At 49.7% G+C, this 57,671-nt stretch carries 51 protein-coding genes and 1 other RNA gene (2 of these 52 only partly in view); 4 read left to right on the top strand and 48 right to left on the bottom strand.

Annotated elements, in window-relative coordinates; all coding sequences use genetic code 11:
* From typA to ACXX53_RS10860, 8 genes are all read right to left on the bottom strand, one after another.
* Window positions 1-263: the start of a translational GTPase TypA gene (typA, locus tag ACXX53_RS10895; protein ID WP_458568669.1), read on the bottom strand. The gene continues 1,573 nt to the left of window position 1, outside the view; only the first 263 of its 1,836 coding nucleotides appear in the window; its start codon is at window positions 261-263; its stop codon lies off the left edge, out of view.
* A gap of 57 nt (window positions 264-320) precedes the next feature.
* Window positions 321-812, bottom strand: coding sequence for a glutamate synthase (locus ACXX53_RS10890; RefSeq protein ID WP_458568668.1), 492 nt, complete (start codon window positions 810-812; stop codon window positions 321-323).
* Between the two features lie 197 nt (window positions 813-1,009).
* Entirely contained in the window at window positions 1,010-1,684 is a 675-nt protein-coding gene (locus ACXX53_RS10885) for a TerC family protein (protein ID WP_458568667.1), read from the bottom strand.
* A gap of 85 nt (window positions 1,685-1,769) precedes the next feature.
* Entirely contained in the window at window positions 1,770-3,107 is a 1,338-nt protein-coding gene (gene thiI, locus ACXX53_RS10880) for a tRNA uracil 4-sulfurtransferase ThiI (protein ID WP_458568741.1), read from the bottom strand.
* Between the two features lie 109 nt (window positions 3,108-3,216).
* Entirely contained in the window at window positions 3,217-4,380 is a 1,164-nt protein-coding gene (locus ACXX53_RS10875) for a cysteine desulfurase family protein (protein WP_458568666.1), read from the bottom strand.
* A gap of 272 nt (window positions 4,381-4,652) precedes the next feature.
* Window positions 4,653-5,006: a hypothetical protein gene (locus ACXX53_RS10870; protein WP_458568665.1), complete on the bottom strand. Its 354-nt coding sequence runs from the start codon at window positions 5,004-5,006 to the stop codon at window positions 4,653-4,655.
* A 20-nt stretch (window positions 5,007-5,026) separates the two neighbouring features.
* Window positions 5,027-5,242, bottom strand: a complete 216-nt coding sequence (locus ACXX53_RS10865; protein ID WP_458568664.1) for a DUF1540 domain-containing protein — start codon at window positions 5,240-5,242, stop codon at window positions 5,027-5,029.
* Between the two features lie 121 nt (window positions 5,243-5,363).
* The gene (locus ACXX53_RS10860; RefSeq protein ID WP_458568663.1) at window positions 5,364-5,864 is read right to left on the bottom strand and encodes a YpuI family protein; all 501 of its coding nucleotides are present in this window, start codon (window positions 5,862-5,864) and stop codon (window positions 5,364-5,366) included.
* 217 nt (window positions 5,865-6,081) lie between these two features.
* Between ACXX53_RS10860 and ACXX53_RS10855 the strand changes: the two genes are divergently transcribed.
* The gene (locus tag ACXX53_RS10855; protein ID WP_458568662.1) at window positions 6,082-8,034 is read left to right on the top strand and encodes a S8 family peptidase; all 1,953 of its coding nucleotides are present in this window, start codon (window positions 6,082-6,084) and stop codon (window positions 8,032-8,034) included.
* Between the two features lie 109 nt (window positions 8,035-8,143).
* Here the strand turns inward: ACXX53_RS10855 and rnpB are convergent.
* The 29 genes from rnpB to addB all read right to left on the bottom strand — a co-directional run bounded on the left by rnpB (window position 8,144) and on the right by addB (window position 44,557).
* An RNA gene (gene rnpB, locus ACXX53_RS10850) (RNase P RNA component class A) lies at window positions 8,144-8,543 on the bottom strand.
* A gap of 54 nt (window positions 8,544-8,597) precedes the next feature.
* Window positions 8,598-9,713 (bottom strand): Nif3-like dinuclear metal center hexameric protein, encoded by a 1,116-nt coding sequence (locus tag ACXX53_RS10845; RefSeq protein ID WP_458568661.1) that lies wholly within the window; start codon window positions 9,711-9,713, stop codon window positions 8,598-8,600.
* On the bottom strand, window positions 9,689-10,459 hold the full coding sequence (locus ACXX53_RS10840) for a tRNA (adenine(22)-N(1))-methyltransferase (RefSeq protein WP_458568660.1): 771 nt from the start codon (window positions 10,457-10,459) through the stop codon (window positions 9,689-9,691). The genes ACXX53_RS10845 and ACXX53_RS10840 overlap by 25 nt, the downstream gene beginning before the upstream one ends.
* 449 nt (window positions 10,460-10,908) lie before the next feature.
* Complete coding sequence (rpoD, locus tag ACXX53_RS10835; protein ID WP_458568659.1) at window positions 10,909-12,039, bottom strand: RNA polymerase sigma factor RpoD; 1,131 nt, start codon at window positions 12,037-12,039, stop codon at window positions 10,909-10,911.
* A gap of 34 nt (window positions 12,040-12,073) precedes the next feature.
* Window positions 12,074-13,903: a DNA primase gene (gene dnaG, locus ACXX53_RS10830; protein ID WP_458568658.1), complete on the bottom strand. Its 1,830-nt coding sequence runs from the start codon at window positions 13,901-13,903 to the stop codon at window positions 12,074-12,076.
* 39 nt (window positions 13,904-13,942) lie between these two features.
* Window positions 13,943-14,398 carry a YaiI/YqxD family protein gene (locus tag ACXX53_RS10825; RefSeq protein WP_458568657.1) on the bottom strand — a complete coding sequence of 152 codons (456 nt, stop codon included), beginning with the start codon at window positions 14,396-14,398 and terminating at the stop codon, window positions 13,943-13,945.
* 297 nt (window positions 14,399-14,695) lie between these two features.
* Window positions 14,696-16,762 carry a glycine--tRNA ligase subunit beta gene (glyS, locus tag ACXX53_RS10820; protein ID WP_458568656.1) on the bottom strand — a complete coding sequence of 689 codons (2,067 nt, stop codon included), beginning with the start codon at window positions 16,760-16,762 and terminating at the stop codon, window positions 14,696-14,698.
* Window positions 16,755-17,642, bottom strand: coding sequence for a glycine--tRNA ligase subunit alpha (glyQ, locus tag ACXX53_RS10815; protein ID WP_458568655.1), 888 nt, complete (start codon window positions 17,640-17,642; stop codon window positions 16,755-16,757). The genes glyS and glyQ overlap by 8 nt, the downstream gene beginning before the upstream one ends.
* Window positions 17,643-18,001: 359 nt before the next feature.
* Window positions 18,002-18,826: a DNA repair protein RecO gene (gene recO / locus ACXX53_RS10810; protein ID WP_458568740.1), complete on the bottom strand. Its 825-nt coding sequence runs from the start codon at window positions 18,824-18,826 to the stop codon at window positions 18,002-18,004.
* Between the two features lie 30 nt (window positions 18,827-18,856).
* The gene (locus ACXX53_RS10805) at window positions 18,857-19,000 is read right to left on the bottom strand and encodes a YqzL family protein (protein WP_458568654.1); all 144 of its coding nucleotides are present in this window, start codon (window positions 18,998-19,000) and stop codon (window positions 18,857-18,859) included.
* A 112-nt stretch (window positions 19,001-19,112) separates the two neighbouring features.
* Window positions 19,113-20,027, bottom strand: a complete 915-nt coding sequence (gene era / locus ACXX53_RS10800; RefSeq protein ID WP_458568653.1) for a GTPase Era — start codon at window positions 20,025-20,027, stop codon at window positions 19,113-19,115.
* A gap of 163 nt (window positions 20,028-20,190) precedes the next feature.
* Window positions 20,191-20,625 carry a cytidine deaminase gene (gene cdd, locus ACXX53_RS10795; RefSeq protein ID WP_458568652.1) on the bottom strand — a complete coding sequence of 145 codons (435 nt, stop codon included), beginning with the start codon at window positions 20,623-20,625 and terminating at the stop codon, window positions 20,191-20,193.
* Between the two features lie 49 nt (window positions 20,626-20,674).
* On the bottom strand, window positions 20,675-21,076 hold the full coding sequence (locus ACXX53_RS10790) for a diacylglycerol kinase family protein (RefSeq protein WP_458568651.1): 402 nt from the start codon (window positions 21,074-21,076) through the stop codon (window positions 20,675-20,677).
* Window positions 21,077-21,574 carry an rRNA maturation RNase YbeY gene (gene ybeY, locus ACXX53_RS10785; protein ID WP_458568650.1) on the bottom strand — a complete coding sequence of 166 codons (498 nt, stop codon included), beginning with the start codon at window positions 21,572-21,574 and terminating at the stop codon, window positions 21,077-21,079.
* A gap of 5 nt (window positions 21,575-21,579) precedes the next feature.
* Window positions 21,580-23,886 (bottom strand): HD family phosphohydrolase, encoded by a 2,307-nt coding sequence (locus tag ACXX53_RS10780; protein WP_458568649.1) that lies wholly within the window; start codon window positions 23,884-23,886, stop codon window positions 21,580-21,582.
* A gap of 15 nt (window positions 23,887-23,901) precedes the next feature.
* Complete coding sequence (locus tag ACXX53_RS10775; protein WP_458568648.1) at window positions 23,902-24,870, bottom strand: PhoH family protein; 969 nt, start codon at window positions 24,868-24,870, stop codon at window positions 23,902-23,904.
* A gap of 25 nt (window positions 24,871-24,895) precedes the next feature.
* The gene (gene yqfD / locus ACXX53_RS10770; RefSeq protein ID WP_458568647.1) at window positions 24,896-26,083 is read right to left on the bottom strand and encodes a sporulation protein YqfD; all 1,188 of its coding nucleotides are present in this window, start codon (window positions 26,081-26,083) and stop codon (window positions 24,896-24,898) included.
* Window positions 26,080-26,376, bottom strand: coding sequence for a sporulation protein YqfC (yqfC, locus tag ACXX53_RS10765; RefSeq protein WP_458568646.1), 297 nt, complete (start codon window positions 26,374-26,376; stop codon window positions 26,080-26,082). The genes yqfD and yqfC overlap by 4 nt, the downstream gene beginning before the upstream one ends.
* 184 nt (window positions 26,377-26,560) lie before the next feature.
* A complete protein-coding gene (locus ACXX53_RS10760; RefSeq protein WP_458568645.1) occupies window positions 26,561-27,085 on the bottom strand; it encodes a hypothetical protein in 525 nt (174 codons plus the stop codon).
* A 10-nt stretch (window positions 27,086-27,095) separates the two neighbouring features.
* Window positions 27,096-28,079, bottom strand: a complete 984-nt coding sequence (gene floA, locus ACXX53_RS10755; RefSeq protein ID WP_458568644.1) for a flotillin-like protein FloA — start codon at window positions 28,077-28,079, stop codon at window positions 27,096-27,098.
* 89 nt (window positions 28,080-28,168) lie between these two features.
* Window positions 28,169-29,533: an NfeD family protein gene (locus ACXX53_RS10750; protein WP_458568643.1), complete on the bottom strand. Its 1,365-nt coding sequence runs from the start codon at window positions 29,531-29,533 to the stop codon at window positions 28,169-28,171.
* Between the two features lie 159 nt (window positions 29,534-29,692).
* Window positions 29,693-30,136: a GatB/YqeY domain-containing protein gene (locus ACXX53_RS10745; protein WP_458568642.1), complete on the bottom strand. Its 444-nt coding sequence runs from the start codon at window positions 30,134-30,136 to the stop codon at window positions 29,693-29,695.
* A 14-nt stretch (window positions 30,137-30,150) separates the two neighbouring features.
* Window positions 30,151-30,324: a 30S ribosomal protein S21 gene (gene rpsU, locus ACXX53_RS10740; protein ID WP_005547957.1), complete on the bottom strand. Its 174-nt coding sequence runs from the start codon at window positions 30,322-30,324 to the stop codon at window positions 30,151-30,153.
* Between the two features lie 160 nt (window positions 30,325-30,484).
* A complete protein-coding gene (locus tag ACXX53_RS10735) occupies window positions 30,485-30,835 on the bottom strand; it encodes a histidine triad nucleotide-binding protein (protein ID WP_458568641.1) in 351 nt (116 codons plus the stop codon).
* A gap of 197 nt (window positions 30,836-31,032) precedes the next feature.
* Window positions 31,033-31,566 carry a hypothetical protein gene (locus tag ACXX53_RS10730; RefSeq protein ID WP_458568640.1) on the bottom strand — a complete coding sequence of 178 codons (534 nt, stop codon included), beginning with the start codon at window positions 31,564-31,566 and terminating at the stop codon, window positions 31,033-31,035.
* Between the two features lie 386 nt (window positions 31,567-31,952).
* On the bottom strand, window positions 31,953-35,594 hold the full coding sequence (locus ACXX53_RS10725) for an AAA family ATPase (RefSeq protein WP_458568639.1): 3,642 nt from the start codon (window positions 35,592-35,594) through the stop codon (window positions 31,953-31,955).
* A complete protein-coding gene (locus tag ACXX53_RS10720; protein WP_458568638.1) occupies window positions 35,591-36,793 on the bottom strand; it encodes an exonuclease SbcCD subunit D in 1,203 nt (400 codons plus the stop codon). Before ACXX53_RS10720 ends, ACXX53_RS10725 begins: the two co-directional genes overlap by 4 nt.
* A gap of 155 nt (window positions 36,794-36,948) precedes the next feature.
* Complete coding sequence (gene addA, locus ACXX53_RS10715) at window positions 36,949-41,037, bottom strand: helicase-exonuclease AddAB subunit AddA (protein ID WP_458568637.1); 4,089 nt, start codon at window positions 41,035-41,037, stop codon at window positions 36,949-36,951.
* The gene (addB, locus tag ACXX53_RS10710; RefSeq protein ID WP_458568636.1) at window positions 41,021-44,557 is read right to left on the bottom strand and encodes a helicase-exonuclease AddAB subunit AddB; all 3,537 of its coding nucleotides are present in this window, start codon (window positions 44,555-44,557) and stop codon (window positions 41,021-41,023) included. The genes addA and addB overlap by 17 nt, the downstream gene beginning before the upstream one ends.
* A gap of 1,031 nt (window positions 44,558-45,588) precedes the next feature.
* Between addB and ACXX53_RS10705 the strand changes: the two genes are divergently transcribed.
* Entirely contained in the window at window positions 45,589-46,137 is a 549-nt protein-coding gene (locus ACXX53_RS10705; protein ID WP_458568635.1) for an SGNH/GDSL hydrolase family protein, read from the top strand.
* A 76-nt stretch (window positions 46,138-46,213) separates the two neighbouring features.
* Here the strand turns inward: ACXX53_RS10705 and ACXX53_RS10700 are convergent, their stop codons facing one another.
* On the bottom strand, window positions 46,214-47,605 hold the full coding sequence (locus ACXX53_RS10700) for a class I SAM-dependent rRNA methyltransferase (RefSeq protein WP_458568634.1): 1,392 nt from the start codon (window positions 47,603-47,605) through the stop codon (window positions 46,214-46,216).
* 198 nt (window positions 47,606-47,803) lie between these two features.
* Between ACXX53_RS10700 and ACXX53_RS10695 the strand changes: the two genes are divergently transcribed.
* Window positions 47,804-48,769, top strand: a complete 966-nt coding sequence (locus ACXX53_RS10695) for a Na/Pi cotransporter family protein (protein ID WP_458568633.1) — start codon at window positions 47,804-47,806, stop codon at window positions 48,767-48,769.
* Here the strand turns inward: ACXX53_RS10695 and deoC are convergent.
* The 8 genes from deoC to ACXX53_RS10655 form a co-directional block, all read right to left on the bottom strand.
* Complete coding sequence (deoC, locus tag ACXX53_RS10690; protein ID WP_458568632.1) at window positions 48,702-49,412, bottom strand: deoxyribose-phosphate aldolase; 711 nt, start codon at window positions 49,410-49,412, stop codon at window positions 48,702-48,704. The two genes, ACXX53_RS10695 and deoC, sit on opposite strands and share 68 nt — an antisense overlap.
* A 6-nt stretch (window positions 49,413-49,418) precedes the next feature.
* Complete coding sequence (locus ACXX53_RS10685; RefSeq protein WP_458568631.1) at window positions 49,419-49,856, bottom strand: NUDIX hydrolase; 438 nt, start codon at window positions 49,854-49,856, stop codon at window positions 49,419-49,421.
* A 97-nt stretch (window positions 49,857-49,953) separates the two neighbouring features.
* Entirely contained in the window at window positions 49,954-51,300 is a 1,347-nt protein-coding gene (gene mtaB, locus ACXX53_RS10680; protein ID WP_458568630.1) for a tRNA (N(6)-L-threonylcarbamoyladenosine(37)-C(2))-methylthiotransferase MtaB, read from the bottom strand.
* 4 nt (window positions 51,301-51,304) lie between these two features.
* Window positions 51,305-52,072, bottom strand: coding sequence for an RsmE family RNA methyltransferase (locus tag ACXX53_RS10675; protein WP_458568629.1), 768 nt, complete (start codon window positions 52,070-52,072; stop codon window positions 51,305-51,307).
* 76 nt (window positions 52,073-52,148) lie between these two features.
* Entirely contained in the window at window positions 52,149-52,832 is a 684-nt protein-coding gene (locus ACXX53_RS10670; RefSeq protein WP_458568628.1) for a site-2 protease family protein, read from the bottom strand.
* Between the two features lie 17 nt (window positions 52,833-52,849).
* Complete coding sequence (prmA, locus tag ACXX53_RS10665) at window positions 52,850-53,827, bottom strand: 50S ribosomal protein L11 methyltransferase (RefSeq protein WP_458568627.1); 978 nt, start codon at window positions 53,825-53,827, stop codon at window positions 52,850-52,852.
* A gap of 171 nt (window positions 53,828-53,998) precedes the next feature.
* Window positions 53,999-54,202: a hypothetical protein gene (locus ACXX53_RS10660; protein ID WP_458568626.1), complete on the bottom strand. Its 204-nt coding sequence runs from the start codon at window positions 54,200-54,202 to the stop codon at window positions 53,999-54,001.
* Entirely contained in the window at window positions 54,199-54,378 is a 180-nt protein-coding gene (locus ACXX53_RS10655; RefSeq protein ID WP_458568625.1) for a YfhD family protein, read from the bottom strand. Before ACXX53_RS10655 ends, ACXX53_RS10660 begins: the two co-directional genes overlap by 4 nt.
* 183 nt (window positions 54,379-54,561) lie before the next feature.
* On the opposite strand from ACXX53_RS10655, the gene ACXX53_RS10650 reads away from it, so the two are divergent.
* Window positions 54,562-56,100 carry a glycine betaine uptake BCCT transporter gene (locus ACXX53_RS10650; RefSeq protein WP_458568624.1) on the top strand — a complete coding sequence of 513 codons (1,539 nt, stop codon included), beginning with the start codon at window positions 54,562-54,564 and terminating at the stop codon, window positions 56,098-56,100.
* Window positions 56,101-56,165: 65 nt separating this feature from the next.
* Here ACXX53_RS10650 and dnaJ read toward each other — a convergent pair whose 3' ends face one another.
* Together dnaJ and dnaK are read right to left on the bottom strand one after the other, a co-directional pair.
* Window positions 56,166-57,293: a molecular chaperone DnaJ gene (gene dnaJ, locus ACXX53_RS10645; RefSeq protein WP_458568623.1), complete on the bottom strand. Its 1,128-nt coding sequence runs from the start codon at window positions 57,291-57,293 to the stop codon at window positions 56,166-56,168.
* An 88-nt stretch (window positions 57,294-57,381) separates the two neighbouring features.
* On the bottom strand, window positions 57,382-57,671 hold the 3' end of the coding sequence (gene dnaK / locus ACXX53_RS10640) for a molecular chaperone DnaK (protein WP_458568622.1). Its footprint extends 1,543 nt past the window's final position; only the last 290 of its 1,833 coding nucleotides appear in the window; the start codon falls outside the window, past its right edge; the stop codon is at window positions 57,382-57,384.

The following is a 57,671-nucleotide window of genomic DNA, read 5'->3' as shown; positions in this document are numbered from 1 at the left end:
TCTACTTCTCCGCCGAAGTCAGCATGTCCAGGTGTATCTACAATGTTAATGAAATGATCTTTATACGTAATTGCCGTATTTTTTGCCAGGATCGTAATACCGCGCTCACGCTCCAGGTCGTTGGAGTCCATCGCACGCTCCTGAACAGCTTCATTCTCACGGAATGTGCCTGATTGTTGGAGCAACTTGTCTACCAATGTTGTTTTACCATGGTCGACGTGGGCAATAATTGCAATATTACGAATATTATCTCTTTGATGCATACAAGTGATCTTCCCTTTCTACTTCTAAGACTTAAATTGTTGGGATTGAATAATCCCTTATCTCCGCCAATATCCCAACCGACCTCCGAACAGCAATGCCAAGCCAATCAAGATAAGCGCAATCGCGATGACATATACACCAATGCCAATAAAAATCATCAACAACAGCATAATGACTCCCAAAGCACCCAACCCCATAGCTAAAAGCCAAGCGCCGCGCGGTGCGTATGGATCAAGTTGACAGTATCCAAACAAACCGAACGATAAACCGATCAGCAGAAACGGCCATAAATAGCTGAACAATTCCCAACTGATCCAATGGCTGATCATAAACAGCACACCGTACACTAATAACGCGCCAGCAGGAACGAACGCGATAGGCGGCAATATCCGACCTCTGACCAGGAAGAACAGCAGGACACCGCCCAAGAATACTAACAGTGGCCACATCGTTCCGCCGAGAAATGCGAAAAACCCCCATTTTCCTAACAAAATGAACAAACCTGCTGCCAAAATAACAAGACCGATGATCGGTTCTTTTTTGGACATGACACAGTCACCTCTTGCATCCGTGTAGCGGGCGGAATAGATGAAGGACATAGTACGACGATTATCGCGCCCATTTTATCTTTACTAGTTTATATGAAATTACAAAAAAATACTACCTTCAGCACAAAAAACTTCCTTGCAAGCTCGGAGATCCGAACATTGGCAGGAAGCAGCCCGATTATATACAGGATCAGGACTTACGAATTCGGTTCAAGTTCATTCGGGTTGCGTCTGAGCCAGAAACCGAGCACGAGTACAACAACTGCCAACACCCATGGAAGCAAATGATCAATGGAGCTCCACAGTCGCGGCAGCCACAGGATCAGCCTGCTGTCTCCAGCAATCATTTCACCAGATGTGTATCCGAGAATTGCAGCTCCGCCGTAGATCAGCAAGGGGTATTTCTGCAACCATCCGCTAATCATCGTGCTGCCCCATAATATAATAGGTATGCTTAATGCGATGCCGATCACCAAATAAGGAAAATGTCCCTTTGAAATAGCAGCGATCGCCAATACGTTGTCCAAACTCATCACTACATCCGCAATTAGAATCGTCTTGATCGCGCTAAGCAACGATAAGCTCGTCTCTTGCCCTCCACGGTGTGTGCCGCTGTCTCCCAGCAATTGTACAGCGATAACGGACAACATGATGCCGCCTGCTGCTTGGAGCAAAGGAATTGCCATCAGCCACATGGCTGCAACTGTAAGCACAATACGCAATACGATCGCACCTCCAGCGCCAATCCATACCGCTTGCTTTCGCGCCTTATCCGATAAATGCTGGGTTGACATGGCAATAACAACAGCATTGTCACCACTCAAGACAATATTAATAACGAGAATTTCTAACAGCAACCATAACGATTCCACAGCTCGTCCCCCCCTTATGTAACAGTTTTATGTTTCATAAGGGCGAGGTATGACGAACCATTTTGCATTTAAGTGAGCTATTTATTTAGAACCAATCGTTATCAGCTGCATTCGAGCTCGCTGCAGATGGTTCAGACGACTTGGCTGAAGCTGATACTGCTGCAAAGTCTGCTCTCGCCGCATTTCGCTCTAACTCCGTATTATGCTTCGTATCAGCTGACTTCTCTGCCACGAGGGCTGCCTTCCCGCCTGCGTACAACGTAATCGTATCAGAGCTTGCCACCGCTGCCTCAATCATGTCATCCAATTCAGGTATAGACGCTTCGATTCGCTCGAGTACACGAATATTCGGGTTCGTCGAAGGAGATTTAGGCACAAATAATGTGCAGCAATCTTCATATGGCAGTATTGAAGTCTCGAACGTTCCGATGTCATTAGCAATGCGAATTATTTCTTCCTTATCCATCGTGACAAGCGGTCGAAGCAGCGGAATATCGGTTACTCGCCCGATCGCATTCATGCTGCCGAGCGTCTGACTCGCCACTTGGCCTAGGCTGTCTCCGGTTACAAGTGCCAACGCCTTCTGCTTCTCCGCCAGTTTAGTAGCGATTCTCAGCATTGCACGTCGCATCAGGGTGATAAGCACATTCTCATGTCCTGCTTGATGAAGACGTGTCTGAATCTCGGTAAATGACACCATATGCACGCGCATGCGTCCGCTGTAATTCGCAAGGATCTGAGCCAGATCCATGACCTTCTGCTGTGCTCGCTCGCTTGTAAACGGATAGCTGTGGAAGTGAATCGCTTCAACATCCAATCCTTTTCGCAGCGCTTGATAGCCTGCTACCGGGCTGTCGATTCCGCCGGATAAGAGCAGCATCCCTTTACCATTCGAAGCAAGCGGAAAACCGCCTGCAGCAGGAATAACCTCATGGTAAAGATACGTGCTATCTTCTCGAATCTCAACGCGAAGATTCAGCTGCGGATCCTTCACCTTAACAGTTAATTGACTGAATTGACGAAGAACTGGTGCCCCTACCAGATGATTCATCTCTTGTGAGGAGTGCGGGAACTTCTTCCACGCCCGACGCGCTGTTACCTTGAATGTCGTACCCGGCTGCGGATCATATTCCTGCACTAACTGCATCGCAGTTTCCAGAATCGCTTCCATTTCGGATGGCGCTTGCTTAACTGGACTAACTGATACAATACCGAACACATGCCGCAGCAGATTGATCATCTCTTGGTAGGGCTCTCCATTCAATTTGACATACAATCTGCCGTATTCGCGAATGATCTCCGCCTTCGCATAAGGCTTCAATACCGCCTTTACATGCTGGTATGCCGCTTTTTCAAAGCGATTCCGATTCCGGCCTTTGATCGTGATTTCGCCGAAGCGAAGCAATATCATATCATACTCGATCATAATACGGTTAACCCTGCCTTTCTACAAGCCATAACATTACTTGTCGCCATATAACTGCCGCCTATCACGGCTGCACAGACTCATAATCTATTCAACAGCACAATCGCTACTTAGCGAGCGGCTGCAGCTGCTGTACCACCTGCTTGAGCGATTGGCCAATTCGATCCATATCTTCTTCAGCCATCGTATGGGATAAGCTGATACGCAGCCCGCTCGATGATCTTCGCTCATCTCCCGTCATAGCAAGCAGCACTCGGCTCGGCTTATGCAGTTTGGAGGAACAAGCCGATTGAGTTGAAACAACGACTCCCTGCTTCTCCAAAGCATGTACCACAACTTCCGGCTTCATGCCCGGAAACGAAATATTGATGATATGCGGAGCACACATCTCATCCGTCGGACTATTCACGACTAGTGATGGAATCGTCTGAATATGCTCGAGCAATCGAGCCCGCATGCCAGCCAATTTATTAGCATTAGCCACTTGACCTTCGACTGCGAGACGTATCGATTTCGCTAAGGCGACAATGCCAGGCACGTTAAGTGTGCCAGGGCGCAGCCCCTGCTCTTGCGATCCGCCGTGCATCAATGGCAGCATAGGAGCCTTGCCGCGTCGTACGAGTACGCCTGTACCTTTTGGGCCGCCAATCTTATGACCGGATAAGGAGTATAAGTGCACGTTCCAATGCTGAAGATCAACAGGAAGCTTGCCCAGTCCCTGAACACCGTCCACATGAAATGTCAATCTCGGGTGCTGCTTAACAATTGCGCCCAATTGTTCTAATGGCTGAACCGAGCCCATTTCGTTGTTGACATGCATAACACTTAACAGCACCGTTTCAGGGCGTATCGCTTGAGCTACTGCTTCAGGTTGTATTCTGCCGTCCGCATCAACTGGCATATAGGTTATTTGGGCGCCTTCACGTTCCAGCTGCTCATAGCAAGCATAGACTGAAGCGTGCTCTACCTTCGACACGATAGCATGAACTTTCTTCCCGGATTGCATAGCTGCTCTAACGGTTCCTAATATCGCAAGATTGTTGCTCTCTGACGCTCCAGATGTAAACAATATATCGTTTGGCTCTGTTCCCAGAGCACGTCCAACCACTTCTCGCGCTCGCTTGACAAGCTGTTCCGCTTGTCCTCCCATCTCATGGATTGAAGAGGGATTCGCGTAGATCTGCTCCATTACCTCAGTCATTGTTCGAATGACATCTGGATGAAGCGGAGTCGAAGCGCAGTGATCCGCATAAATAATTGAATGATTCATAAGAGGTCCATTTTCCTCCTTTCCTTACTGCCGCTCGTGCTAAATTGACGCAAACGACCTTAAACTGCAAAAAAGATCAAAACAGCGGAAGCTGTTCGCCGCCATTGTTGATCCTGTTCGTCAATCTCATAACCCTTTTATTCTACACGTTTTCTAAGTAAATCGCTATCGTTTATTTCAAACAAAGAGGGGGAACCGTCATGTCATACGGTATTCCCCCACTTGTTCATTAAATATAACCGATTATAAAACGTCTTGTTGATCACATGCGCTCATATGATAACGGACAGCAATCGAATCGTAAAAGCTGCAACACCTATCACAATAGCTGCTAAGCCTGCCGCTCGATCCCCTTGGACATAAACCATTGCGCCAAGCACAGCGCTGGTTGGGCCCATGATGATCGGAGCGAGAAACAGCGATCCAATCGCAAATACTACAGCAAGTATTGCTAAACCAGAAACAGGCTTGACCTGCTCTTCCTTCTCCACTTCCGCAGTACGATGATATGTTGACGCTGGCGCTGTCAATTCATAGGCTGCTTCCGTTTCATACTGACGATTAGCTTCTGGACGAGTGCGATGACGTTTATTCCGTCGACCATTAGGTGATTTGGGCTGTGTCATAGATGTTAACACCCCGCAAGTTACTTTTTCGGCACAAAAGTTTGACAGCAGGTAACAGAAGATGTAGATGCTATATCTTGGTGCAGGTTTCCAAGTTCGCCAGCGAATTCTTCACGCATCGATTTTGTTGCGTGCTTGTCAATATCGATCATAATCGAATTAGCTTGACAGAAATTCCCTTCTCCCCAAAAGTTACAGTTTGCCACGCTGCAGCGTACAGTTGGTTTATCAGACATCCGTAATCACCTCCGATATCAGGATGTCCTCAACCTGACGACTATACTCCAACCAAGTGATGGCAGAAATAAATAAGGGATGCCGCTATCCATATTTCATGAATAGTGCATCCCATGATGATTACTTTTGATTCAGCATCTTATGCTGAGTTAAATATTCACTTTCATAATAAGCAAGCTCATCACGAAGTTCCTCATACACTTTCGTAATCTCGATGATAATGTTTCTGGCTTGTGCAACAGGCTTCTTGCGAAAACGAATCGCATCCTGTCCCGTATAGGCATAGCGGCCGTCTTCAGAATAGCATTCATTCTTAGGATAGAAGAAAGCGTTCACACAATGATGGTACACATCGTACAAGCTATGCTCTGCGTGTTTCATATCAAAGTTAGCGCGGCGGAGAACAACGCCCAATTTCTCGACACATACTTCGGAGAACACAAGTAGATGACGCAGATCGGACAGGAACCCCTTATAGAAACTGACTGTCTCTTCATCCGACTGATCTCCAACCAGCTTTGGCAGCGAATATTCATTCAAGAATGATTCCAATCTCACAATTGTAAACTTTAATTTTTCTCTAGACATTTCACATAACTGCTTTACATTGGCTGCTGGCATGCACGGCTCCCCCTTAAACGATTCCATTCGCTCACTTAACGGTAACGCGGTGTGGCTACATTAACAACATTCATCCTATCATAAATTATATGGAAAAAGTATACCTTGCCAACCATTGATTTCCCCATTTATAAAGCTGTATAAAATATCTCGTGCATCACAACATACCTATTAGAGCTTGTTATTGTAATAACGGCGTTATGATGGAGGGATTCACATGCGTGGAGGAACGATTGTTGGAGTTGCAGTGCTTTGTCTAGGATTCTTGACAATTCCAATGCTAACCGCTTGCGGGAACACTGTAAGCAAACCACCGACGAACAATACAGTCAAATCTGTCTCAGAAGAACGTAATTCAAAGCAGCATGTACTGCAGCAAGATGTGCTAACGACTCAGAAAATCTTTACACACGATACAGAGCATGATATGAAGTCAGCCGTCCAGGAGTGGCAATCAGACAATGGGAAGCAGTTAGAGAAGAAGCTCAAGCAATTTGTAGCGGAACACCCACACTTTGAATATGTAAAGCTGGTCAATAAAGCTAACAATCAAACCGTTTCTTCCGGAAAAATCGCTCATGACATGAACAATGAATCTGGAAAGAAACTCGAAAGCTATTTAAAGACAGCTCAAACCAGTCTAGATCAGCAAAAGCCCTATCGTTCGCCTGAAATTATTGCCAATGGCAAGCGGCATGCGGTGCTGTCTTGGCCAGACAGCCGGATCAACGGCGGTATTATCGCGATCGTTAACGGGAACATCGTTAAAAATGTAGAAGCTCACCAGCAGCGTAATCTACGGCTTGTTCCTTACCCGCGTGAAGACAAGTATCGTGTAGAATCTGTGAATAGCAATACCATGAAGGACGTTAAAGTTAAGAATGGGGAAGATAACCAAGGGACGAGCCACTATCACAAGTTTGAGGTCGTCGTTCGTTTTCGTTCACCTCTAAGTGATGCTGACTTGAATAAGATCAAGCAAGACATTCAGTGCACCGATGTGCGCCAATCGGGATATACTTATGTCTTCAGATCAAAGTCGCTGGACTCAGCCAGACTCGAGCAATATTTCAGTCAGTACAACCCGCTATATATTGAACCGCACTATCTGTATATGACGAATGACGAGAAGCGGCCAGATGGTACACCAACAAGTCTTAATGCACCTACCATTAGTCCAAAGTCTCAGACTCCACCATCAGGCACTGTTCGAGCAGCCGGTGATTCTGATCCTAATGATGTGCTCTACAAGCCGTATCAGTGGGAACTTCCGCTGATCAAGACGAATGCAGGCTGGAATATATCGAAAGGCAATAATGATGTCATTATCGCAGTTGTCGATACAGGCGTCGACGTGAACCATAAGGATCTTAAGGGTAAGCTGATCAAAGGCTTTAATGTAATCAATCCTGGACAGCCTCCGAATGACGATGTCGGACACGGCACACATGTTGCTGGAACCATCGGTGCTCATGTGAATAATCTCGAGGGTATCGCAGGCATGACATGGTACAGCCCCATCATGCCGGTTAAAGTGCTGGATAATACGGGAGCAGGATCATCCTATGCCGTCGCTGAAGGGATAATCTATGCCGCAGACCATGGCGCTAAAGTTATCAACATGAGCTTAGGCAACTACGCACAGAGCGCATTTCTGCAGGATGCAGTTCAATATGCATTTGACAAGGATGTTGTGATTGTTGCTGCTACTGGCAATGACAACACATCACAGCCAGGTTATCCAGCGGCATACCCGCAAGTGTTCGCTGTCTCTGCGACGGATAAGGATCTATCTAAAGCATCGTATTCCAATTTTGGGGACTATGTCGATGTCGTCGCTCCTGGCACGAACATCGCCAGCACATACCCTAATAATCAGTATGCAGCGCTGTCCGGCACTTCGATGGCGAGCCCTCATGTCGCAGCATTAGCAGCGCTCATTCGCTCAGTCAACCCATCGCTTCGCAACACGGAAGTGTATGACATCATGCGCCAAAGCGTACAGGATCTCGGTACACCAGGTAAAGATATATATTATGGATACGGTCAGATCGATGTTGAACATGCCTTGAATCTTGCCAAGCAAGGGACGGATACGAAGTCAACTGATAAGAGATTCATGAGACTTCGACCAGATTCTCTTTTCGAATTCAATCGTCGAGCTGAGTAAGCAGTGTGAAACATAAAATGCATGCAAAAAAGCCCCTGTCGAGATTGCTCTCGATAGGGGCTGTTATGCGTTGGTCGATCACTGCTGATGCAATAATACGTTGCTAGCATTGGAAAGTTTGCCATAAGCCGGGTTCTGTACTACTCGTGGTTAACGGATGCTATCCTCCCACTACGAAGTGACAATCATCTATCTAGGCGCCGCATTACTGCGGAGCTCCAGCGACCAACCCAGACGCGCCTCAGGCGAAGGTTGCCCTCAAGGGGCGTGCGTCTCATTAGGTCTTGCTCCAGATGGGGTTTACCAGGAACGAAGTCACCAGCGTTCCTCGTGGTCTCTTACACCACGGTTCCACCCTTACCTGTGCCGCATAGCGGCCATCGGCGGTCCATTTCTGTGGCACTATCCTTCAACTTGCGTTGACTGGACGTTATCCAGCATCCTGCCTTATGGAGCCCGGACTTTCCTCTCGCGGCTCGAAGGCCGCCAGCGATTGTCTGTCAAACTTTCCTTCAACATTTGTAAGTATACTAGGTTATACGAGTAAACTCAACACTCAACATTTACATAAATTGAAACACTTCGGTAGAGATGCCTGATGCATGGAATTGGGTCTTCGTTCCCTGCTTCTCTGCAATGGCCTGCAGCCGTTCCGCTACATCGGCCTTGATCAGCTTCTCCGCGTTATGTCCAGGATCAATAATACACAGACCCGCAGCGAGCGCGTCGTGCGCCGTATGGTAGTCGATATCGCCTGTGATGAGCACATCAGCGCCATGGAACAGCGCATGCTTCACGTATCGCGATCCCGAACCGCCCAGCACGGCTGCTTTATTAATAGTGCGGTGCAATGGACCTACAACTCGCACATGTGGAACCTTGAAGCGTTCCTTGACGAGCTCCGCCATGTCTCCCAGCGTTAGAGACTGCTCAAGCTTTCCTACGCGTCCTAAGCCGTAAGTTTGTCCTTCTTTGTCAACCGGGTACAAATCGTATGCGACTTCTTCATACGGGTGCGCCTTAAGCATCGCTCGTACGACTCGGCTCTTGATCGATTGAGGAACGAGTGTCTCGAAGCGAACTTCTTCGACTTCCTCCATCTTACCTGTTGTGCCGATATACGGATTAGACCCTTCCAGCGGCTTGAACGTTCCTGTGCCTTCCGACATAAAGCTGCAATGGCTGTAATCGCCGATTGCACCTGCTCCGATATCTAGAATCGCTGTGCGAACCTGCTCGAGATGGGACTTTGGAATATAGACAACCAGCTTCTGCAGCCGATCTTCGTGAAGCTTCTCCAGCACCTTAATATCCTTCAGTCCGAGAGCATCCGCCATTAGATCGTTCATGCCGCCCTCTGCGACGTCATAATTTGTATGGCTGATATATACTGCGATATCGTGCTTGATTAATCGCTCATACAAGCGCCCGGCAGGCGTATCGGTCTGCAGATCCTTCAACGGACGGAAAATAATCGCATGATGAGCTATGATCAGCTTCGCGCCGATCCGAATCGCCTCATCTACAACCTCTTCGGTTACATCAAGCGCGATTAATACATGCTCTAGCTCTTTGCGCAGTGTGCCTAACTGCAAGCCGATTCGATCGTCCGGCACAGCCAGCGACTTCGGCGCAAGCTGCTCCATCCATTGGATTATCGTTGCTCCTTTTGCCAACATCTTAAGATCCCCTCCAATGTCGCTTTATGCTTCTCGAAATGACGTCGGCGAACCTCCACTTCATCTGCTTCCGCCTTTGCCATCGTCATAATAATCTTCTCCTGCTTCTGCAATTCACCTTTCCACTTCCGCAGAAACACTTCACTCGGCTCTTGTGTCAAGAACGGGCCCATAAGCAGCAGCCACTGCTCATCAAGCATGATGCCGCAGTCAAGCTGCCGCGGCTTATATATAGCAGCGTACGCTTCAGTCGCTGCAGCAGCTTCTGTACGATCCGCGACCAGCACCTCGTAGATCTTGCCGTCTTCCTCCAGAATCGTCTCGTGCACGAGCAGCCAATCATGCTCTCGCAGCCATCTGCGAACAAGATCTTCTCCGACATTCGGCTGCAGCACGAGTCTAGTCACGCCTGCCAGCTTCTCAGGCGCGGCGTTCAAGATCGACACCATTAGACTGCCGCCCATTCCTGCGATCGTTATGCAATCAACCTCGCCTTGCTCTATTACGGCAAGTCCGTCCCCCAGTCTGACATGAACCATCTTCTCAAGCGCATAAGTTTGGACTTGGCGCTCAGCAGCTTCATAAGGTCCGCGGTTCACTTCACCTGCTACCGCATATGTAATCAGTCCTGACTTCGCCAAATATGCGGGCAGAAGCGCATGGTCCGAGCCGATATCCGCCATCCGGCAGCCGTTAGGCACGAGATCAGCGATTTGTTGTAGTCGTCTTGATAACTTGATTATCACTTAGCACTTCACCTACTGTTTCCGAAATAATAGCCTGTTACGTTAGATGAGGAAGGCTTTACTAACACTTTCCCTATGATAAATAACATATCATGCATCATTGATCCAATAAAGATTCATTGTCCGTTTATTTGCATTGCAGCTTCAAAAGCGGTAAAATGAATCGCAACAACACAATCAAACAATTATAACAAGGCATTTCTGATACATACATTAAGGATTATTTACTTTATACCTCAGATGCAGCTCAACAAGTACAAACTGATTATAATTATACCTATTATTCCTCTTATTCCTCAGTTCATGTCTAATCCTTATGATGCTGCCACTTTATTCGGAATCTAATTGCAATCAACTGGAATCAACTCAGGTTCAGACATGCGTCAGAAGGAAAAACAGACCTTGCTGCACGCAGAACTTGCCGCACAGAAGGTCTGTCAGAAGCTTATTTATTCAAGGAAGTCCTTCAAGCGCTTGCTGCGGCTAGGATGACGCAGCTTGCGAAGCGCCTTCGCTTCGATCTGACGAATCCGTTCGCGTGTAACGCCGAACACTTTACCTACCTCTTCCAAGGTACGAGTGCGTCCATCGTCCAAGCCGAAGCGTAGTCGAAGCACGTTCTCTTCACGCTCAGTGAGGGTATCGAGAACATCCTCAAGCTGTTCCTTAAGCAATTCATACGCTGCTGCGTCTGCTGGAGCCAATGCTTCCTGGTCTTCGATGAAATCGCCGAGATGGGAATCATCTTCTTCTCCGATCGGAGTTTCGAGAGATACTGGTTCTTGAGCAATCTTCATAATCTCCCGAACCTTCTCAACGCTAAGCTCCATCTCCGCTGCAATTTCTTCTGGCGCTGGCTCACGTCCAAGCTCCTGCAGCAATTGCCGGGATACACGAATCAATTTATTAATGGTTTCCACCATATGAACCGGAATCCGAATCGTACGCGCTTGGTCTGCGATAGCGCGTGTAATCGCCTGACGAATCCACCATGTCGCATAAGTACTAAACTTAAAGCCTTTACTATGGTCAAACTTCTCAACCGCTTTAATAAGTCCCATGTTACCTTCTTGAATCAGATCCAAGAAGAGCATGCCGCGCCCGACATAGCGCTTAGCGATGCTGACAACGAGTCGAAGGTTTGCTTCAGTCAAGCGCTTCTTCGCTTCTTCATCCTCATTCATAATCCGCTTCGCGAGTTCAATCTCCTCTTCAGCGGACAAGAGCGGCACACGGCCTATTTCCTTCAAGTACATACGAACCGGATCATTAATCTTGATCCCTGGCGGCAGCGACAAGTCATCATCAAAACGGAAATCATCCTGCTCATCCTGATCTCGATCTTGATTAGCTCGGCCTCCCATATCGTCTTCATTCTCGTTGACGATCTCAATTCCGTGGTCGTTCAGCTGTTCGTAGAACTCGTCCATTTGATCCGGATCTTGTTCGAAAGTCGATAATTTCTCAGTAATCTCTTTGTAGCTGAGAGTTCCTCGCTTCTTCCCAATTTCAATCAACTGATCTTTTACAAGGTCAAGAGCAGCTTCAGCCTCAAGTCCTGTATGTTGATCATTTGCCATATTCCGACTCCCTCCTCCCTAGACGATCCGTCCGCTAACGCTTCAGTTGCAGCTCTAGGGCAATAATATCTTGTGCAATCTGCGCGGCACGCAGAACATCACCGGCACGCTCAGCTTGCACCATTTCTTCTTTCTTGCATTCGATTTCGCGCTGTTTCGGTACTTTCTTGATCTGATTGATGTAATCTTCCAACAGTTCAGTATCGTAACGCAGGGGGACTTCTGCTAACGATATCGACGCAGCGGTTTGCTCTAGTCGATCATCGTGAAGTGTCGCGAGAAACCGACTGAAGTCAGGTTCCTTCCCTTGCGCGTAATATGCATATAGATAAGCGGCGATTGCCGCATGATCATCTACATTAAATTCTTCACCTAGATGCTGCTCTACATAAACAGCCACTTGAGCGTCCTGGAACATAAGCGCGAGTAAGCTGCGTTCGGCATACACATACGCAGGTCTCAACACAGGCGGAGAAATGCTTGGTTTATCATTCCTAACATTATTCCACCAATTGTCTTGATTATCCCCTGCAGGCTGCTTTTTTTGCAGTTTCTGACGCACCTCGAAGCATTCCTGCTTCAATGTCTCAAGCGACAATTCAAGCTGCTGCGAGAGCTCCTTCAGGTGCATCTCCCGCTCAGCAGGAGACGGAATCGGTGCAATGATTCGCATAGCCTCATCCATGAAACGCCGCTTCCCATCATCTTCTAGCAGTATATGATTACGTCTAAGAGTTAGTAGCTGGAATTTAACAGGTGATACAGCCGCAGCCGAAATAATGTGTTTAAATCGTTCAGCGCCGTTCAATTTAATGAAATCATCTGGATCCAGCTTGTCAGGAAGCATTGCTATGGAGACGTGTAAACCTGCTTCTTCTAGCATAGGGATCACTTTCAACGTTGAAGCTTGTCCAGCATCATCGCCGTCGTAGCATATTACGACGTGATCGGTATAACGTTTCAATTGAAGCACATGCTCTTGAGTTAGCGCGGTTCCCATCGTGGCTACCGTATTGTGTACATCCGCATCCCATGCTTGGATCACATCCGCGTAGCCTTCAAATAACACGATCTTGCCTATTCGCTTAATATGCGGTCTTGCATGGTGAAGATTGTAAAGCAGCTTAGACTTGTTAAACAGCATCGTCTCCGGAGAGTTCAAATACTTAGGCTGTCCCTCTCCCATTATTCGTCCACCAAAACCGACTACCTTCCCATGGCGATCCCATATCGGAAACATAACGCGATCACGGAATCGATCTACATATCCATCCTGCTGGTGCTTGGCTGATACTAACCCGCCTTGTTCCATAAGCTGCAGCGGGAAGTCCCGCTTGGACAGCAGTTGAACGAGTGTATCCCACTGCGGCGGCGCGTATCCAATCTGAAATTGTTCAATCAGCTTGTCATGAATGCCCCGTCCCCTCAAATAGGCAAGCGCTTCTTGACCGTGCGCTGTATTCATTAATATATAGTGATACAGCTTGGCCGCCAGCTCATGCGCTTGAGTGAGTTGATCGCGGGCAATGCTCTTCGGACTACGTTCCAGCGTATGCGCTCCGAATTGAAACGGTAAGTTTGCCTGTTCCGCTAATTGTTTGACCGCTTCTGGAAACGAATAGCCTTCAATTCCCATAACAAAATGAATAACATTACCGCTTGCTTTGCAGCCGTAGCAATGATAGATCTGCTTCTCGGGCGTCACGGTGAAGGAAGGTGACTTCTCGGAATGAAATGGGCACAGCCCCTTTAAATATTTCCCTTGTTTCGTAAGATGAACATACTTGCCGACAACATCGACGATGTCGTTAGCCTTCAGCACCTCATCAATAAACACATCAGGTATTGGTCCATTTCCGTTCATAACCTTACCACCTTCATCCGAGCACGTAATACTATTTCGCTATGTTGCAACATTCTCCTGCTCTGAGCGCAAAAGTTTTGTCAGTTTATGTTGGAAATGTAATCGATCATCAAGAGACATCGCCTTCGGACCTTTAGTACGCTGACCGGAGCGGCGAGCTTTTCCAGCTAGATGACGCTGCGTCAGCAGCTCATCCATGTTCTCGGCTGAGTATTGTGTGCCGCGAGGGCTTAACACCTTTGCTCCGCGAGGCAGACATAACGCGGCCAAACCATAATCGTTCGTCACGACTACGTCGCCTGACCGCGCTGTATTTGCTATATACATATCCGCTGCTTGAAACCCTTGATCTACGTACACAGTCTGTACTCGATCTGGCAAAGATTGTTCACCCTTGACATATGCCGCATATGATGCGACAAATAGCACTTCTGCTCCAACATCTTCTGCAACACGCAGGATCTCGTTCTTAACCGGACATGCGTCGGCATCCACTACAATTCGAATGTTGTTAATAAACGATCAATCCTCTTTCACAGCGCAGCAGCTTCATCTGCAGCGATCAATCAAATATAGAGTGTATTAACACCGTTTATATTATATACGCTGTTTTCATTTAAAATCCTGCTATCACATGAAAGGTTTTCATTCGCTTATTATCAAACTGTGTCATTTACGATCAGAAAAAGCGCGGAACGTGTCGAAGTTGACTGGCATCAACCTTTGACGGTCACATTCCGCGGCTTCATCTTCCCGTTTATCTGAATGGTTAACGGCAGCAACCGTTTTGGCTTAGACCCATACGAGCTTTGCAAAATCAGCGAATCGATTCAGATCAGCAGCAATGTGCTTCAGCATCGCTAAGCGATTGCGCTTCACTGACTCCTCTTTCGCCATGACCATGACATGATCAAAGAACGCTGTAATCGGCTCCTGCAAGCTGCCAAGTGCAGCAAGCGCGGCTGTTGAATCTGCGGCAGCTTCATATTGTTTATGCGCTTTTTGCCAGCTGGCATATAATGCGCCCTCTTCCGCTTGCTCAAACAGCTTATCGTCAACTTCCGCATCTTCTGCCTTCGATGCCAGATTGCAAACACGATTGAAAGCCTCGACAACTGGCTTAAATGCTTCATCACGCACGGCGCTCATCAGGGCCGCACCACGATTAATCGTATCCGGCACGTCGTTATAGCCTGCAGCCATTACCGCATCAACAACATCATAGCGCACTTGTTCAGACAGCACATTTTTTACGCGCAATCCGAAAAAGTCATACAGGTCTTTACGTATTTCACTGCGGTTGCGTTTCAACAATCCAGATTGTTCTAGGACGTCAAGCGCGATATCGAACATACGATTCAATGTGAGCGGCAGCTCGCGTTCCAGCAACAACTGCACAATACCCGTGGCTTGACGGCGCAGCGCATAAGGGTCCTGTGAGCCTGTTGGAATGATGCCGATCGCAAAACATCCGGACAAGGTGTCAAGCTTGTCTGCCATGCTTATTAGTGCGCCAACCGTCGTTTCCGGAGCTGGATCACCGGCAAAGCGCGGCTTGTAGTGCTCGTTGATCGCGCGGGCAACAGTCGGATGTTCTCCCAGCTTCAACGCATAATCTTCACCCATCATGCCTTGCAGCTCTGGGAACTCGTAAACCATCTGTGTTACGAGGTCGAACTTGCAGATCGCTGCCGCACGCTTTACTTGCTCAGCTGTTTCGGAATCCGCTTGAACAGCTTCGGCAAGACGGCTGCTGATCGAAACGATCCGTCGCACCTTATCTCCAAGCGTACCCAGCTCTTCGTGGAACACGATATTGTCTAATTTATTGACGCAATCTTGAATGAGGAGTTTCTGATCTTCCTCATAGAAAAATTTGGCATCCGATAAACGGGCGCGCAATACCTTTTCATTACCCTTCGCGACGATGTCAATACCTTTCGCATCACCGTTGCGCACAGTTACGAAGAACGGCAGTAGTTGACCTTCACCGTTCAGTACAGGGAAATAACGCTGATGTTCACGCATCGATGTAATCAGCACATCCTGCGGGATATGCAGGAAGGACTCATCGAATGTTCCAAAAAGAACGGTCGGATATTCAACGAGGAACAGTACCTCTTCCAGCAAATCTTCTTTTACAGCAATCGTCCAATTTTTATCGGCGGCAAGCTGCTCGATCTGCTTCACGATCAGCGCCTCACGCTCGCTTACGTCAACCATTACATGCTGCTCACGCAATTTCTCTACATATTGAGATGCTTCTTCTATTGTCGTATCCGCTCCAAGGAAACGATGACCGCGAGTCACGTTGCCTGCTTTCACACCTGTAAATTCAATCGGCACGATATCCGAGCCGAATAGCGCTACAACCCAACGAATAGGGCGAACAAAGCGCATGTCTTTTGCGCCCCAGCGCATATTTTTAGGAAAAGTCATCGCATGAACGATGGACTGCATTCCCTCAGCAAGCACTTCAGCTGTATCGGTACCGATGCTGCTCTTATTGGCATAAACGTACTCAACACCGTTTAATTCCTTAAAGAAGAATTGATCAGGTTCAACGCCTTGACTGCGGGCAAAGCCGAGCGCAGCCTTCGTCCATTGTCCGTTCTCATCCAAAGCGATCTTGCGAGCAGGACCTTTAACTTCCTCATGAATGTCGGTTTGCTTCTCTGCAGCTTGCTTCACGAATACTGCAAGTCGGCGCGGAGTTCCGTATGTTGTTACGCCTTCATGTGTGATGCGAGCCGCCTCTAGCCAACGCTCCATGCGGTCTTGCAATTGCTCCATAGCCTGGCGCATGAATCGGGAAGGTACTTCTTCCAGTCCAAGTTCCAATAAAATATTCTTAGGCATCTTGTTCCTCCCCTTTCTTCAAGAGCGGGAATCCAAGCTTCTCACGCTCTTCGTAATACGTCGTTGCGACTTGACGCGCCAGATTGCGGACGCGAGTAATGAATCCTGTACGCTCAGTGACACTGATCGCGCCGCGCGCATCCAACAGGTTGAACGCGTGAGAGCATTTCAGCACATAATCATACGCAGGGAACACGAGGTGAGCATCCATAGCACGGTTAGCCTCTTGTTCGTATGTGTTAAACAGTTGGAACAGCATAGCTGCGTCACTGACCTCAAACGTATATTTGGAATGCTCGAATTCTGGCTGATGGAACACGTCACCATAAGTGATGCCATCTACCCATTCCAGATCGAACACGTTCTCTTTATCTTGAATGTAGGAAGCAAGACGCTCCAAGCCGTAAGTGATCTCAACAGCAACTGGATTAGCGTCAATGCCGCCGACCTGTTGGAAGTATGTGAATTGGGTAACTTCCATGCCGTCCAACCAAACTTCCCAGCCGAGTCCCCATGCTCCAAGCGTCGGCGACTCCCAGTTATCTTCTACGAATCGAATATCGTGTACGCTAGGATCAATTCCGAGACGCTTTAAGCTATCCAGATACAATTCTTGAATGTTGTCTGGGGACGGCTTCATAATGACTTGGAACTGATGGTGCTGATACAGTCGGTTCGGGTTCTCCCCGTAACGGCCGTCGCCTGGTCGGCGAGAAGGCTCTACATAAGCAACATTCCACGGCTCCGGACCGATTGAACGGAGAAATGTCATCGGGTTCATCGTGCCTGCACCTTTCTCTACGTCATACGGCTGCACGATAATGCAGTTTTGTTCAGCCCAGAAATTTTGCAAGGTCAGTATCATTTGTTGAAAATTCATGCGCCTAATCACTCCTTTAATCTACATATAGTGAGGCTCCAGCGCTGTGAACGAGTTGTGCGTTGCACGCAAAAAACTCTCGTCCCTACGCCTGTTGCCAGACGTAGGGACGAGAGCTGTATTCTCCCGCGGTTCCACCCTACTTGATCGCGATTCCACCTTAGAAAGCGTAATAACCTTCCTAGCAGCGACCGCAATCCTCTTTCAAAGTTAAGCTGCTCCGAAGCGCCCTTTCATTCATCCGTCCGTTCGGGCTCACACTATCCCCGAATCGCTAGGTTCGAACCTGGAAGAATTACTTTCTTCATCATAGCAACATTATTAATAATGATATAACCTGTATCATAACAAAACAGAATTTATTCGTCAAGCTCCCCGTCAGTATCAACATCATTCTGTGGTTGACGCTGCTCACGGGGCTGCTGTTCAGCCGCTGCTAGATCGTATTTTTCCATCTGCTCAATAAAGTTCAATGACTTGCATCTTACTCCGACATGGGTATCCATATATCCACGCATGCATTGCCGCAATTGCAGCTTCGTTGCAGGCTTCAAGGTAATGCTTCCAAGTCGGCGCATATCCGTCTTCAAGAACATCGAGATCAGCTTCAATATCGGCATGGATGAGGTGTATTTCATGTGCTCTTTAGGCAGGCACGCAGCGCAAATGGCGCCCCCAAGGCGCCAACCGAAAGCCGCAAGCCGATCCTCACGCTCGCATATCACACACCGATTCACGACCGGGGCAACACCGACGGACTGACAGAGCTTCATTTCGAATAAATGCGTCGTTACCTGCTCATCTTTGCCGTCTGCAAGCGCGCGAAGATAGGCGAGAAGCTGTTCAAACATATATCCCCCAGCCTCTTCATCCTGCAAGCCTCTATCAACCAACTCGACAGCATATGAGGCATAAGCGGCCAGTTGCAACTGCTCTCGCAAGGAGTGGAAAGATTCCATAATCTCGCAAGCATTCAGCGTACCAATATGTCCCATTCCACGAAAAAAAACATATTCACCGTAAGTAAACAGTTGGGTGGCCGCAGCATGGCGGCTGCGCACCTTCTTAGCTCCTCGAACGAGCACGCCCACTTTACCGTGGGTTTTGGTGCTTAAGGTAATAATTTTGTTGCCTTCCCCATAATCCATGCTGCGAATAACGATTCCCTCTACCCGATATAACACCATTGCCCTCCCATATGGCAAGCCACATTATCATTCCAGTGCTTGTTCAGGCGGTTCTGCTTGCTCCATCTCATTCTCATTCTGAACGTCACGGAGCTGACCTATATGCTTATACAGCAAATAAGCATCCACATCCCCTGTATTAGCAAACACATTCCACGAGAAATCACGCATTCGTTAATCCCCCTATCCTGAAATGACTCTGACTCATCATTAGGTTGCTCCTAAAGAGCGGGATTATGAGATGTAATTAATGGTCATTCTCGGTAAATGGGCAGCTTACCGCTTATTGGTCATTGCGGAAGCCAAGGTCGCGCAGCACGCGATCCTGATTGCGCCAATCCTTCTTCACTTTCACCCATAGCTCCATAAACGTCTTGGAGCCGAGCAGCGTTTCGATGTCTTTGCGCGCCAGCTTGCCGATCTCCTTCAGCAGCGCGCCCTGCTTGCCGATCACGATGCCTTTCTGTGAGTCGCGTTCTACAAAAATGACCGCCGAGATATACACGACACCATTGTCCTGAACTTTCATATCTTCTATCGTGACCGCAATGGAATGAGGAATTTCCTCACGCGTTAGATGAAGAATCTTCTCTCGAATCAGTTCCGCAATGACGAACTGCTCCGGGTGATCGGTGATCTGATCGTCAGGATAATATTGCGGACCTGCAGGCAGATAGCCTGTAAGCACCTGAAGCAGACGCTCCACATTATTCCCCTGCAGCGCTGATATCGGAACGATCTCAGCAAAGTCATGCAGTTCACTGTAGGCTTGAATCATTGCTGGCAGCTGATCCGGATGAATCTGATCAATCTTATTCATCACCAGAATGACCGGCGTGCGCACCTGCTTCAACTGCTCGATGACGTATTTATCTCCGCCGCCAAGACCTGCAGCTACGTCAACGAGGAAGAGAATCGCTTCCACTTCATTCAACGTGTTCAAGGCAACCGTATTCATGTAATCGCCCAGTTTGGACTGGCGCTTATGAATACCCGGCGTATCCAAAAATACGATCTGGGAATCGGCTGAAGTATATACACCGTGAATCTTATTGCGTGTCGTTTGCGGTTTGTCGGACATGATAGCGATCTTCTGTCCAATAACATGGTTCATCAATGTCGATTTGCCGACATTCGGGCGTCCGATAATGGCTACGAAACCGGACTTAAACGTACTATCCTTGCGATCTATCAACATACTTTTGTTACTCCTCTGTAAATGATCAATATTGGTTGTGTTTTCATTCTATCACATTCATAAACGCTAGGCTTGTATTCTAAGATACCTGCGCATCGCGTTAAGACGTCGAAACGGCGCCAATCCGATAAATAGATTACGGTGGCGCCGCTAATCAATACATTTAGTTGTTTATTTCAGCTTGTCGCGACGGCGAGCTGTCCAAGCTCACAACATCGAATGCTCCAGGAAGCAGATCAGCCACTTTCATGACCAGTACTTCACCATTCATATTCCCCATGATCACGGGCATATCATGAGAACATAGTTCCACGAGCACCTGTCTGCATACGCCGCATGGAGAGATCGGGCCGGATGTATCGCCCATTACTGCAATTGCCTTAAAACTTCGAGGCTCACAGCCATCTGCTATTGCACGAAATAACGCTGTCCGCTCAGCACAATTTGTCGGTCCATACGCGGCATTTTCTACATTGCAGCCATAATGAATACGGCCTTCCGCATCTAACAACGCAGCGCCGACTTTAAAGTGCGAGTAAGGGGTGTACGCTTTTTCGCGCGCGCGCTTCGCTTCTTCCAGCAGTTGATGTTGATCCATCTGACAACCGACCTCCTGATATGACATGATATCCTTTTCGAATTGCAGTTTACCACCCAGCCAGACTGCGCGTTGCAGCTAGAATGGGTTCAGCAAATATAACAATGCCGACAACTACCGCGAATATAGCCACGATAAGCACAGCTCCGGCAGCAGTGTCTTTAGCTGCTTTCGCAAGCGGATTCCATTCTGGCATCACGAGATCTACAACCGACTCGACGGCTGTGTTGATCAGCTCAGCCGCCATTACAAGCGCGATACACAGACCGAGCCACATCCAATCTGATCGTCCGATGTCCATTGCAATACCGAGTAAACATGCGAACAATGCGATCGCGAGATGTACTCTCATGTTACGCTGCGTGCGCAGTGCATATGCAATACCTTCGAATGCTGCTTGAAACGTATTCAGCCATGAACGCTTCGTTGAAAGCTTCGACGGCCCGTTCATTTATCGCGAAAGTCCTATCTTGGCAAGCACCGCTTCCTGCTTGTCCATCATCTCGCGTTCACTTGCGTCGTCTTGATGATCGTATCCTAGCAGATGAAGAAATCCGTGAACGAATAAGAAGCCGATTTCCCGTTCGATAGAATGTCCGTATTCCTCAGCTTGAAGCTGCGCTTTCTCGGTTGAGATAATAATATCACCGAGCATATCGCAGATCGAGTCCATCTCTGCTTCATCTTCCACTTCATACAGGATGTCCATTTCTTCATCTGTCGATTCATTCAAGGCGAATGACAGCACATCTGTCGGACGATCAATGCCGCGATAATCGCGGTTCAACTCGTGAATACGCTCATCATCCACGAATGTCAACGCAACCTCGCCTCGCTCAATCTGTTCCATAGCAGCAGCTTCCTGCAGGATAGCCTCTAGCTTTGCGATCAGATCATCACTAATCTTAAGCTTGTCCTGCTCATCATTCCACTCCAATATCATTGTCATCACAATTACTCCTCATTATGCTTATCCGAACCCTTTGGACTCTCTTCATCCGAGCTCATATCTGCCGGCGCCTGCGGCTGTTCCTTAGCTTTCAGCTGATCCGGGTATTCAATTCGCGAATGGAATATACCCATCACGGTTTCTTTTAACGAATGAGCCACGATATCCAGCTCACGAATCGTCAAGTCGCATTCATTAAATTGATTGTCATCCAACCGATCTTTAATAATCTTCGAGATGATCGACTCAATCTGTTCTACTGTCGGATGGCGAAGCGAGCGAACAGCAGCTTCTACCGAGTCAGCAATACCTACCACAGCAGCCTCCTTCGACTGCGCCTTCGGTCCAGGATAACGGAAATCGTCCTCCGTGAAATCCGGCTCTACCCCTTCCTCTTCTGCCTTCTTCAGAGACTTGTAATAGAAGAACTTCAGGAAAGTCGTGCCGTGATGCTGCTCCGCAATATCCCGAATTGGCTTCGGCAGCTTGTAGTCCTTCAGCATCTCAGCACCATCACGAGCATGCGCCACAATAATCGAAGTACTGAGCTTCGGATCAATAAAGTCATGCGGATTGTCCATATTGGTCTGATTCTCGATAAAATAGCTTGGTCGTTTCGTCTTGCCTATATCGTGGTAGAATGCCCCCACTCTGCACAGCAGGCCGTTAGCTCCGATAGCTTCGGCTGCTTGTTCAGCCAAGTTACCGACCATCACACTATGATGATAAGTACCTGGCGTCTCTGTCAAGAGCTTCCGCAGCAGCGGATGGTTTGGATTAGACAGCTCCACAAGCTTCAAGGCCGATAGAATACCAAAAGTGATTTCGAAAAACGGCATAAGTCCAAGAACAAGCACCGCTGTTAAGAGCCCGCTTCCAAACGTCAATGCCGCAGCGAGCATAACGTCACGGCTGTTCAACGGATCTCCGTTCAGCATAGCCAGAACAGCAACGGCAAGACTGCCAAAGATACTGATCATGATGCCTGCTTTCAAGATGGTTGAGCGCTGGCTGGCTCGATGAATAGCAAATATTGCAGCATACGAAGTTACTAGTGTGATAAAGAGAAATTCATAACTGAACAACTCACCCTGTTCGCCATTTAGAATAATACTGGACAGAATTCCAAACACGACCGCGCTTATATACGCAAGCGGCAAATCAATTAAGAGTGTAACCAGCATAATTCCCAGTGCGAAAGGCGTCACATAACCAAGGAATAAGTTAGTGTCTACCTGTGCAAACGATACAATGCGCAGCGCAAGCACCTGGATCACAAAGATTAGCAGGAGCATCAACAATTGTGCATTATTATACTTAAAATGTGTCGTGCTGCTTTGTCGCATAAACATAAATAGCGCGACGGAGAACATCGCTGACAGAAGCAGCAGTCCAAATTGCGGCCACAGATTAACTTCCGTTTTAAGAAGCTTGTTCTCTTTGAGAAGATCATATATATCCTGTGTGATGACTTCACCTTTAGCGACAATGATCTCGTTCGGCTTAATGAATACTTGCGGCGTATTCTCACGCGCTTGAACTTTGGCCAGCTTCGTTGCTTCTTCGTCATAGAACTTATTAGGCGTTACAGCAAGCCGTACCAATTCGAGAACTACTTCTCGGGAGTTGCGATCTGTCAGCGTACTCGTATTAACAAGTTCTGCAGCCTTAGCTCGCGGAACGTCAGCATCCGCAATCGAATCGCTCATCAATTTGCTGACAATATCTCGAGCGACAGGCCTCATCGCATCGATATCTTCCTTCGACAGCCTTGCCATCTTGATATATGTTTCTTCTGGAATTCGATACATCTGTTCTTCAATTCGTTTAGACATCTCTGTCAGCAGGCTTGAAGAATATGTACCATTGTTGCGACTAGTCACCATAAAGGCATCCACATAGTCCGTAAACATCTGTGGTATAACACGTCGATAAAGATCCACTTTTTCCGACAGTGAGAAATCTTTATCGAGATTCAAATTCTCAATCCGATTGAACATATCATCCAGCATACGTTCGTTCTTCATGTTGATGATCGGATATACAGGAGCAACGCTTTCAGCAGCTTTCTCCTGCGCTTCCAAATAAGCCTTCTTGTCTGCTATTTGCTCAGTAGCGACGATATCCTTATCACTCTTCTGATTTACAACGATATCATATTTCTCTGGCAGCACATTCGGAGCCAAGCCGGAATAAAACAAAATGGTTAGCATGATAAACAAAATGACTCTGACACCGATGCTGTACTTCCATCCCGCCATATTAACTGAACTCGTCTTAAATCTGCTGCCGTTTTGATGTGTTTTGAGCATAGAGAACAACCCTCTCTATCCTTGGTTTTCGCTTTCCTTCTGGTAAGCAACGATGATCTTCTGTACTAAGGAATGACGAACGACATCCTGCTCGGCAAAGTGAACCATACCGATCTCTTCAATCTCTTGTAAAATGCGTTCAGCATTAACCAACCCAGAGTTCTTGCCTCTTGGCAAGTCAATCTGTGTCACATCACCAGTAATGACCATCTTGGAGCCGAAGCCCAATCGAGTCAAAAACATCTTCATCTGCTCTGGTGTTGTGTTCTGCGCTTCATCCAATATGATAAACGCATCGTCAAGCGTGCGACCGCGCATGTAAGCGAGCGGCGCAATCTCGATCAGTCCGCGCTCAAGCGCTTTAGCCACCTGATCTTGTCCCATTACATCGTACAAAGCGTCATATAAAGGGCGAAGGTAAGGATCTACCTTCTCCTGCAGATCGCCTGGCAGAAAGCCTAGGTTTTCTCCTGCTTCAACTGCAGGGCGCGTTAAAATAATGCGCTTGACTTGTCCTTCCTTAAGTGCCGTTACCGCAAGAACGACCGCCAGATACGTCTTGCCTGTTCCCGCCGGGCCAATACCAAACACGATATCACGTTTCTTAATCGTGGATACATAATGACGTTGACCGATCGTCTTCACTCGTATCGGCTTGCCGCGGAATGTAAAAGCGATTTCTCCTTTAAATAAATCTAGCAGCTCCTCGGTTTTCCATTCGTCAGCTAAGTCAAGCGCATACACAATATCACGCTCGGAAAGTGCAATATTGTTCCTAATGAGCTGGAGCAGCACTTCAAACAGCTGCTTCATTCGTTCCGTTTCTTCCATCCCTCCCGCAATGACAATCTCCGCTTCGCGGGAAGTCACTTGTGCGGAAGTACGACTCTGAATCAGGCGCAGGAATCGATCCTGCGGACCGAATAGCGCTAAGCCTTCGGCAGCGTTCTGTAATGCAAGCTTAATCGTCTGTTGTTGCAACAAAAACCTCAGTCTCCTTGCCTTAAGTCTATGTCCCGTGGATTAGCACTTGCTCCTCCGCGATGGATTGCTCCACTTCAAACAGCACTTTTAACTTCACTTTACCATTGTCCGTACTTTGATGCAAAATCTTTTCCATCTTTATATCGGCATCTTTACCATATTTCGCTTTAATATCGACACGAGCTTGCTCAAGTCCGACCTGTACAGCTTCGGCCTCACTGCGTTCTTCAGACACATATTGAACTTCCAATATTTTTTCATTTATCCAGCTTAAAGGTAATGACAACCATTTCCACTTCGCAGGTGATAATTCCTCTATTATCTCGTAGTATTCATACTCAATATCACCAAAGCCATATAGCTGCAAGCGGCGGTCACCGGTCTGAACGAATCCTCGCTCCTTCATCTCACCTGTATATACCTTCTGCTTGCTAATTAGCGGGGCCGTTATGTCATATTCATGCCATACCAAACCGCGCACAATGCCTTTAGCGGCAACCAGCTTCATATTCTCATCTGTTCCAACATTGCCGGAGATCAGAACCGTCCCTTTGCTTACCTTCGTATTCGCACGCACCTTCGCTTTACCCTGTTCAGCGATGATTTGGGTGACGACGGCATCAACCTTTGCCACCAAGTGGCGAGGATCATGCAAATCCCTTTTAGGAGGGATTGTCGACTCCACGACGTGAATGACGATCTTCGTCCCCTGTTTGGTCACACCTACCCACGAAGTGTTCTCTAGGCGCTTCTGAACGCCCTTAGAGAGCGAGTTCATATCCTTCAATCGAAATGACCATTGGAAGGGAAAGATGCCCTCCTGACGTGCCGCAGCAAGCACCTGCTCCTCTGGTATCCGATCGGTGCCTCTTACATCAATAGTCCACACAAGAGAAGACAGCATGTACAATCCAAGCGCAAACAAAAATAAGCCCGCAACGAAAAATGATCGCTTGCGGATCAGCTTCATCGAGTAAGGCATCCCATACCTTGCTTCAACATGCATCCGACAGCCTGTCTCTTTTAACAACGGACGCAACCGCCGCGCATCCGGCAATAGCATATAGAAACGCAGTTTACCTTCCTCAATGCGCGCTACATCCCATATCACTATATGTTTCGCAATTAAGGCATTGATTAAACGTTCTGCATTCGCGCCGCGAATCTGAATACGAACATACCCAAGCCATTTTGCTGTAATCGGTGCTTTCATTTTGGCCGCTCCTCCATTCCATATAGCTTGACCTCAGCGATCTCGCCTTCAATAAACACTTCCTCAGTCCATATGCCGCGTATGACCAGGTTGCGGCCAAGTACTTCAAGCTCGCCTGCTGCAAGCGAGAGTCGCATCCGCTCCTGAGAAAAATGTACGATTCCACGATGGTTTTCTACGAACAGCTGCTGATTGCCGATCATCGTAAAACGAGGAACGTCCAGCACCATATCCTGCGGCAGCTCGAACACTTGTGCCGTCCATTGGCGCAGCTTGCGGGTAAAACGGCTCATGTGCTCAAAGCCCCCTTCCTGTACTTTACACTCTATGCACTGATAAGAAGGAATATGAAGCTGAAAGGCAGTGAAGAACGCAGGTTCAAGAAGAATAGAGGACGATTCTAAACAAAAAAACTCCTGTTCTCAGACTCGCGCTGGGCGAACCTAAGAACAGGAGCTATTGTACATTTATAAGGACTTAGTGTTTGCCATAAGGCCGTTTCGCCCGAGGAGGACCGATAATTTCTGCCCAGACGATTCCTTTTTGCGCTTCCTTGGCTGATACATCCATGGAGCCTTCCTTTACTCCGCCGATCTCACCTGCGGCGATAGAAGCGAATGCATTAAGCGCGGAGGCTTCAATATTGGACATGCCCTTTATAGCTTGTGATAAAGACGATCGAGATGCTGAACTCCAACCAGGATCACCCTCCACATGTTTGTAGGAGCGGTCACCATCGCTGTAGTATTGCTCCTTGGATTGTTCCATCTGCGTCGTATAAACAGGCTGATGTGTACTCTCAAGTTGATCCGAAGGATGTTGTTCATCCTGTTCCGTTTCTTTATCTCGATGACTGGTGTGGCTAGTCGATGTATCACCGCCAAAGCTCGGCATACGAGGATTCTTTTTCTTCTTCTTACCACTTAACATAGAGATGAGAAAAGAAACGATAAGGATGATAATAAATGGATTTTTGGTCAAAAAGTCAATTAATTCATCCATAGCTTATCGCCTAGCCTTCAGTCTTAGAGTCGCCACCCTTGCCGATTGAACCGCGCATTTGAGTGTCCGCCTCAATATTCTTCAAGTTCATATAATCCATCACGCCAAGCTTGCCGCTGCGAAGCGCTTCCGCCATTGCAAGTGGAACTTGAGATTCAGATTCAACAACGCGAGCGCGCATCTCGATAACTTTTGCTTTCATCTCTTGCTCTTGAGCGACCGCCATTGCGCGGCGCTCTTCCGCTTTCGCTTGAGCGATGCGCTTATCTGCTTCCGCTTGTTCGGTTTGCAGATTAGCACCGATGTTCTTACCTACATCTACGTCCGCGATATCGATGGACAAGATTTCAAACGCTGTACCAGCATCAAGACCTTTGCCTAACACCGTACGGGAGATACGGTCTGGGTTCTCCAGTACGTCCTTATGCATTTCAGACGAACCGACAGTCGTAACGATACCCTCACCTACACGAGCGATGATTGTCTCTTCGCCGGCACCGCCGACGAGGCGATCGATGTTAGCGCGGACCGTTACACGAGCACGTACGCGAACTTCGATACCGTTCTTCGCCATAGCGGCTACGATTGGTGTTTCAATAACTCGCGGGTTAACGCTCATCTGAACAGCCTGCAATACATCACGGCCTGCGAGATCGATTGCTGCTGCGCGTTCAAACTCGAGATTAATGTTCGCGCGCTGTGCAGCGATCAATGCATTAACGACACGGTCGACATTACCACCGGCCAAGTAATGGCTTTCCAACTGATTAAGATTGAGACCGAGACCTGCCTTAGTCGCTTTAATAAGCGGATTGACGATTCGGCTAGGCGTTACACGACGCAAGCGCATAGCTACAAGAGTAATGATACCGACACGCACGCCTGAAGCGATGGCGCTGATCCAGAGCATGACAGGGAAGAAGCTGAAGAATACGCTCAGAGCAATAACAACAACTACCCCGATAAGCAGCATTGTAATTAAGGATTGATCCATTTTACGTTTACCTCCATTATTCTCTATAATATCTATTTCCCATCCTTACTAGAAGGAAGAAGGAACCATGTAAGATAAGCATAAGTCTATCATGTGTATTCGCGTACAACCACCCGAACACCTTCCACTTGAACCACTTCAACGGACTTTCCTTGTTCAATAAACGTGCCGTCGGTTACGACATCAACTCTGCGGTCACCGAATTTTGCGGTTCCTGCAGGACGAAGCGTTGTGAGAGCGATACCTACTTGACCTAGCAGCGACGTTTCATTCTCATGCGTCACGTAACCCGATTCTGTCGTTAACTTATCGCTTAAAATAAACTTATTCCATACGCCTCTATGCTTGAATATGCGAGCAACCACGATAACAACTGCCGCTGCCGCCACAACCGCAATACCGAGTGACATCAGAACATTGCTCGTATCATACGCTGCTCTTACAACACCAGCGAGAAGCCCTACAGAACCAAGTATACCTAATATACCGAAACTTGGCACAAATAGTTCTAATACTAGCAATATCAGTCCAATAATAAACAGCACGACCGCCTCAATTCCGGCAAGACCCGCAATATAAGCACCGAAGAAATATAGACCGAAGCTCAGTGCTCCTAATATTCCGGGAACTCCAAATCCTGGCACAATCAATTCAATCGCTATTCCTGCGATACCGACAATGAGCAGAATAGTAGTTACAATCGGATTCGTTAAGAAGGTTGCCAACTTCTCCGATCCTTGCTTCTCAATCGTCGTTATGTTGGCCTGATCCATCTTAAGCTGTTTCAGCAGATCATCCAACGAAGCAGCCTCATATTCAGCATAGCCCGCTTTCAAAGCTTGTTTCGTATTAATGGACAGCACTTCACCAGACTTCTTCGTCATGTTCAAGGATGGCAGTGGGATCTCTGACTTCACATCAACCATCGCACGCGCAATTTGCTCATCACGACCATTCTTACTCGCTGCGCCCTCCATCTTGCTGATCCATGTCGCATTCAGCTTAGGGTCGTCGACCAGTTCATGTTTCCCATCAACAATCGCTGCCGCTCCCATCGCGCTGCTTGGCGACATTGCGATTTCATCGGCGTTCAGCGCCAAATAGCTGCCTGCTGATGCTGCCAGTCCCTTTACATACATAACCGTATGCAACGGGCTGTTGGAGATTAATTCACCAATATCAAACGCACTGTCCAAGCGACCGCCAGGTGTATTTAATTCGATGATGACCATCTCCGGCGAGAGTGCTTCAGCCTCCTCTAACGCACGGGACAAATAAGTATACATAACGGAGTCAACCGTCCCATCAATCGGTATAACGACTACAGAAGGCTGAGCAGCCTTCGATTCGGCCTCAGCTTGCGGCAGTATACCGGTGAATATCTGCATGCTTAGCAGCAATAGCACGAGCGCTGCTAATGATCGACGCATAAATCGTGCATTTAATTTCTTCACGCATGACACCCTCCCATTTTTCATCCTATCTAGTGACAATTATAAGCATATGGAATAAATACGTATATAGGGTTTATTCGTTTCACATCTCTTCCAAGGCATAAAAAAACACCCCTTGAAATCAAGGAGTGTTTCTTATTCGACGAATGTAAGATTCGTTTATTGCAGATTCTGCTGCACGATCGCATTGACAAGTTTGCCGTCGGCACGCCCTTTAACCTTAGGCATGAGGGCTCCCATCACTTTGCCCATATCGGCTTTCGAAGTTGCACCGGCCTCTTGGATGGTCTCTCGTACAATTACTATAATTTCCTCTTCGGTAAGCTGAGTGGGAAGGTATACGGACAGTATGTCAATTTCATGTTTCAAGTTATCTACAAGATCGAATCGGCTTGCATTCTCGAACTCTTGGAGGGCATCTTTCCGCTGTTTGATTTCACGACCCAGAATCTCAAGCACTTCATCGTCATTCAAAGTTCTCTTAACATCTATCTCAACATTCTTGATCGCCGAACGTACCATTCGGATGGTGGAAAGCTTGAACTTGTCTTGACTTTTCATCGCTTGCTTCATATCTTCGTTCAATCGTTGGCTAAGATCCATTGTTGCTTATCCTCCTAAAACTTTCTCTTGCGAGCAGCCTCGGACTTTTTCTTGCGCTTGACGCTTGGCTTCTCGTAGTGCTTACGCTTTTTAACTTCAGCCAATACGCCATCCTTTGCGATGGAGCGCTTAAAGCGACGAAGAGCAGCATCGATTGTCTCATTTTTGCGAACTTTCGTTTCAGACACCAGTTATCCCTCCCTCCGACCAGACCGTCCAAGAACAAAAACACGGTTCATCAAACTACATTATATGTGAAGAGGAAATACAGTGTCAACCTAACAGGTTTGAACTGTTAACAATTACATGTTTTACGATAATAATTAACTTCCTCGTTCTGCGTTATTATTAGGCTTTAGGGCCTATAAGCTGTCCAAGCGATTCGCCGCCAAGCAGATGGTAATGAATGTGGAATACGAGCTGACCGCTGTCCTTGCCGCAGTTATTGACTAGTCTGTATCCTGTGTCAGCAATACCCAGCTCCTTTGCAATCTGCTGTGCGGCATGATGAACGCTGCCGATCAGGTGCAGATCGTCAGCAGCTACATCGTTCATCGTAGGAATGTGCTTCTTAGGAATGATCACAATATGTACCGGCGCTTGCGGAGCGATATCATGAAACGCCACAACCTCATCGTTTTCGAACACTTTTTTAGAAGGAATCGTCCCTTCGACTATTTTGCAAAATATACAATCCATCTCACACATCCTCCTTAAACTATAAACATGCAATTTCTTTGTATCCGTATCATATCGAAATTAAACGCATCCGTCCAATATTCATGCGGCATCATGCTATAACCATCTAATTGTACAGCGGTCAAAACTGCTGCATGAAGCAATAATAGTACAAGCCGCGATTCATAAATTAACCGCGGCTTGTTAAAGTTATGTGATTAATACCAAGGCACGAGCGATAGAGCTACTAGAAGCGCCAACGGGAACACAGCTCGATTAAACGGTCTTTGATGTCCGAATTGACTGTGACCGCCAAAGAAGGGATCATGACCATAATATGAAGGACTGCTGTAATGCATCCCGTATGGACTTCCGTGGAAGCCTCCGTGATAGGAACGCTCCGTGCATCCGCAAGGCATATTCGGCATATTCCATGTCAGATAATCGGATGAGTACCCCGACACACCTGCTCCCCAGTTGGGTATTGCCAGATGAACATGTTCATCGTCCACATCTGTAATGATCCCCATATAGTTCATATTGTCATTTGTCGTAAGTTGAACAAACTGGTTCATATACTTTTTACATAGCTCGTGCATGGCGGGCCGTTCCTTGTCGCCGCTCGCAGCCATATGCTTGTTTAAGGGCATTGTTGACCCCGTCTTCGAAGTCATATAGTTCGGATTAACCGACATCATCTGTGGGGTAAGTGACGGTGATGTTGTCATCTCGCCCATATTGTTATTTTCCATAGTTGCCTCCTTATATGCGCTAGACGAATAATGTAGTGCATGATATTCGCCTAATGCCTAAAGAGTGACAAAAACATTCATTGTTGCACAAAAAAAAGACACCTCGTATCCCGCACTCGACGGGCAGCGCACCATGCGCTGTGAACGTATTGATCGAACAAATCTAAGATGATCTCATCCTCATCCGCTTGCGCAATCAATACGGTCACCGAGATGTCAAATATAAGATGTCGGCTATCTGTATTATAACAGCGAGATGAAACTGTTACTGTGATGTTATTCACACCACGGAGACGATGTAATAATATGCTCATGACATATAAAAGCCCCCAATCAAGCAGCCTGCATAAATCCGACTGCTGATAGAGGGCACCTCTACATCTGGTTTATGTCGATTCAATCGTTAGACTGGAACCCTTGCCAGCCTGTTCAGCTGGCTGTACAACAAGCTTGCGCGGCAATCGCGCCCGTAATTCAGGGACGTGACTAATTACACCTACTGCAAGACGGTCGGAATGTAGCTTCTCGAGTGCAGTTACAACTGTATCCAACAGCTCTGGATCAAGTGTTCCGAAGCCTTCGTCAAGGAAGAAAAATTCCAATGGATACATACCGCGCAGTTGGATCTGGGCGGATAAGGCAAGCGCAAGCGCTAAAGAAGTCAAGAAGGTCTCACCGCCTGACAACGTAGAAACAGGTCGTCTAATACCACCGTTACCGTCGTCGCGAATGACGAAGCCGCCTCCGGAATCCACTTCCAATGCATAGCGCTGCTTCGTCAACTCCTTTAGACGCATAGATGCAGCTCGACTAACTTGCAGCAGCTGTTCCTCCGCCATGTATTCCACAAAAGTGTTTCCTCTAAACACACTTTGGAGCTGCTGCAAGCGGCTGTGCAGAAGCTGCTTTTCTTGACGTCTTAGCTCCAGCTCCATCCAGCGAGCATGCTTGCCTCGAAGCTGCTCCGCATCTCGTTCCGCTTTAACGCGCATCGTGAAGCTCGTCTCGTCATCCTGCAAGCAGCGAGCTCGCTCAGCAGATACATCTTCCCATGCTTCATCCGTCACGCTTCGCCCCTGCAGCAGGCTGTCCAGCCTGCGCACCTGAGCCTGCAGGTCCGTGCGGCGCTCATGGTAGCTCGCAATCGCCTCCTCCATGATGCGCCGAGCTTCCTCCGTCATGCGTGCAGCCTGAGCTTCCTCCATGTGCTGGAAGTTGCTGGCCTGCAGCTTTGCCTGCAATTGCTCCACCGCCAGCGTGTGCCGCTCCATTGCGGATGCATGCGCTTGCTGGGCCAACGCATGGGCCTGTGCCGCTTCGATAGCGGCAGCGCGCGCTTTTTCAGCGGCGAGGGCTGACTTCTCGACAGCGGCGCGCACAGCCTCCAATTCTCGATCAGCACGGCTGTGCTGTCCTGCTAGAGGTCCATCCACCAGCAGAGGAGCTAAGCGCTTCTGGAGGTCGTCCAGCAGCCTTACAAGCCCCTTCAGGTCCGCCTCGCGCTGCAGCTTGACCATCTCAGCCGCACGCTTCTGCTCATCTTGACGTTTGAACTGTTCTTGGGTATCCTCCACATACTTAACACCGCGCTCCAATCGTTCGCGGTAATCCTCTGCTTCACGATCCATGCGCAGCCACTGCTCACGCAATGTCCCCATCTCCTCAGGGCGCCATTGCGGGAAATGGTCACGATAATCAGCCGCCAGTTGCCGGCAATGTGCTTGCTGCTCCGCAAACCGTGATATAGCCTCTTCATGAGACTTCTTCTGTGCATAGCAGCGGGAAGCAGCTTGCTGCATCGTCCAAACATTCTGCTCCAGCTCGCGCTCCAGTACATCCTTCTGTACAAGCAGCTCATCCGAGTGTTCCATAAGCTGTCTCCACGCAGCTTGCACGTTGCTGAAGCACTGCTCCGTCTGTAACAAAATATGCTCCATGCGGCTGCAGAGCCGTTCAACACCATGCCCAGACGCATGCTCATCTTCAGCAATCAAACGCATCTCAACAATAACAGCATCTGTATCAGCACAAGGCTTCATCGTGCAATTATCTGCTGTCAAAGGCTCCGCTGATGGGACTTCGGAAAGCATTTGGTTTAAGTCCTCGCTCAAACCGGATGCTAGCTGCTCATAGGCACCCTCGATCATAAAGCTGCGTATGCGATTCTCCGCTTCCTGGAGCCGAAATGACAATTCTTCTTTCGAGCGGCTGCTTCTATCGCGATAAGCATGGATATCGCTTCGTACGCGGCGCAGCTCTTCACGCAGAATTGACCATCGCTCCAACTGAGCTTCCAGTAAATGAGCCCCTTCTCCGTAACGAGCCACCTCAGCCCCAGCCTTAGCCGCCATATGCGCGGCCGCTTCCGATTCACTCGTTCCAGCACCGTGAACGACAGAACCGCAAACCGGGCATGGCTCACCCTCGTGGAGGGTGTCTGCCAGCTCAGAAGCAAGAGCCAGCTTCGTTAACGCGCGATGCCGCTGCGACGTCCAGGACATGCTTGCTTCAACGCCTTCAGCAAGCGACTCCACGCACGCGTCCAGCTTTGTCCAATCCTGTTCAGCACCAGAAAGCTCGCTTCGCCAGCTAGGTATGCTCCGCCCCCAGGTCAGAAGCGAATGCAGCGAATCGCGCAGCTCCGTCTCAGCAGCGTTCAACAGCTGAGAATGCTGGAGCTGATCCGCCTCGAGCTTATGCAGCAAGCCCTGCTGCTCCTGCAGGCGCTCGCTTGCAAGCCAAGCCGCTTGCGAGCTTTCACGCTCAGCGAGCGGACGCTCCACGCCCTTCAGCAGCTGCTTAAGCTCCGCCTGCCGCAGCGCGGCCTTCTCCAGCAGCTGCGTCATGCGCTGCAGCTCCAGATCCGCAGCCTGCAGCGCTTGCTCGGCTTGCAATCGCTCCGCTTCGCATCGATCAGCATCGCCCTGCTGCTGCTCCGCTTCGCGCTGCCACTCCATTGCCTGCTTCAACCGCTCCAGGCGGTTCAGCAGCTCGGGCTCGCGCTGTTCGCGCGCCTGCGCGGCCTCAGCAGCCGCCTGCGCTTCCGCCGCCGCGCGTGCCTCCGCCTGCTCGCGGCTTGCCGCCGCGCCAACGAAGCGCGTCTGCGCGGCCTCCAGCGCGTGGGCGGCCGTGCGCGCCTCGAGCATCAGCGGCTGCAGCAGCTCGGCTTCACCCGCCATGCGCAGCTGCTGCTCGCGCGCCTGCACGCTGGCCTCCTCGCTTGCGAGCGCCGTCAGCTTAGCGTCCATAGCCGCGCGTTCGCTCTGCCATGCGCGCAGCTCCGCGAGCTCCTTATAGCGCGCTTCCGCCGCTTCCTTCGCCGCACGCGCGGCATCATGGCGTAGCCGAGCCGCTTGCAGCTCCTGCTCCGCCTGCGCAAGCGCCTCAGCGGAGGCGTCACCAAGACCCTGCTGCTCCGCCTGGCAGGTGTTTACCTCCGCTTCCGCCTCCTTAACTCGGCGCGCCAGCTTCGCCATGAGCTCGTCGCCGTAGCGCTCAAGCGAAAATAGCCGCTGCAGCATTTGCCGTCGGTCGCTGCCCTTAAGAGAGAGGAATTCAGCGAATTTCCCTTGCGGCAGCACTACCGCGCGAGTAAAGTCATCCATCTTCAAGCCGATATGATGCTCAACGAGACGCGTGACATCGGACAGCTTGTCCGCAAGCACACGCTCTCCTTCATCATCAATCTCAATAAAGCGGCTCACCGAGTTGCTGATATTGACATCTCCTGTGCGCTTGAAACGGCGCTCCACTCGAAACGTCCGCGACCCTTGAGCTCCGTTCAATCGAAATGTAAACGAGACCGTCAATTGGTTCTCTGCTTGATTCATAATGCCCTGTGTGCCGTTCTGCGCGCGTTCAACCTTGCCGTACAACGCCAGTGTGATCGCATCCAGAATCGTAGACTTCCCGCTGCCTGTAGGACCGAATATCCCGAACAGTCCGGTTTCGCACAGCTTATCGAAGTCAATAACCTGTTCCTCGCGATAGCTCTGCAGGCCCGACAGTGTCAATTCAATCGGCTTCATTCGTTCCCCTCCTCAGTCGTATACTCTTCCTGGCCTGCGAGTTCCAGAAACAGCTCCACGAGCGCGTCATCAGGCATTGCGCCGCCTGTCTGCCGCTCGTAGAACCGGCGGAACAGCTCCTCCACAGGAAGCTCGGAGCGCCGTTCCGCTTCAGCTGCAACCTCCTGCATATCTGGATAGATCGGCCGAATGTTAATGATGCCTGGATGAGCTCTGCGCAAATGCTGGATCTGATCCAACGTCATTGCCTCCTGTAGATGTATGCTTACATCAATCCATGCTTCACGGTCACGACCTTCATCCAGCCAGCGGCACAATTCCTCATAGCCGCCTTTGACTTTCCAGTTCACCAGCGGCTTGCCTGAACGCAGATACAGCTCTTTCGGATCTGCCGCTTCACCGGGCGCCAAGTCCAACAGCGTGACCGACTTCGCTTGTCCGGCCTCTGAGAAGCTGTAAGCAAGCGGCGAGCCGCTGTAGCGCACGGGAACCTCCGCCTTAACATATTGTGGACGGTGAAGATGGCCAAGCGCCACATACTGTGCGCTTAATCCTCCAGCTTCGGCAACGTTGAATGCGTTCGGGTGCACCGTATAAGCTCCACCAACCTGAATCGGTCGTTCCGACTCGCTTTCTTTGCCTCCTAATACATAGAGATGGCTCATCATGAGATTGACTGCATTTTTGTTAAATGCCTGTGCCTGCATCGCAAGCAGTTCACCGACTCGCGCACTGTATGCGGAACGAATCTGTTCTTCATCATTATCCTTCGAGAGCAGCTGCTGAAGGCGGGCTTCGGATGGATAAGGAAGCGCGGCGATAACCGCCTGTTCTCCCGTTCTGGCAATCTGAATAGTTACCGCCTGCTCAGTGGGCTGCCCTACGAGATAGATGCCTTGATGGCGCAGCAGCGGCCCCGAAGCTGTCAATCGATCCGGATGATCGTGATTGCCGGATATAATGACGATCGGACGGGTTCCTCCCTTGGACAAGCATTCGATCGTATCATAGAACAACGCCTCCGCCGCTGCAGGCGGATTCACCGTATCGTATATGTCGCCGGCAATCAGCAGCAGATCGATGCCCTCAGCATCCGCCATCTGTACAAGCTCCTCTGCAAACACCGCCTGCTCCTCCAAGCGGCTGCGTCCCTCCAGCGTCCTTCCAAAATGCCAATCCGCCGTATGCAAGATCCGCATATAATCCCCCCTTGAACTGCTTCAACTCGATACTCGATAAAAATTCCTAGTCACGCCTTGCTTCTACTTCTATTCCGGATTTAACCCGCGAATTGTTCCGATCAGACTAATCTAATTACGCAACTCACATGTTTTCTGCCTAGAGCATTTAAATTCTATATCAACACCGTCGCTTCTCTGGAGTCGAAGAAATACAGCACCTTCTTGTCCACCTTGCGGCCGATAATCTGCTCAATCGCTCTCGCGTAGAAGTCCAACTGGAAATGATAATGCTCTGCCAGAGCCTCCGTTCCACCCCGATGCTTTAGCACCTTGTCCGTCTTATAATCCAGCAGAATCAACTCTCCGCCAGATTCAAACAAACAGTCAATAACACCCTGTACCAGTACAGTTTCATGCTCAAGTATCCCCGCTTCATCCTTCGCCGCAAATGTCGGCGTCGCCACATATCTCAACCGCTCCTCGCCATCTGGCAAAGCGCGGCTCATTTCAATCGAATACGCCTCGGCCGCCGTCAGACCGTAGCTGAACGGCAATTCTCGTTGAACGGAATCGGCTTGCAGCAGCTGCTGACCTACTGGATGCGTGAAGAAATTCATGATCGCTTCCACATCGATCGCCTCTGCCTGCGCCTCCGTTATAAGCTGACGCTCCAGCATATGAACTAGAGTATCCCGCACTATATCTACATTCAGACCTGCGTTCAGAGGCAGATGCTGCATGACCAGATGATACGCGGTTCCCCGTTCCGCTGGCGTAAGACGCTTGTCCTCCATGAACTTAGGTCTTCTCAAGTGCAGCGTATACCCCTCGCGATTAGATTCCCCTGTATCCTGGTTCAACTTCAAGTTCATATCAGCATCCGATTCCGATGGGTTGACCCACGAAACTGACACAGCATCTTCCTGCTGATACAGACGCTTCATCTCCGTTACCGATGTCTTAGCAGGCAGCATCTCCGCGATTCGATACGGGTTGCGCCACGACAGCCTTTTATCCAATTGTTCAGTGTACGCTGTAGACTCACCCTCATCGACTGCTTCAAGCCGCAGCAGATGCTGGAGTCTCTCCGCCTTTTCGCCGTGCATCTCCGGTACCTGATTGTCATCCAGACGAACCGACAGCACAGAGGCAGGCATTAAGCTTAACGTCCACTCCGCCGTTTCATCGAGCAATGCAGAGCCGTTCCGATCCGGCAAGCCCGCATACCGCCGCAGCGCGCCAGCAGCTGGATGCCTAATAACAGCAGGTCCGACCCAATCCAGATAGGAGCGAGCCCGCGCAATCATATAATCAGGCAGCAGAAGCTCTTCTAGATCGAGCGCCTCCCCCCAGTTATGAATTGCTTTCTCCGCATCGCCTACTGTTCCGACGAGAATCATTTTCTCCTTAGGACGTGTCACAGCTACATACAGCACCCGCAGCTCCTCCGCGAGCAGCTCCAGCCTCATCTGTCTGCGAATCGCCAGATTCGCTAGTGTCGGATACGTCACTCTTGCTTCTTCTTCAACATACCGCGGACCGAACCCAAGCTGCTTATGCATCAGAAACGGAGCTGTCAGATCCTGCTGGTTGAACTTCTTCGCTAGCCCCGCCACAAATACGACCGGAAACTCCAGTCCCTTACTCTTGTGTATGGTCATAATGCGTACTACATCTTCTTGTTCACCCAATGCGCGAGCGGTACCAAGATCGCCGCCAGTTTCTTGCATCCGGTCAATAAAGCGCAGGAACCGGAACAGCCCTCTTATCGAAGAGGACTCGTATTGTCGAGCTCGATCATACAATGCCCGCAGATTCGCCTGACGCTGCAAGCCTCCTGCCAAACCGCCGACCCACTCGTAATAGCCTGTTTCCCGATAAATGCTCCAGATCAAGTCTGACAGACTGCCTTGTCTGGCCTCGTTCCGCCATCGCTCCAAGTTGTCCAGAAAGGTGCTGATCTTGGATCGCGAATGCTCACTTAGGAGCTGATCTTCGCCTTCAATAGGGCTCATCACGTTCGTACCTGCAGCTGCCTCAAGCAGCGCATCATAATATGGCTTACTCTTATCAGCTAGTCGAATGACTGCCAGCTCTTCAGCCGTCAGGCCTACAACAGGCGATCGCAGCACACCCGCTAGCGGTATGTCCTGATACGGATTGTCAATGACTCGCAGCAAGGACACGACGACTTCAACCTCTGTTGCCTGAAAATATCCTGTACTAAACTCCGCATACGCCGGTATACCCTCCAAACGCAGCTCCTCCACCATTAGAGGCGCCCACGCTTGCGTGGCCCGCAGCAGGATTACGATATCGCGATAAGTAGCTGGCCGCATCTGCTTCAGCTTGCCATCGAATACAAGATATGGAGCCTCTCCATCATCGCCAAGTAATCTGCGAATGCGTGCCGCAATCGCTCTCGCCTCCAGACGGGCGGTTTCGAGCTCAACGGCATCGACCATATTGGAGTTCTCAGCCGACTCCTCCGATTCCTCGTCTGCTTCGGCTTCATTGGATGGTTCAGAGCCTTTACCTTTTTCAAGGAGGATGAGCTCTGTCGCCGCGCTCTGACGTACTCCATCACGTTCAGGCAGCTCTGGATAGTAAGCAGCACCGAATTGCAGCTCTGCTTCCCGGTCATATTCCAGCTCCGCGACTTTTTTATTCATCAGCTGTCGGAACAGCATATTAACCGCATCTACGACCTCAACTCGGCTGCGGAAGTTGCGTGCCAGATCCACCCGTATGCCTTGTTCTTTGGTTCGAGGCGAATAGGCGTAATATTTAGCCAAGAACAAACCAGGTTCAGCCAAACGGAATCGATATATACTCTGCTTCACGTCGCCTACCATGAATCGGTTGCCTCTGCCTTCTTTCGCAATTAGATCAACTATCGCTTCCTGCACCATATTCGTATCTTGGTATTCGTCCAGCAATATTTCCACGAACTGATCCTGGTACTGCAAGGCGGCATCAGAAGGGAGCGGATGTTCCGGACTCGATTCCGGATCGCGCAGAATGCGTAAGCAATAATGCTCTAGATCGGAGAAATCCAGCAATCCCTTGCTTCTCTTCGCTTGCTCGAAGAGCTCGCCAAATTCCTTCACAACGCCGACCAACGTCTCTATCACAGGCGCGATCTGATGCAATTCGAGTAGAAATTGCTCCGGCGCTCGCTGGAACAGATCATCCTTGAGCTGAGCGAATCTAGCTTTCGCTTGATCGCGCAGTCGCTTCGTCTGCTCCTGCATCGACTTATCGAATTGATCTCCGCGGCATGCCGGTAGTCTGCCGAAGCTAAGCTGTTCGAATACAGTGGACATCTCATGCCACGGCAGCGCCTGAGCCTGCTCTTGGATCGCTTTTGCCGCAAGCCATTCGGATTCGATCAGCTGCCCGTACGGCTCTGGTCCTCCGGGTGAAGTCGCAAGCTGCGCAGCCTGCCTCAACAGCTCTGCAACTCCAGACAGACCCAGCCTCGTATCCTGCATAATGCCTTCCGCCCATGGCGAGCGCGAGAGCTCCTCCACTGTGGATACTCGGAAAGCAGCAGACATCTGCTCCAGCCACAGCTCCGGCCATGGATGGCTTCGCGAAAAGTCATACAGCCGCTGAACGAGCTTGAATGCAGCCTCATCGTTCCGCTCGCCGCTAAACCAATCCACAAAACGGCGGAACGGCTCGTCCTCCTTGCCGTAGCGCTCCTCGAATATCCCCTCCAGCACGTCCTGGCGCATTACTTCGGTCTCCGTTTCATTTGCCACGCGGAACGCCGGATCTAAGCCGATCGTTTGAAAATGCCTTTGGATCACCTCTAAGCAGAAGGAGTGCAGCGTCGTAATCGATGCGCGGTTGAGCAGGGCGAGCTGACGCTCCAGATGCTCTGACTCCGGATTCCGCTCAAGCGCTTGTTCCAAGGCGATGCGAATCCGCTCTCGCATCTCTGCCGCAGCCGCCTTCGTGAACGTAGCAACTAGAAGCTGGTCCACATGAATGGGCTGCTGCTCATCGCTTATTTTGCGAATGATTCGTTCAACCAGAACCGCAGTCTTACCTGAGCCCGCCGCCGCGGCAACGAGCATATTGGCTCCGCCGTCAACGACAGCCCGCCATTGATCATCCGTCCACTTGGACCCTTCAGGCTTTGATGGAAGGGGTTGATCCTGGCTAACGCTATCCGCTTGTGTGGCAATGAGATCCGCTGCCTGTTCCCGCTCCGACAGGGGCTCGACTGCTATTGGATTATTGTGCTGTGTCATGTGAGTTCACTCCTTCCTGTATCTTGATCCATGCCTCATCCTTGCTAAGGCGCGGCAATTGATTGTATTGATTGCCTTCTATCAGCTCATCGAACTGACATACAGGCTTATAAGAACAGAAGTCACACGCCTTGCTCGTACCCATCCGATACGGTTCAATCCCAACATCACCGTTCGTGATGCGCGTGCCGATCTGTTGAATGACTTGACGCGCTGTCGTCCGCAGCGTATCCCACTGCTCCTTCGTCGCAACACTGGCGTTGCTGTAGAAGGTGCCGTCCTGCTTGACGGCAACAGGGAGAATGTCGGAGTACCCTTTTTCAAGCGGCGCGTCCATCTTGGCGACAGCTTCTCGGTCAGCCAGTACAAGCCCCTTCATCTTAAACTTCTTCAATAGCTGCTCTGCTGCCTGATCAGCAGGCATTCCGTTCGCAGCAGCTAGTAATGGATTATGCACATGGAAATACAGCGTCCCCGCAGGTAAAGCTTCTTGACCGATCCACTCCTCTGCATTGGACAGTAGTACATCAAGATAGGTGAGCATCTGCAGCGACAAGCCGTAATACACCTCATGCAGCTTCAGATCAGTCGCGCTCGATTTATAATCGATGACGCGCAGCAGAATGCCTTGATCGCCATCCGCGCAATCCACGCGGTCAATACGGCCGACAATCTCCATCGTGCAACCATTCTGCAGCGTAAAGCGCAGCGGTGGAAGCGGCTTGTCCGGCCCGAAGTCCATCTCGAGCGCAAGCGGCTCGAATTCCCCGCGCTTCGAATGCTCGCCGATAACTACCGCAGCTCGCTCCACGATCTGTTTAAGCTTGCGAGAGATGTGCTGATAGCGCTTCGTGCTAAGCAATATTTCACCCTGCAAGCGAGGAGCCAGCAGGTCGACGATACGGTCAGCTTCTGCTCGGCATTCCGCAGGTGTCAACGCTGCCCATGTACGACCGTCATCCTTGATATCAGTGGCGAAACGGCTTAAGGCCGCGTGGAACAGCTGTCCGATATCAGGCGCCTCCAGCCGATACATCTGGCGCTCCTTCAACTTCAGTCCGTGCGACGCAAAGTGTGAGAACGGACACGCCACGAAACGTTCCATCCGAGACACACTCGTTCGCAGATTGCGTCCATACAGCTTGCGGCTCGTCTCTGCATCCAAGCTCAGCACTTGGTTGCGATATTCCAGCGAGCCGATTAGCGTTCGCAATCGATCATGCCATACGGGCTGCCGTTGAAACCAATTGTATACGTCCCACCACAGCGGATCGATCTCCCGGCCGCGCTTCCATTCACGCAATTGCGCAATCAGATGCCGAAGCGCAGCTTCTGGATGGGCCACATATTCAAGCTGAAGCTCTGTATTCATAAATTCATTCGGCTCCGCCATGATCAGCTGCTCTTGAACATGCGGGAACATCGTACGCACCATGCGAACAACTTCGGACGGCAATAGAGATTTGCCTTCTTCATCCGCTAGCGCATAGCTGACCCATAGGCTCTGACTTGGAGCCGTTAAGGCATTATAGATTAAGAAGCGCTCGTCCAGCAGCTTGCGGCGAATGCCGGGAGCCATCTCGAGTCCCATATCCATTAGCGTATCGCGCTCGTTCTCTGTCAATACGCCATCCTCCAGCGGACGTGCTGGAATGACTCCGTCGTTAACACCTAACATGTAAAGATGCTGGATCTGACCCGAACGGGAGCGATCCATCGACGCAATCAGCACCTGATCCAGAGCAGCTGGAACAAGAGCGAGCTGGATACTTTCCAGACCGGTCTCCAGCATGCCTGCGAAGCGCTCCAGCGACATCGCTTCATCCCCAACCATTTCGACCATTTGATCCAATATGTCCATTAACGCGCCCCATATCTGACGATGCTCGCGCGCACGTTCTACCTGCCCGCTGAGCATCGCTTCAGCGCTCATCCGTTCCAGCTTGTCCGGCACCTGCAGCGACATCCAGAACTCGTATAAGCCCTCACACATGCCGCGAACATTAACTGCTCTAGATAATGCACTTTCCAATCCGCTAATTGGCTCAACAATTCGTCGTCTGCAGTCTTCTACCCATGCCGGAGCATGCTTGCGTCCAGTATCCTCATTCTCTGGCGCATCTGCTTCCAGCGATAAAGAAGGAATGTTCGGCCACGGTTTGCCATTCGTCCAGCGGTATCCTTCGATTCCGGTCGCAAGCACGATATTTTCCAGCTTATCGAAGTCCAGTCTCGTAACCGAACCATCCTCTGGAATAATAAACTCCGTCTTAACGAAGCGGAATACAGCGTCCGCCTTCCAGAATCCAAGCAGGATATCGAACGCAGCTCTAGTCATCTCCACAAATGGGTGATGCAGCACTCCACGCTTTTGATCCATAAAATGCGGTATACCCAGATCCGTAAACACGGTGCGAATAATATCGCCGTAATCCGCGATGTTGCGTACCATCACAGCCGAATCACGCCATCTTGCTTTACCGCTCTCCATCCGCCTCAGCATGTCGCGCGCGGCCGCCTCAACCTCCACACGTCGATTCACGGCGGCATGCAAAGTGATCGCGTTCTGTTGTTTCGGCTGCGCGGTAGCACCATTCCACACTTTGCGCCGCTCGTACCCTCGTTCCATATGACCAAGCAGCGGGGAGCTTATATAACGCGGCAGTTCCTGCTCTGCTTTAGGCTTCATTTTTATAATCTCGTGAACCGGAACTGATAACGTATCCGCCATCTCGCGCAGTTTAATAAACGTAGTTGCTGTCGGATGAAACAGATTGAGCTCATGAGGCTCATCTCCTTGCTCATATGCGCGATCCAATGTCAAGGCAACGTGGACTTCACGCGCATGTACCAGCAGCGCACCGATGACAGACAGCTCCTGCGGCGTAAAGCCGTGGAATCCATCAATCCAGATCTCTGCGTTGCGAATATACTCGGAGTGAACCATCTGCTCTGCCAGCCGCATCAGTACATCTTCGCCGTCAAGATAACGATCAGCGAGCTCAACTTCAAACTCCTGCATGACTCCCGTAATATCATGAAGCTTCGCTGTCAACAGCGAATGACTGCGCACGCCCTCCAGAAAGGACAACTGCTCGGCCACATCCGACGCTTGTATGCGATAGCGCTTCATCTCATCAAACAAGCTGTTCAGCTTGTCAATGAATCCGAACTGATCCGCAGCCCCCGCAAATAATGGCAGATCAGGTTTGCGACGCTGCAATATTTTGTACAGCAGCATCTTCTTGCCTTCCTCCGTGATCGGAGTCAATGCCGTTCCACCTGTCTCCTGCATAACACGGTAAGCCAAGCGGCGGAACCCCAGCACTTGTGTCCGCAGCATGCCGTCCAAGCCTTCGGAACGCACAAGCTCATGCTCGACTTGAAAGGTGCCCTGCTCGGGCATCAGCAATATAATCGGAGACCCGGTAGGCGCTTCCTGCATCTGACTGCGAATGCTGTCAAGTATATGGGCTGTCTTCCCGCTCCCTGAGCGGCCTATGATAAACGTCAATCCCATGACTTCTATATCTCCTCTCACTTTTCCCGCGATCCAAAACACTGTATATACACATCATATCCAGAACATTTACAGATCCATTGATCCAGTTCGATGCTTCATCATAACCTGCTTATCGTAAGCTCCATTATACCATGCCATTCACGAGAACACACGTTTGTAAAATGGTTGATTGTGTTATCTTGATTCTCTCTCGATTGCATGCTGCTGTCGCTTCCCCACCCGTGAGCAACCTCGACTCTGTAACTCGGTTTTTCCCCGTTATCTCACCTAATCTATGCGTTTCGCACGCTGTAACGGGGAAGAAACCTGTTTGCTCGCGCGAGCCTCCCCATTCGTGCATAGACTTGTCTCTGTAACTCGGTTTTTCCCCGTTATCGCACCTAACTTATGAGTTTCGCACGCTGTAACGGGGAAAAAGCCTGTTTGCTCGCTCTGGCCTACCCACTCGTGCGCAACCTCGTCTCTGTAACTCGGTTTTTCCCCGTTATCTCGCCTAACCTATGCGTTTCGCATGCTGTAACGGGGAAAAAACCTGTTAGCCCGCGCGAGCCTCCCCATTCGTGCATAGCCTTGTCTCTGTAACTCGGTTTTCCCCCGTTATCTCACCTCACCTATGCGTTTCGCACGCTGTAACGGGAAAAACCTGTTAGCCCGCGCGAGCCTCCCTGTCTCTGTGTAATGGCTTGTACAACTGGTACTGTACAATTAGATTCAAGCATTACATCGGCGTGGCTCATTTAGGAGCTGAGACGTCATTTAGCGATGAAAATACGGGTTGACCATTTATTGGAAGCTGTAGTATTCTTGCATGCAAGATCACACTCTCTATGGAATCAATCATGTTGCAGCCGATGCTATAGCTTTGGGATAAAGGGGGCACTCAAACATCAAAAACAATTAAACTTCCTTCCTGTTGATGAATCATCATGGTTACATTTCAGGGCAAGAATTCGCTTATATAGAAGTAAAGTCTAGCTATCGCATGCTTTATCTTACTGTTAAAAATCATTAGGAATGGAGTGACTTTGATGAAAAAGGTACTGCTACTCGGCGATTCCATACGGCTTGGCTACCAGCCTTACATTCAAGAAGGATTGAAAGGTGAAGCACAGGTATGGGGATCTCAGGATAACGGCCGCTATTCCAAATACACACTATGGGGTGTAAATCTGTGGATTAAAGAGTTTGGGATTCCTGATATCGTTCATTGGAACAACGGTCTATGGGATTTGCATCATGAGGCACCGATGGTCGAAGCCTTAACTTTGCTGGATGAATATTTAGAAAATTTAAAACGAATTATTAACGAACTGGAGCGAACTGGGGCTAAGATTATATTTGCCACTACCATTCCTGTACCACCTGATGCGACCGGCAGAAGCAATGCTGAAATAGACCGTTACAACGCTGCCGCAACTGCACTTATGCAATCAAAAAACATCGCCATTAACGATTTGAATCAATTGGTTCGAACGGATATGGAAGCTCATATCTGTGAAGATCGACTTCATCTGACGGAGCTAGGCTACAAACGATGCGCTGAACAAGCAATCGCCATGATCAGAACTTATCTATAGAAGCTTGGAATAGACATAAAGAGCAGCATTCAACGACAAACCCGCGTCGTAAACTGCTGCTCTTCATATCGAGTTATTATTTACTTCTTACTTCAAACACAGCAAACTTCAGATAGTGTCCTTCATCCACACCCGCAATCTGCGGATGATCCTTGCCTGCTGCGCGCCACTCGATCAGGCGCAGCACCTTGCCCGCATCCTGTGCAGCATCCAATATGGCTTCCATAAATTTATCCGGGCGCATATGGAACGAACAGCTTGCTGTCACTAGGTATCCACCTTCGTTAACGAGTTTCATCCCGTGCAAGTTAATATCCTTGTAGCCGCGATAAGCCCCTTCAACCGCGCTGCGTGTCTTTGCGAACGCAGGCGGATCGAGAATTACGACATCCCACGTACGTCCGCCGCCAGCCGTCAACGCCTTAGATGTATCGATCTTCTTCTTGCCTTTTCCTTCACCGCTGCCGTCTTCGCGCAGCACTTCAGCGCGCTCCGAACGCTCTTCCTGACCGCGCACCTGCTGACGCAAATAGTCAAACGCATCCGCCACAACGAATTCCACGCGATCTGTGAAGCCGTTCAATTCCACATTGCGCTTCGCACTCTGGATCGCATGATCAGAAATGTCGAGGCAGGTTACTTTTTTCGCGCCGTACTTGCAAGCATGCAAGGTGAAGCTTCCTGTATGAGCGAAGCACTCCAGCACCGTCGCGCCATCCCACCAAGGAAAGGTTACGGTCTTGCCGTTCGCGTTCATTGGCAGCTTCTCGATCACACCTGCTGCCGTCTCTACATCACGAAGCTGAATCCCGCTTCGAGCTCCCCAGCCCGTCATCAACGGCGCGATCGAAGCGCGATTCTCACGCTGATCGAAGAAATATCCCGTCTTCTGACCTTCTACAATATCGACTTCGATGAGAAGCTCGTTCTCTCTTACCTGAACATGACGCGGGCATTCACCGTACAGCACACCAGTGCGCTGCTCAAGACCTTCCCGCTCACGAATCGGCACATCGCTGCGCTCATAGATTCCCTTCGGCTGCATCACCTGCACGAGCGCCTCAACGATCGCTTCACGATGGACATCCATGCCGAGCGTGACGATCTGCACGACCAGCACATCGTCAAAACGATCTACTACTAGACCCGGCAAAAAGTCTGCTTCACCATAAACAAGACGATATGCGTTGGCACCGAGAAGGAATCGATTCCGATGCGCAAGACAGTCTTGAAATTTCTTAACAAAGAACTCCGTATTCATTTCAATATCCGGTTCATACGATACAACTCGAACCGTTATTTGAGATGCCGCGTTGTAGTAGCCTGTCGCGACGTACTTTCCTTTTTCATTCTGAACGTCCACGAGCGAGCCAGGCTCCGGCTCCCCGATAACACGTTCTATTTCTGACTGATATACCCATGGATGCGAACGCTCAATTCGCTTCTTGCGCGATTTGACGAGCACCACTGCAGGGCGCTGTGTATTGCTTTCGATAAGTTTCCCCTCCGCTCAGACTCCTGTCTGCACTCTGCCGAGCATGGCTTGTCATGGTTGTCCCATAGAGCGCATACATATGTAACAATATCTTTCCCAGTATACCTGCGTACCAGCGGTATATCTCAGCATCATATCTGTTCTTGAAGATATTTGGACAAGGAGCCTGCTATGTTTAAAGAACTGCTGCTGCCCATGTTGAGCGGCTTAACTCTATTTTTATTCGGCATGAAAACGATGGAATTTGCGCTGCACCTGTGGGCTGGTCCCTACCTTCAACGCGTGCTCCATCATTCCACCCGCACTCCGATTCGAGGCATGGTATTCAGCTCGATTATGACAGCTGCTATGCAGAGCAGCACAGCCATAACCGTCATCGCCATCGGACTCGTGAATGCCGGTCTCATGACCTTTCCACGAACGCTCGGCATCATCCTCGGAACTAACGTAGGAACAACGCTCACAACCGAGCTGATCGGGCTAAATATTAATCAATACGCCGTTCCATTGATGATTGTTGCCGCTGCCTTATGGATCTGGGGCGTCATCGCAGACGACATCGTCCCTAATCTGATTCCGCGCATACAGCATTGGTGGAAGCCGATGCAATATGCAGCTATTGCAATCGCCGGTTTCTCGTTCATCCTGCTCGGAATCGAGTGGATGAAGATGGTAAGCGAGCCGCTGCAAGCGCGCGGACTGTTCACCTGGTTCCTGGAGCGATCTCAAGTTAGCTTATTGTGGGCGCTCGCGGCAGGGATGGTCATTTCCGCCGTCGTCCACAGCAGTGCCGCTATCATCGCGCTCGCGATGGGACTGGCCGCTACCGGCGCGATGCCGGTTGAAGTCGGCATTGCCATCGTCATCGGCTCTAATGTAGGCACCTGTTTCACAGCGATCATCGCCTCCCTCGGAGGCTCTCGTAGCGGACAATTCGTTGCCTGGAGCCATGTTGCGCTTAACGTAGGCGGTGCCTTGATCTTCTATCCCCTGCTGCCGCAGCTTCATACGGTATCCTCTTGGATATCCAGCAATGAGGCGGCTCAGGTCGCCCACGCGCAAACGATCTTTAATATTGCGAGTTCTCTGCTGGCGCTCCCGCTGTGCTACCTCCCGGTGTGGAAGCGTGTCCGCTGACGATCTGTACGCCAGAGCTTGCTCCGATTCGGTTCGCGCCCGCTTTGATCATCGCCAGCACCGTTTCACGATCACGAACTCCGCCAGAGGCTTTAACCCCGATGGAAGGAGATACACTCGCGCGCATGAGACGAATGTGCTCAACCGTCGCTCCGCCTTTGCCGAAGCCGGTCGAAGTCTTCACGAAGTGCGCGCCAGCTGCTTCAGACAAGCGGCAAGCTGTTACGATCTGCTCATCTGTCAGCATGCCGGATTCTAGAATGACTTTAACAATTGCTTTGCCTTGCACCATGTTAACAACTGCACGAATGTCGTCTTCCACCAGCTTGTGATCTCCAGCCATCAATGGACCAATTTGCAGTACCATATCAATCTCTTCCGCACCGTCTTCGACAGCACGCGCAGCTTCAAACGCTTTCGATTGAGTTGAATTCGCCCCCAGCGGGAAGCCGACTACAACAGCGATCTTAACGTCTGATCCTTTGAGCAGTTCTGCACATGTTCGGACCCACACACCATTTACACATACGCTATAAAATTGATGCTCAATCGCTTCCTTGCACAATTGCTCAATCTGCGCCCGATTCGCATCTGCCTTCAACAAGGTATGGTCGATATAAGAAGCTACTGCCTTCGGTTCCATCGTTGATCATCCCTTCACATTCAATTGTAATCGTTCGAATGCTTGTCGAACGATGCTATCATTGTTATCATACCCGAATTCCGTCTGTTGTTTCCATGCTTCTTCCGGCGTGAACCAGCTTACACCGCGTATTTCTTCAACCTGCGCCTGCAGATCGCCGCCCTCAGCTTCTACCAGATAGTAGTGAACCTCTTTATCTACTGTGCCGTATTCAGGATGTACATACTCATACCGAATGACATCGATCGGCGCGATAATGCGGCCGCGAATGCCTGTTTCTTCTACGATCTCACGGAGCGCCGTCTCCTCCACAGTCTCTCCTGCTTCCATCTTACCTTTTGCAAGCGACACTTTGCCGTAACGATCCTGAATCAACTGAATCTCGACAGCACCTTCTCTTTCACGATAAACGACACCACCTGCTGATATTTCCTTCCGATTCATTCCGAATACCTCCTATCATTGATATGTATATCGTAACCGAACAGAAAGAGGATTTCATCAAGTCTCTCACAAGACAGCTGAAATCCTCCCCTTATGATTACATATTAACAGCTTGGTCCATGCTCGAATCGAGAACACGCACAAGTACGCCGCGATTCTCATTAACGCCTGCCTCGGTTATCTTCACGCGGCACAGCTTGCCGACCAGCGACTCGTCGCCTTCAAACATGACCTGCAAATAGTTGTCGGAGTGTCCCATTACATAGCCGGCTGGCAATGTTCCCTTGGAATTGCGTTCTGGAATGACATCCAGCACTTCTCCTACAAAATGCTTCGCATAAGCGAGCTGCATCGTTTCGGAAAGCTCAATCAGCTCCTGAACATGCGCATGCTTCAGATCTTCATCTACCTGATCTTCCATACGTGCTGCAGGTGTACCTGTACGCTTCGAATATGGGAATACGTGCATTTCAGAGAAGCCGACACGTTTCATATACTCATAGCTCTCGCGGAACAACTCTTCCGTTTCACCTGGGAATCCGACGATAACATCAGTCGTAATCGCCACATCCGGCATCGCTTCACGAATGCGCGCCAATTTCTCTGCAAATTCTGCAGTCGTATACTTGCGGCGCATCCGCTTCAGCACTTCATCCGTCCCCGCTTGCAGCGGAATATGAAGATGGCGGCACATCTTCGAAGACTTGTTCAGCACCTCGATCATGCGGTCGTCAATCTGGCTTGCTTCAATCGAGCTGATACGAACGCGCTCCAAACCTTCAATCTTGTCGAGATCCCAGAGAAGATCCGTCAAATCATAATTCTCGAGATCATCTCCGTATCCGCCAGTGTGAATACCAGTCAAGACGATCTCCTTGTAGCCAGCAGCGACTAATTGTCGCGCCTGCTTAAGGACGCTCTCCGGTTCACGGCTGCGAGACAAGCCGCGCGACCAAGGGATGATGCAGAAGGTGCAGAAGTTGTTGCAGCCTTCTTGAATCTTCAGGAACGCACGCGTATGCTCCGCAAAATCTGGTACATCCAGCTCTTCAAACGCACGCGTCTTCATAATGTTGCGCACGGCATTAATCGGTTGACGTTCAGCTTGAAGCTGTACGACATATTCCATAAGCTTATCGCGATCCTGAGTGCCAATTACGAGATCGACACCTGGAATGTCCATAATCTCAGCTGGAGAAGTTTGAGCGTAGCAGCCAGTAACCGCGACGATCGCGTCAGGATTGCGTCGCACTGCACGGCGAATGATCTGTCGGCTCTTCTTATCTCCTGTATTGGTAACCGTACATGTATTGATGACATATACGTCCGCTGTTTGTTCAAAGTCGACCTGCTCATAGCCAGATTGCTTGAACAACTGCCACATGGCTTCTGTATCAACGAAGTTAACTTTACAACCTAATGTATAAAATGCTACTGATGGCATTTGTTCACACTCCCCCCATTTCTCCAGATTCGTACAGCAAGCAAGCGAGTGCCAGCATGCCTGCTGTTTCGGCACGGAGAATGCGTCGACCGAGGCCAACGCATATTGCGCCTGCTGCTGTTATTTCTTCTACCTCGCGCGGTGCGAACCCTCCCTCCGGTCCAACGACGATCAGCACGCGGCAATCACGCGCTTCTGCCTTGCGTTCAGCGACGAACGGCGCCGCCACATCGCGCAGCATCGTCCCTCGCTCATCCTCATAGCAGAACAGCACTAGATCGAACTGCGCAGTTTCTTGCAGCAGCTGCTTCCAGCTCATGCAAGCATCGATAACAGGTACGCGATTGCGGTGCGACTGCTCAGCCGCTTCCTTCGCGATCTTGCTCCAACGCTCAATACGCTTGGCTTCCTTCTTCGCATCGTACTGCACGACTGTTCGTTCAGAGATGAACGGAATGAAGCCAGCCGCTCCAATCTCTGTGCATTTCTGAATAATAAGCTCCATCTTATCGCCCTTCGGCAAGCTCTGGGCAATGACGACATGATAGGCAGGCTCTCGGTCCCATGCCTTTATTTCGACGATTCGCGCTTTGACCATCTGATCCTCGAAGGAATCCAATTCTACCAGCGCTTCGCGCGTTTCCCCATCACTGACGAGAAACTTCTCGCCCGGCTTGGCGCGCATCACATTTTTCAAATGATGGGCATCTTGTCCCGTTATCTCAATCCCATGCTCTCCGAACTGCTCGGGAGCAACAAAGTATTTTTGCATCGTAATCAACATTCCTCATCATACACGTTTTGCGCTGCTATCGCTACCATTGACATCTTTTTTCCAATTATAATTATTATCCACCGACCAAGAAATAAGCAGCCTTGCTGAAATTCATGTAGATCGGTTGTATAAGACTGAACAGCGGATCAAGCGTAACACTACGTAATGGCGGTATAAACACAATTAACATAAAGATGAAAATAGACCATTGCTCAAACTGTGCCAGCTTAGCTCGAATGCGGCGCGGCGCCAAGTCTTCGATAATACGATAACCATCCAGCGGCGGCAGCGGAATTAAGTTAAACAGAAACAGCAAGATATTGTATGAGATAAAGTAAGTAAAGAATATATCCAACGCTTGCATCGGTCGGGTCATGGCAGTGAAGTCAATCCAGCCAAACTTCAAACAGATATGAAGCAGCAGCACCCCAAAAAAGGCCATCACCAGATTGCTAAGCGGTCCTGCCGCCGATACGACGATACTCATCCAACGCTCGTTCTTGAAATTCGAGCGATTCACAGGAACAGGCTTGGCCCAACCGAACCCTGCGATCACGAACAAGAGCGTACCGAATACATCCAGATGCTTCGCCGGATTCAACGTCACGCGCCCGAGCATCTTCGCTGTCGGATCGCCAAACTTCCAAGCGAAGAAGGCATGTGCGAACTCATGCACCGTAAACGAGATCATAAGAACAAGCAGCAAGAAAGGGAGCGTTTCTAAGGGGACGGCCAAAAAGCGATCCAAATTATCCATAATGTCAACCCCTCCTATTATGGTTTACGAGCAATGAATGCTACCCAATTCTCTTCGCGCAGCGTCTCTTCCATGATGAAGCCATGCTCCACCAGAGCATCATGCACAAGCTGTTCTTTGTTGTTGTAGATTCCAGACGTAATATAAACACCGCCCGATTGGAGCGCAGCGTAGACATCATCAATGAACAGAACGATAATCTCCGCTAAGATGTTAGCTACCACGATCTTTACAGGCAACTGCACGCCAAGTCCAGCTTCTGCGCTGTTCTCGCTAGTGTTCAAGATATGCAATAGATCGCCCTCGTGAACGGTTATCGAATCTTTCAATTGGTTTAACTCGACGTTAGTAGAAGCACTTGCTACAGCTACTGGATCGAGATCAATCGCTAATACATGGCGAGCGCCGAGAAGCATAGATCCAATCGCGAGCACGCCTGAGCCTGTACCTACGTCGATGACGTCCTCTCCGCCTTGAATAACGGATTCCAACGCCTTTAAGCATAAGGAGGTCGTTGGATGGGTTCCGGTTCCGAACGCCATGCCTGGATCGATCTCAATGATGCGCTCATCCTCGGATTGCGCCGTATACGATTCCCATGTCGGTTTAATCGTCAAACGATCCGTAATGCGCATCGGCTTAAAATACTGCTTCCATGCAGATGACCAGTCGTCCTCGTTCACCGTACGCCAGCTCAATCTGCCTTCGCCTGGATCAATATCATAGGTGCGAAGCTCCTCTATACGCTCCTTGATCTCGGCCTCGATCGCTGCTAGATCGGAGCCGTCTGAGAAGTAGCCCTGCATCACTGCATGACCTTCCGGGATATCATTTAGAGGCGCATCGTATAATTCTCCATATGTCGTATCACGCTGTTTATTCAGCGTACCTGATTCTTCAATACTCACACCGCCGGCTCCCGCTTCAAGGAGAAAGTTAGAGATCATCTCCGTCGCTTCTTCCGTCGTATGTATCGTTAATTCATGCCAATGCACGTGTGCATCCCCCTTCATCACTATAACCTATTCTCTGTGACGCCTCTAGACGCAGACGTACCCACATCCTTACTATTGTACACAAAAAACAAACTCCTTACAACGACAGGAGTTGGCATACCTAGCCTCCATCCAGCCGTGCAATGAGTTTGTACTGTACAAGCTTATCTGCTACCACTGTCCAGTATGTTCCGTAATGATAGCCTGCGCTATCGGCAGCATTCCAGCAGGTACATCTGCATGCAGAATATAGCCACTCGCAGAAGCCCCTGTGTCTTCCGTCATCTCTACATGCGGAATCCGCAAGGCCTGCAGCTTTCTCTCGCAAGTCCTCGCTTCGTCAACGCCCGCAAATCTCGCTTCGAAGTAACTCATTTCTGCTCCGCGCGCGCATCCGCCGACTCTGCACGTTTCAATGCGATCAGGTCTTCCGCGTCAGCAAGCTCTGGTGAAAACTCAACATCTTCCGCTTTCCCAATAGGCAATCGCCCCGCCGCCGGCTGGCCCTTCAAACCTGCTTGTGATGGAAGATCTTGTTTTGGTCTGTTCATCGCTTAAGAATACCTCCTTCATGTATGTTCTGAGTTACTTTGTGTTGTTCTGTTCTTTTTATTCTTAACTATAGGGTTGTCCTCAATCATCACGAATACTTGCTGCATACTCCAAGGTTTTGCCTACGAGCGGAAAGGGAATACTTCTTGTATTCGTCAAATAGATGCTGGAAGGGGATCACTATGGTTTTTATCATATCGACTATCATCATACTAGGCTTCGTAATCTGGGGATTTCTAGCGCCTCAAGGCTTAGCTGACGCTGCAGCTAATGCGCTTGCCTTTACAGCTAGTCGCTTCGGCTGGTTCTATCTCATTACTGCGTTGATCGTGCTGGTCTATATGCTATATCTCGCATTCAGCAAATATGGGTCAATTCGGTTAGGAGATGACGATGACGATCCAGAATATTCGAATGTATCTTGGTTTGCCATGCTATTTAGTGCGGGAATGGGAATAGGGCTCGTCTTCTGGGGAGTTGCTGAACCGATAAGCCATTTTATGAATCCGCCTGAAGCTGAGCCCTTCACCGTCGAAGCGGCGCGAACTGCTATGCGCTACTCCTTTTTTCATTGGGGACTGCATCCTTGGGGCATATATTCGCTCGTTTCACTGGCACTCGCCTATTTTACATTCCGCAAAGGCTATAGAGGATTGATAAGCTCAACCTTCCAGCCGCTGCTCGGCGACCGTATCAACGGACCCATTGGCAAAATGATCGACATATTAGCCGTTATCGCAACAGCCTTCGGAGTAGCTACTTCACTTGGTCTCGGAGCGATGCAGATCAATGGCGGACTAACGTATGTATTCGGCATTCCGAGCAATATAGTGGTTCAGCTCTGCATTATAACCGTAGTAACTATCCTGTTCCTGATATCCTCTATATCAGGATTGGACAAAGGGATTCGGCTCCTGTCCAATATCAATCTTATCATTGCCGTTGGATTGCTGCTCATCACGCTGCTGTTAGGCCCAACCTCGTTCATTTTTGATATGTTCACAACTACGCTTGGAACGTACCTGCAAGAGATTATACAGATGAGCTTGCGCCTGACTCCCTTTGCCGATGATCTATGGATCGCGCAGTGGACCCTGTTCTATTGGGCATGGTGGATCGCATGGGCTCCATTCGTCGGCTCCTTCATTGCACGCGTGTCTCGCGGACGAACGATTAAGGAATTCATACTCGGAACACTGCTGCTGCCGAGCGGCTTTAGCTTCGTATGGTTCGCTGTATTCGGCTCCACAGCGCTATATCTGGAGGTATTTCAGAAGGTCCCTATCGTAGAAGCTGTCAAGCGCGATCTGACATCTGCTTTATTCGTTACACTAGAGCAGCTGCCGGCTGGTACGATGCTTTCGATTCTCGCGATTGCTCTGATCGTCACCTTCTTTATAACATCCGCTGATTCAGCCACCTTCGTGCTCGGCATGATGTCCTCACAAGGCAATCCGAATCCAAGCACGGCGATTAAGCTGACATGGGGCATCTTTACATCCCTAATCGCTTCCGTACTATTACTGAGCGGCGGCCTTGATGCATTGCAGACCGCATCGATTATGACTGCGCTGCCGTTCGCTGTCATCCTGCTCTGCATGATTGTCTCGCTCTCCCGTGCGCTGCGGGAAGAAGATCGAGAACGACGCAAGAAGGAGAAGATACGTCGCAAGCAGCTGGAGCGATTATTGCTGGAACGCGAAGATCAACAACAGATGTGAGGCGTTATATGAGAAAGAGGAAGTCCTACGTCATAAACATGACAGTAGAACTTCCTCTTATCTTGTTATTCGCCTCGGAAAGCACGCTTCATGCGTTCAAAGAAAGATTGCTCATGAGCGCCATTCGTTGCTTCGCCGCCAAGAGCCGCATATTGACGCAGCGCTTCCTTCTGCTCTTCGTTCAGCTTAGTCGGTGTAACGACGATAACCTTAACATGTTGATCGCCATAGCCATTGCCGCGCAGATGAGGAACACCCTTGCCGCGCAAGCGGAATTGCGTACCTGTCTGCGTGCCTGCAGGAATCTTCAGCTTCACTTTATCGTGCAGCGTCGGAATTTCCAGCTCATCACCAAGCGCAGCTTGAGCAAAGGTTAGCGGCACCTCGCAATAGATATCATCATCTTCGCGTTGGAAGAATTCATGCGGCTTCACTCGAATAACAATATATAAATCGCCAGCAGGACCTCCACGCTGACCGCTTTCGCCTTCACCGTTCATCCGCAATTGTGCGCCGTCGAATGCGCCTGCAGGAATCTTAACATGAATCTTGCGGTTCTTCTTCACAGTACCTGAGCCGTGACATGTGCCGCACTTTTCACGAATAATCTTCCCTTTACCTTGACAAGTCGAACAAGCGCGTCGATTGACCATACGTCCAAATGGCGTATTTTGCTCAACCTGCTGTTGACCGCTGCCATGACAAGTTGAACATGTCTCCGGCTTCGTACCTGGCTTAGCACCGCTGCCGAAGCAAGTATCGCACTGTTCCGTACGCGGAATCGTGATGTCCTTCTCGACACCGAACGCCGCTTCCTTGAATTCGACCGACATCGTATACTGCAGATCTCCTCCGCGCTGCGGAGCGTTCGGATCGCGACGGCCGCCGCCACCACCGCCGAAGAACATATCGAATATATCTCCGAATCCGCCGAAGTCGCCGGAGAATCCGCCGCCTCCCATACCTTGATTCGGATCCACGTGGCCGTATTGGTCATACATCGCACGCTTCTGACCATCGCTTAGGACGTCATAAGCTTCTTTTACTTCTTTAAATTTATCTTCAGCATCCGCAGCTTTATTGACATCCGGATGATATTGGCGAGCAAGCTTACGATACGCTTTCTTGATCTCATCATCGTTCGCGCTCTTGCCTACGCCAAGCACTTCATAATAATCGCGCTTATCTGCCACTGTTCCACCTCTCTCTCCATATCTCTATGCCAGACAAAAGGAAAGTCAAAGCCGAGTATGATCCCGGCTTTGACTATTACGGCGACGCTTATTTCTTATCTTCGTCTACGACTTCGTAGTCCGCGTCAACCACATTGTCTTTCTTAGGCGCGCCTTCAGCTGCGCCTTGCTCTGCTTGTTGTGCTTGAGCAGCCTGCTCATACAGCTTTACGGACAGCTGCTGAACAACTTCCATCAGCTCGTCAGTTGCCGCTTTAATCTCGTCAACATTATCGCCTTCAAGCGCTTTTTTCACTTTTTCTTTAGCTGCATTAGCCTTTTCAACTTCTGCCGCATCAGCCTTGTCTCCAAGATCCTTCAGCGTCTTCTCCGTTGTAT

The organism is Paenibacillus marinisediminis (genome assembly GCF_054343325.1).
This window is presented reverse-complemented; position numbering and strand designations above follow the sequence as displayed.

Coding starts and splice junctions, on each gene's coding strand:
- ACXX53_RS10890 (WP_458568668.1), bottom strand. CDS start 812: ATGTCCAAAAAAGAACCGATCATCGGTCTTGTTATTTTGGCAGCAGGT.
- ACXX53_RS10875 (WP_458568666.1), bottom strand. CDS start 4,380: ATGAATCATTCAATTATTTATGCGGATCACTGCGCTTCGACTCCGCTT.
- ACXX53_RS10870 (WP_458568665.1), bottom strand. CDS start 5,006: ATGACACAGCCCAAATCACCTAATGGTCGACGGAATAAACGTCATCGC.
- ACXX53_RS10865 (WP_458568664.1), bottom strand. CDS start 5,242: ATGTCTGATAAACCAACTGTACGCTGCAGCGTGGCAAACTGTAACTTT.
- ACXX53_RS10860 (WP_458568663.1), bottom strand. CDS start 5,864: ATGCCAGCAGCCAATGTAAAGCAGTTATGTGAAATGTCTAGAGAAAAA.
- ACXX53_RS10855 (WP_458568662.1), top strand. CDS start 6,082: ATGCGTGGAGGAACGATTGTTGGAGTTGCAGTGCTTTGTCTAGGATTC.
- ACXX53_RS10845 (WP_458568661.1), bottom strand. CDS start 9,713: ATGTTGGCAAAAGGAGCAACGATAATCCAATGGATGGAGCAGCTTGCG.
- rpoD (WP_458568659.1), bottom strand. CDS start 12,039: ATGGCAAATGATCAACATACAGGACTTGAGGCTGAAGCTGCTCTTGAC.
- dnaG (WP_458568658.1), bottom strand. CDS start 13,903: ATGAACGGAAATGGACCAATACCTGATGTGTTTATTGATGAGGTGCTG.
- glyS (WP_458568656.1), bottom strand. CDS start 16,762: ATGCCTAAGAATATTTTATTGGAACTTGGACTGGAAGAAGTACCTTCC.
- glyQ (WP_458568655.1), bottom strand. CDS start 17,642: ATGAATTTTCAACAAATGATACTGACCTTGCAAAATTTCTGGGCTGAA.
- ACXX53_RS10805 (WP_458568654.1), bottom strand. CDS start 19,000: ATGCGTGATTTCTCGTGGAATGTGTTTGCTAATACAGGGGATGTGGAT.
- era (WP_458568653.1), bottom strand. CDS start 20,027: ATGTTGATAGATCGCAAGGATAGTACGTTTAAGTCCGGTTTCGTAGCC.
- cdd (WP_458568652.1), bottom strand. CDS start 20,625: ATGGATCAACATCAACTGCTGGAAGAAGCGAAGCGCGCGCGCGAAAAA.
- ACXX53_RS10790 (WP_458568651.1), bottom strand. CDS start 21,076: ATGAACGGGCCGTCGAAGCTTTCAACGAAGCGTTCATGGCTGAATACG.
- ybeY (WP_458568650.1), bottom strand. CDS start 21,574: ATGACAATGATATTGGAGTGGAATGATGAGCAGGACAAGCTTAAGATT.
- ACXX53_RS10780 (WP_458568649.1), bottom strand. CDS start 23,886: ATGCTCAAAACACATCAAAACGGCAGCAGATTTAAGACGAGTTCAGTT.
- yqfD (WP_458568647.1), bottom strand. CDS start 26,083: ATGAAAGCACCGATTACAGCAAAATGGCTTGGGTATGTTCGTATTCAG.
- yqfC (WP_458568646.1), bottom strand. CDS start 26,376: ATGAGCCGTTTTACCCGCAAGCTGCGCCAATGGACGGCACAAGTGTTC.
- ACXX53_RS10760 (WP_458568645.1), bottom strand. CDS start 27,085: ATGGATGAATTAATTGACTTTTTGACCAAAAATCCATTTATTATCATC.
- floA (WP_458568644.1), bottom strand. CDS start 28,079: ATGGATCAATCCTTAATTACAATGCTGCTTATCGGGGTAGTTGTTGTT.
- ACXX53_RS10745 (WP_458568642.1), bottom strand. CDS start 30,136: ATGGATCTTAGCCAACGATTGAACGAAGATATGAAGCAAGCGATGAAA.
- ACXX53_RS10735 (WP_458568641.1), bottom strand. CDS start 30,835: ATGGATTGTATATTTTGCAAAATAGTCGAAGGGACGATTCCTTCTAAA.
- ACXX53_RS10730 (WP_458568640.1), bottom strand. CDS start 31,566: ATGGAAAATAACAATATGGGCGAGATGACAACATCACCGTCACTTACC.
- ACXX53_RS10725 (WP_458568639.1), bottom strand. CDS start 35,594: ATGAAGCCGATTGAATTGACACTGTCGGGCCTGCAGAGCTATCGCGAG.
- ACXX53_RS10720 (WP_458568638.1), bottom strand. CDS start 36,793: ATGCGGATCTTGCATACGGCGGATTGGCATTTTGGAAGGACGCTGGAG.
- addA (WP_458568637.1), bottom strand. CDS start 41,037: ATGACACAGCACAATAATCCAATAGCAGTCGAGCCCCTGTCGGAGCGG.
- addB (WP_458568636.1), bottom strand. CDS start 44,557: ATGGGATTGACGTTTATCATAGGCCGCTCAGGGAGCGGGAAGACAGCC.
- ACXX53_RS10705 (WP_458568635.1), top strand. CDS start 45,589: ATGAAAAAGGTACTGCTACTCGGCGATTCCATACGGCTTGGCTACCAG.
- ACXX53_RS10695 (WP_458568633.1), top strand. CDS start 47,804: ATGTTTAAAGAACTGCTGCTGCCCATGTTGAGCGGCTTAACTCTATTT.
- deoC (WP_458568632.1), bottom strand. CDS start 49,412: ATGGAACCGAAGGCAGTAGCTTCTTATATCGACCATACCTTGTTGAAG.
- ACXX53_RS10685 (WP_458568631.1), bottom strand. CDS start 49,856: ATGAATCGGAAGGAAATATCAGCAGGTGGTGTCGTTTATCGTGAAAGA.
- mtaB (WP_458568630.1), bottom strand. CDS start 51,300: ATGCCATCAGTAGCATTTTATACATTAGGTTGTAAAGTTAACTTCGTT.
- ACXX53_RS10675 (WP_458568629.1), bottom strand. CDS start 52,072: ATGCAAAAATACTTTGTTGCTCCCGAGCAGTTCGGAGAGCATGGGATT.
- ACXX53_RS10670 (WP_458568628.1), bottom strand. CDS start 52,832: ATGGATAATTTGGATCGCTTTTTGGCCGTCCCCTTAGAAACGCTCCCT.
- ACXX53_RS10660 (WP_458568626.1), bottom strand. CDS start 54,202: ATGAGTTACTTCGAAGCGAGATTTGCGGGCGTTGACGAAGCGAGGACT.
- ACXX53_RS10655 (WP_458568625.1), bottom strand. CDS start 54,378: ATGAACAGACCAAAACAAGATCTTCCATCACAAGCAGGTTTGAAGGGC.
- ACXX53_RS10650 (WP_458568624.1), top strand. CDS start 54,562: ATGGTTTTTATCATATCGACTATCATCATACTAGGCTTCGTAATCTGG.